General features: G+C 57.0%; 54 protein-coding genes (2 of these 54 only partly in view). 28 read left to right on the plus strand and 26 right to left on the minus strand.

Annotated features, from left to right (window positions below; genetic code table 11):
* Positions 1-195, minus strand: the 5' end (the start) of a protein-coding gene (locus ACQQ2Q_RS13205; protein WP_428187563.1) for a glycosyltransferase family 2 protein. 771 nt of this gene lie to the left of the window's left edge; the window shows 195 of its 966 coding nt (coding positions 1-195); it begins with the start codon at positions 193-195; its stop codon lies beyond the left edge, outside the window.
* Between the two features lie 114 nt (positions 196-309).
* Here ACQQ2Q_RS13205 and ACQQ2Q_RS13210 point away from each other — a divergent pair, with 114 nt between their 5' ends.
* The 10 genes from ACQQ2Q_RS13210 (at position 310) to ACQQ2Q_RS13255 (ending at position 12,558) form a co-directional block, all read left to right on the plus strand.
* Positions 310-1,779, plus strand: a complete 1,470-nt coding sequence (locus ACQQ2Q_RS13210; RefSeq protein WP_428187564.1) for a lipopolysaccharide biosynthesis protein — start codon at positions 310-312, stop codon at positions 1,777-1,779.
* 350 nt (positions 1,780-2,129) lie between these two features.
* Entirely contained in the window at positions 2,130-3,260 is a 1,131-nt protein-coding gene (locus tag ACQQ2Q_RS13215) for an acyltransferase family protein (RefSeq protein ID WP_428187565.1), read from the plus strand.
* Between the two features lie 27 nt (positions 3,261-3,287).
* The gene (locus ACQQ2Q_RS13220) at positions 3,288-4,085 is read left to right on the plus strand and encodes a glycoside hydrolase family 16 protein (protein ID WP_428187566.1); all 798 of its coding nucleotides are present in this window, start codon (positions 3,288-3,290) and stop codon (positions 4,083-4,085) included.
* 50 nt (positions 4,086-4,135) lie between these two features.
* Entirely contained in the window at positions 4,136-5,332 is a 1,197-nt protein-coding gene (locus ACQQ2Q_RS13225; protein ID WP_428187567.1) for a glycosyltransferase, read from the plus strand.
* A gap of 23 nt (positions 5,333-5,355) precedes the next feature.
* Entirely contained in the window at positions 5,356-6,339 is a 984-nt protein-coding gene (locus tag ACQQ2Q_RS13230) for a glycosyltransferase family 2 protein (RefSeq protein ID WP_428187568.1), read from the plus strand.
* Positions 6,336-7,268 (plus strand): glycosyltransferase family 2 protein, encoded by a 933-nt coding sequence (locus tag ACQQ2Q_RS13235; RefSeq protein WP_428187569.1) that lies wholly within the window; start codon positions 6,336-6,338, stop codon positions 7,266-7,268. Before ACQQ2Q_RS13230 ends, ACQQ2Q_RS13235 begins: the two co-directional genes overlap by 4 nt.
* Positions 7,265-8,263 carry a glycosyltransferase family 2 protein gene (locus ACQQ2Q_RS13240; RefSeq protein ID WP_428187570.1) on the plus strand — a complete coding sequence of 333 codons (999 nt, stop codon included), beginning with the start codon at positions 7,265-7,267 and terminating at the stop codon, positions 8,261-8,263. The genes ACQQ2Q_RS13235 and ACQQ2Q_RS13240 overlap by 4 nt, the downstream gene beginning before the upstream one ends.
* Positions 8,260-9,165 (plus strand): UTP--glucose-1-phosphate uridylyltransferase, encoded by a 906-nt coding sequence (locus ACQQ2Q_RS13245; protein WP_428187571.1) that lies wholly within the window; start codon positions 8,260-8,262, stop codon positions 9,163-9,165. The genes ACQQ2Q_RS13240 and ACQQ2Q_RS13245 overlap by 4 nt, the downstream gene beginning before the upstream one ends.
* 68 nt (positions 9,166-9,233) lie before the next feature.
* Positions 9,234-11,630, plus strand: a complete 2,397-nt coding sequence (locus ACQQ2Q_RS13250) for a Wzz/FepE/Etk N-terminal domain-containing protein (RefSeq protein WP_428187572.1) — start codon at positions 9,234-9,236, stop codon at positions 11,628-11,630.
* 160 nt (positions 11,631-11,790) lie between these two features.
* Complete coding sequence (locus ACQQ2Q_RS13255) at positions 11,791-12,558, plus strand: SDR family oxidoreductase (RefSeq protein ID WP_428187573.1); 768 nt, start codon at positions 11,791-11,793, stop codon at positions 12,556-12,558.
* 58 nt (positions 12,559-12,616) lie between these two features.
* On the opposite strand, the gene msrA is transcribed toward ACQQ2Q_RS13255, so the two are convergent.
* The 4 genes from msrA to denD all read right to left on the minus strand — a co-directional run bounded on the left by msrA (position 12,617) and on the right by denD (position 16,908).
* Positions 12,617-13,126 carry a peptide-methionine (S)-S-oxide reductase MsrA gene (gene msrA / locus ACQQ2Q_RS13260; protein WP_428187574.1) on the minus strand — a complete coding sequence of 170 codons (510 nt, stop codon included), beginning with the start codon at positions 13,124-13,126 and terminating at the stop codon, positions 12,617-12,619.
* A gap of 121 nt (positions 13,127-13,247) precedes the next feature.
* Positions 13,248-15,032, minus strand: a complete 1,785-nt coding sequence (locus ACQQ2Q_RS13265; protein WP_428187575.1) for an IlvD/Edd family dehydratase — start codon at positions 15,030-15,032, stop codon at positions 13,248-13,250.
* Positions 15,032-15,925, minus strand: coding sequence for an NAD(P)-dependent oxidoreductase (locus ACQQ2Q_RS13270; protein ID WP_428187576.1), 894 nt, complete (start codon positions 15,923-15,925; stop codon positions 15,032-15,034). The genes ACQQ2Q_RS13265 and ACQQ2Q_RS13270 overlap by 1 nt, the downstream gene beginning before the upstream one ends.
* Positions 15,925-16,908 carry a D-erythronate dehydrogenase gene (denD, locus tag ACQQ2Q_RS13275; protein WP_428187577.1) on the minus strand — a complete coding sequence of 328 codons (984 nt, stop codon included), beginning with the start codon at positions 16,906-16,908 and terminating at the stop codon, positions 15,925-15,927. Before denD ends, ACQQ2Q_RS13270 begins: the two co-directional genes overlap by 1 nt.
* 176 nt (positions 16,909-17,084) lie before the next feature.
* Between denD and ACQQ2Q_RS13280 the strand changes: the two genes are divergently transcribed.
* The 6 genes from ACQQ2Q_RS13280 (at position 17,085) to ACQQ2Q_RS13305 (ending at position 23,531) form a co-directional block, all read left to right on the plus strand.
* Positions 17,085-18,542, plus strand: coding sequence for an FAD-binding oxidoreductase (locus ACQQ2Q_RS13280; protein ID WP_428187578.1), 1,458 nt, complete (start codon positions 17,085-17,087; stop codon positions 18,540-18,542).
* Positions 18,543-18,582: 40 nt separating this feature from the next.
* Positions 18,583-19,293 (plus strand): FadR/GntR family transcriptional regulator, encoded by a 711-nt coding sequence (locus ACQQ2Q_RS13285; protein ID WP_428187579.1) that lies wholly within the window; start codon positions 18,583-18,585, stop codon positions 19,291-19,293.
* 189 nt (positions 19,294-19,482) lie between these two features.
* Positions 19,483-20,643, plus strand: coding sequence for a fumarylacetoacetate hydrolase family protein (locus tag ACQQ2Q_RS13290; RefSeq protein ID WP_428187580.1), 1,161 nt, complete (start codon positions 19,483-19,485; stop codon positions 20,641-20,643).
* Between the two features lie 20 nt (positions 20,644-20,663).
* Positions 20,664-21,197 (plus strand): TRAP transporter small permease, encoded by a 534-nt coding sequence (locus ACQQ2Q_RS13295; protein ID WP_428187581.1) that lies wholly within the window; start codon positions 20,664-20,666, stop codon positions 21,195-21,197.
* Position 21,198: 1 nt separating this feature from the next.
* Entirely contained in the window at positions 21,199-22,476 is a 1,278-nt protein-coding gene (locus ACQQ2Q_RS13300; RefSeq protein WP_428187582.1) for a TRAP transporter large permease, read from the plus strand.
* A gap of 50 nt (positions 22,477-22,526) precedes the next feature.
* Positions 22,527-23,531, plus strand: a complete 1,005-nt coding sequence (locus ACQQ2Q_RS13305; RefSeq protein ID WP_428187583.1) for a TRAP transporter substrate-binding protein — start codon at positions 22,527-22,529, stop codon at positions 23,529-23,531.
* Positions 23,532-23,636: 105 nt separating this feature from the next.
* Here the strand turns inward: ACQQ2Q_RS13305 and ACQQ2Q_RS13310 are convergent, their stop codons facing one another.
* The 4 genes from ACQQ2Q_RS13310 to ACQQ2Q_RS13325 form a co-directional block, all read right to left on the minus strand.
* Positions 23,637-24,560, minus strand: a complete 924-nt coding sequence (locus tag ACQQ2Q_RS13310; protein ID WP_428187584.1) for a DMT family transporter — start codon at positions 24,558-24,560, stop codon at positions 23,637-23,639.
* A 33-nt stretch (positions 24,561-24,593) separates the two neighbouring features.
* Positions 24,594-25,796, minus strand: coding sequence for a mandelate racemase/muconate lactonizing enzyme family protein (locus tag ACQQ2Q_RS13315; protein ID WP_428187585.1), 1,203 nt, complete (start codon positions 25,794-25,796; stop codon positions 24,594-24,596).
* A gap of 19 nt (positions 25,797-25,815) precedes the next feature.
* Positions 25,816-26,517, minus strand: coding sequence for a FadR/GntR family transcriptional regulator (locus ACQQ2Q_RS13320; protein ID WP_428187586.1), 702 nt, complete (start codon positions 26,515-26,517; stop codon positions 25,816-25,818).
* 149 nt (positions 26,518-26,666) lie between these two features.
* Complete coding sequence (locus tag ACQQ2Q_RS13325; RefSeq protein ID WP_428187587.1) at positions 26,667-27,710, minus strand: helix-turn-helix domain-containing protein; 1,044 nt, start codon at positions 27,708-27,710, stop codon at positions 26,667-26,669.
* Between the two features lie 609 nt (positions 27,711-28,319).
* Here ACQQ2Q_RS13325 and ACQQ2Q_RS13330 point away from each other — a divergent pair.
* A complete protein-coding gene (locus tag ACQQ2Q_RS13330; RefSeq protein WP_428187588.1) occupies positions 28,320-29,861 on the plus strand; it encodes a lipase/acyltransferase domain-containing protein in 1,542 nt (513 codons plus the stop codon).
* Positions 29,862-29,894: 33 nt separating this feature from the next.
* Here ACQQ2Q_RS13330 and ACQQ2Q_RS13335 read toward each other — a convergent pair whose 3' ends face one another.
* Complete coding sequence (locus ACQQ2Q_RS13335) at positions 29,895-31,544, minus strand: sulfatase-like hydrolase/transferase (RefSeq protein WP_428187589.1); 1,650 nt, start codon at positions 31,542-31,544, stop codon at positions 29,895-29,897.
* A 67-nt stretch (positions 31,545-31,611) separates the two neighbouring features.
* On the opposite strand from ACQQ2Q_RS13335, the gene ACQQ2Q_RS13340 reads away from it, so the two are divergent.
* A complete protein-coding gene (locus ACQQ2Q_RS13340; protein WP_428187590.1) occupies positions 31,612-32,541 on the plus strand; it encodes a lysylphosphatidylglycerol synthase transmembrane domain-containing protein in 930 nt (309 codons plus the stop codon).
* 8 nt (positions 32,542-32,549) lie between these two features.
* Here ACQQ2Q_RS13340 and ACQQ2Q_RS13345 read toward each other — a convergent pair whose 3' ends face one another.
* From ACQQ2Q_RS13345 to ribA, 3 genes are read right to left on the minus strand one after another with little or no spacing between them, the layout of a single operon-like run.
* The gene (locus ACQQ2Q_RS13345; protein WP_428187591.1) at positions 32,550-33,311 is read right to left on the minus strand and encodes an FkbM family methyltransferase; all 762 of its coding nucleotides are present in this window, start codon (positions 33,309-33,311) and stop codon (positions 32,550-32,552) included.
* A complete protein-coding gene (locus tag ACQQ2Q_RS13350; RefSeq protein WP_428187592.1) occupies positions 33,308-34,093 on the minus strand; it encodes a CDP-alcohol phosphatidyltransferase family protein in 786 nt (261 codons plus the stop codon). The genes ACQQ2Q_RS13345 and ACQQ2Q_RS13350 overlap by 4 nt, the downstream gene beginning before the upstream one ends.
* A 6-nt stretch (positions 34,094-34,099) precedes the next feature.
* Positions 34,100-35,206, minus strand: a complete 1,107-nt coding sequence (gene ribA / locus ACQQ2Q_RS13355) for a GTP cyclohydrolase II RibA (RefSeq protein WP_428187593.1) — start codon at positions 35,204-35,206, stop codon at positions 34,100-34,102.
* Between the two features lie 534 nt (positions 35,207-35,740).
* On the opposite strand from ribA, the gene ACQQ2Q_RS13360 reads away from it, so the two are divergent.
* The 4 genes from ACQQ2Q_RS13360 to ACQQ2Q_RS13375 are packed head-to-tail and all read left to right on the plus strand — an operon-like array spanning position 35,741 to position 38,941.
* Positions 35,741-36,697: a zinc-dependent alcohol dehydrogenase gene (locus ACQQ2Q_RS13360; RefSeq protein WP_428187594.1), complete on the plus strand. Its 957-nt coding sequence runs from the start codon at positions 35,741-35,743 to the stop codon at positions 36,695-36,697.
* Positions 36,698-36,711: 14 nt separating this feature from the next.
* Complete coding sequence (locus ACQQ2Q_RS13365; RefSeq protein WP_428187595.1) at positions 36,712-37,110, plus strand: 6-pyruvoyl trahydropterin synthase family protein; 399 nt, start codon at positions 36,712-36,714, stop codon at positions 37,108-37,110.
* Positions 37,107-38,150 carry a glycosyltransferase family 4 protein gene (locus ACQQ2Q_RS13370; protein WP_428187596.1) on the plus strand — a complete coding sequence of 348 codons (1,044 nt, stop codon included), beginning with the start codon at positions 37,107-37,109 and terminating at the stop codon, positions 38,148-38,150. Before ACQQ2Q_RS13365 ends, ACQQ2Q_RS13370 begins: the two co-directional genes overlap by 4 nt.
* Positions 38,147-38,941 (plus strand): class I SAM-dependent methyltransferase, encoded by a 795-nt coding sequence (locus ACQQ2Q_RS13375; RefSeq protein WP_428187597.1) that lies wholly within the window; start codon positions 38,147-38,149, stop codon positions 38,939-38,941. Before ACQQ2Q_RS13370 ends, ACQQ2Q_RS13375 begins: the two co-directional genes overlap by 4 nt.
* Here the strand turns inward: ACQQ2Q_RS13375 and ACQQ2Q_RS13380 are convergent.
* The 3 genes from ACQQ2Q_RS13380 to ACQQ2Q_RS13390 all read right to left on the minus strand — a co-directional run bounded on the left by ACQQ2Q_RS13380 (position 38,897) and on the right by ACQQ2Q_RS13390 (position 42,056).
* Complete coding sequence (locus ACQQ2Q_RS13380) at positions 38,897-39,703, minus strand: RibD family protein (RefSeq protein ID WP_428187598.1); 807 nt, start codon at positions 39,701-39,703, stop codon at positions 38,897-38,899. The genes ACQQ2Q_RS13375 and ACQQ2Q_RS13380 overlap by 45 nt on opposite strands.
* Positions 39,704-39,711: 8 nt before the next feature.
* Positions 39,712-40,287, minus strand: a complete 576-nt coding sequence (locus ACQQ2Q_RS13385; protein WP_428187599.1) for a cytochrome b — start codon at positions 40,285-40,287, stop codon at positions 39,712-39,714.
* Between the two features lie 197 nt (positions 40,288-40,484).
* Positions 40,485-42,056, minus strand: coding sequence for an alpha/beta fold hydrolase (locus ACQQ2Q_RS13390; RefSeq protein WP_428187600.1), 1,572 nt, complete (start codon positions 42,054-42,056; stop codon positions 40,485-40,487).
* 605 nt (positions 42,057-42,661) lie between these two features.
* Here ACQQ2Q_RS13390 and ACQQ2Q_RS13395 point away from each other — a divergent pair.
* Positions 42,662-42,886 (plus strand): DUF1127 domain-containing protein, encoded by a 225-nt coding sequence (locus tag ACQQ2Q_RS13395; protein WP_428187601.1) that lies wholly within the window; start codon positions 42,662-42,664, stop codon positions 42,884-42,886.
* A 60-nt stretch (positions 42,887-42,946) separates the two neighbouring features.
* Here the strand turns inward: ACQQ2Q_RS13395 and ACQQ2Q_RS13400 are convergent, their stop codons facing one another.
* The 6 genes from ACQQ2Q_RS13400 to ACQQ2Q_RS13425 are packed head-to-tail and all read right to left on the minus strand — an operon-like array spanning position 42,947 to position 49,645.
* On the minus strand, positions 42,947-44,164 hold the full coding sequence (locus tag ACQQ2Q_RS13400; protein WP_428187602.1) for a CaiB/BaiF CoA transferase family protein: 1,218 nt from the start codon (positions 44,162-44,164) through the stop codon (positions 42,947-42,949).
* A 2-nt stretch (positions 44,165-44,166) separates the two neighbouring features.
* On the minus strand, positions 44,167-45,318 hold the full coding sequence (locus ACQQ2Q_RS13405) for an OpgC family protein (RefSeq protein WP_428187603.1): 1,152 nt from the start codon (positions 45,316-45,318) through the stop codon (positions 44,167-44,169).
* Positions 45,302-46,939, minus strand: coding sequence for a thiamine pyrophosphate-binding protein (locus tag ACQQ2Q_RS13410; protein ID WP_428187604.1), 1,638 nt, complete (start codon positions 46,937-46,939; stop codon positions 45,302-45,304). Before ACQQ2Q_RS13410 ends, ACQQ2Q_RS13405 begins: the two co-directional genes overlap by 17 nt.
* Before the next feature lie 13 nt (positions 46,940-46,952).
* Complete coding sequence (locus ACQQ2Q_RS13415; protein ID WP_428187605.1) at positions 46,953-47,756, minus strand: alpha/beta hydrolase family esterase; 804 nt, start codon at positions 47,754-47,756, stop codon at positions 46,953-46,955.
* A 49-nt stretch (positions 47,757-47,805) separates the two neighbouring features.
* On the minus strand, positions 47,806-48,288 hold the full coding sequence (locus ACQQ2Q_RS13420; protein WP_428187606.1) for a hypothetical protein: 483 nt from the start codon (positions 48,286-48,288) through the stop codon (positions 47,806-47,808).
* Between the two features lie 28 nt (positions 48,289-48,316).
* Positions 48,317-49,645, minus strand: a complete 1,329-nt coding sequence (locus tag ACQQ2Q_RS13425; protein WP_428187607.1) for a tetratricopeptide repeat protein — start codon at positions 49,643-49,645, stop codon at positions 48,317-48,319.
* Between the two features lie 245 nt (positions 49,646-49,890).
* On the opposite strand from ACQQ2Q_RS13425, the gene ACQQ2Q_RS13430 reads away from it, so the two are divergent.
* The 5 genes from ACQQ2Q_RS13430 (at position 49,891) to ACQQ2Q_RS13450 (ending at position 52,716) form a co-directional block, all read left to right on the plus strand.
* Complete coding sequence (locus ACQQ2Q_RS13430; protein ID WP_428187608.1) at positions 49,891-50,307, plus strand: hypothetical protein; 417 nt, start codon at positions 49,891-49,893, stop codon at positions 50,305-50,307.
* Between the two features lie 9 nt (positions 50,308-50,316).
* The gene (locus tag ACQQ2Q_RS13435; RefSeq protein ID WP_428187609.1) at positions 50,317-50,733 is read left to right on the plus strand and encodes a CopD family protein; all 417 of its coding nucleotides are present in this window, start codon (positions 50,317-50,319) and stop codon (positions 50,731-50,733) included.
* Positions 50,734-50,832: 99 nt separating this feature from the next.
* A complete protein-coding gene (locus tag ACQQ2Q_RS13440; protein ID WP_428187979.1) occupies positions 50,833-51,384 on the plus strand; it encodes a sigma-70 family RNA polymerase sigma factor in 552 nt (183 codons plus the stop codon).
* A gap of 1 nt (position 51,385) precedes the next feature.
* Positions 51,386-52,021, plus strand: coding sequence for an NrsF family protein (locus ACQQ2Q_RS13445; protein ID WP_428187610.1), 636 nt, complete (start codon positions 51,386-51,388; stop codon positions 52,019-52,021).
* A gap of 50 nt (positions 52,022-52,071) precedes the next feature.
* A complete protein-coding gene (locus ACQQ2Q_RS13450) occupies positions 52,072-52,716 on the plus strand; it encodes an NrsF family protein (RefSeq protein ID WP_428187611.1) in 645 nt (214 codons plus the stop codon).
* Positions 52,717-52,794: 78 nt separating this feature from the next.
* On the opposite strand, the gene yghU is transcribed toward ACQQ2Q_RS13450, so the two are convergent.
* From yghU to ACQQ2Q_RS13470, 4 genes are all read right to left on the minus strand, one after another.
* Entirely contained in the window at positions 52,795-53,667 is an 873-nt protein-coding gene (yghU, locus tag ACQQ2Q_RS13455; protein WP_428187612.1) for a glutathione-dependent disulfide-bond oxidoreductase, read from the minus strand.
* A 224-nt stretch (positions 53,668-53,891) separates the two neighbouring features.
* Entirely contained in the window at positions 53,892-54,980 is a 1,089-nt protein-coding gene (locus ACQQ2Q_RS13460; RefSeq protein WP_428187613.1) for a sensor histidine kinase, read from the minus strand.
* On the minus strand, positions 54,977-55,408 hold the full coding sequence (locus ACQQ2Q_RS13465; RefSeq protein WP_428187614.1) for a response regulator: 432 nt from the start codon (positions 55,406-55,408) through the stop codon (positions 54,977-54,979). Before ACQQ2Q_RS13465 ends, ACQQ2Q_RS13460 begins: the two co-directional genes overlap by 4 nt.
* On the minus strand, positions 55,392-56,572 hold the 3' portion of the coding sequence (locus ACQQ2Q_RS13470; RefSeq protein ID WP_428187615.1) for a sensor histidine kinase. Its footprint extends 346 nt past the window's final position; 1,181 of the gene's 1,527 nt are visible here — the last part of the coding sequence; its start codon lies beyond the right edge, outside the window — the gene reads right to left on this strand; it ends in the stop codon at positions 55,392-55,394. Before ACQQ2Q_RS13470 ends, ACQQ2Q_RS13465 begins: the two co-directional genes overlap by 17 nt.

A 56,572-nucleotide genomic window follows, 5' to 3' on the forward strand; every position in this document is an offset into this window, starting at 1 on the left:
ATTGATTACCGTGATGCGTGATCTTGATGTCTCATCAAGGGCGTCGATTTCGGTCTGCGCCGGTAGCGGTGATTCGTCATCAACGATCAAAATATCAAAATCCTGATAGCTTTGACTGAAGACGGATTGCAGTGCGCGACCCAAAATTCCGGTCTCTTTTTGGTAGAATGGAATTACAACTGTGAATGTCGCCATTTTTTTGCCCTTGCTATCTCAAACTATTGAAAGCCGCCGACATGGGTCGGCATCGGAAATGTGGCAGACCTGCCGTCGTCGTCTCGGCACCCTCCAGAAACAGGACCTAGAACCATGGCCCCAATTCACGGCTTGAAGGCAGTGACGACGAATGTCGGCTGGAGCGTTCTTTCAAAGACAGCCACATTCGGGCTGAAATTTGTCACGGTGCCGATTCTTGCGCGGCTTCTTTCACCTGAGCAGTTCGGCGCGGTGGCTGTGGCGCTGACAGTCGTGCAGTTCCTGGCGATGATAGGTGGGGCAGGATTGACGTCTGCGCTGATCGTCGCGAAGGACGATGACATCGACATCGTGCACAGTGTTTTCTGGGCAAATCTCGCCATGGCGATGGCAATGTCGCTGATTATTTACCTCGCCGCCGTGCCGCTTGCCACAGCGATGGGCGCGACAGAGGCTGCCGGTCTGTTGCGCATCATGGCGTTCCTGATCCCGATTCAGCTTTCAGGGGATATCGCCTATTGCATCCTGGCCAAGCGGATGAATTTCAGTCGCGATGCGATGTGGAGCACGATTTCCGAATCAATCGCGGCCGTTGTTGCCGTTGCGATGGCCTATCTCGGCTACGGAGTGTGGGCTCTGGTCGTTCAGCTCTTTTCCTCGGCAATCATACGTTTGGTCGGGCTCTATTTCGCTTCGGGGTACATGCCGCGCGCCATCATGCATCCGCGCAAGCTGGTTCCGCTCCTGTCGTTCAGTTCGGGCGTGATGGGATCGGAAATCGCAAATTTCGTGACTTTTCAGTCTCCGATGATCGTCATCAGTCGAGTGCTTGGTCTTGGTGATGCCGGCGCATATTCCGTTTCCAACCGCTTTGCCAGTATTCCCAACCAGGTGGTATTGTCGGCCGTTATGGGTGTGCTCTTTCCGGCCTTCAGCGTCATGGGAGGGGATCGAAAGCGACGCAGCGATGCGCTGATGCTGAGTACCCAAGTCACGACCGTTTTGCTGGCACCTGCCATGTTCGGGCTTTGGGCTGTGGCTGAACCGGCAATGCTTGTGATCTTCGGGCGGGAGTGGGTCCATGCCTGGCCAGTGCTTGGGCTGCTTGCCTTTTCCAAAGCGTTGGTCACGCCCTGCAGCACCTTCATACCCTATCTAAAGGGGACCGGGCATGGGCGCGTGCTTTTCTGGTCTGCCGTAATCCGCGCAATTCTGACAACTGGTGCAGTCGGTCTGGCGGCGGCCCATGGCGGACTGGTCGAGGCCATGATTGCGCTTTGCGTCGTCAATGCCGTGACCCTCATCGGGTATTCCTATGTCGTTTTCCGGGTGGACAAGATTCCGTTTTTTCGGGGACTGATGACGAGCAGCAAGTCGATGATATCCGCACTTGTTATGGCCGTCTGCGTTCGTTTGCTTTTGCAGGCGCTGGACGGGCGTATTGAAAATGCTGTGCTGGAGCTTGCGATCGGGGCGCTCGTTGGAGGCGTGCTTTACGCGCTGCTTCTGCTCCTTACGGAACGATCCTTGCTGCGAAAGCTGCTAGGTTTGGTCGCTGCGCGACGAAGTGGCGCAGCGGCTTGAACGAAGCGGGCCGCTTTCTGCCGTGTTTTGGCCTCAATTCGCGATCTTTGTACCGTTTTGTGACGCAATAGGTCCTATGCGCATCAGTCATTGGCGTTTTGCGAGTGCCTGTGAAAATTTTTATGCCGCAGAAATTGCAGTTGCCTCAGTAGCGCAATCCATTTGTGTTGCAGCGCTTATTAGAGAACGCTCGAGCGTTTGCTCTGACGTCTAAACTGGCCGCCCCATATTTTTTTGCTGCATCGCCACATTTTTTCCGGATGTAACCCTGATCCTGAATGTCGCGGGCTCAAGTCTGCTCTGATTTACACGGTGATGTTGGGAGGCATCACCCAGAAGAGGTGACTCGGTTGACAGTCGATCAGAACATATCCTCCCGTATCAATCTGATGCGCATATTCCTGATCTGCGGCATTGTGTTCGTGCATGTGCCTCATGATCTGCAGACCAGCCCATTCCTTTCCGATGCCAATGCCTTTCACTGGCTTCGCGTTTTTCTGGGCGACAGTTTCTTTCGCATCGGCGTGCCATGCCTCAGTGCGATTTCGGGCTACCTGTTGTTCCGTCGTGGCATGGACGGGTTCGATTACGCCGCGACACTTCGATCCAAGTTCAGGACGGTGCTGACGCCGTTTCTGATCTGGAACCTGAGCCTTCTGGCCTTGGTACTGTTGGTGCAGTCGCGCGACATCGGTGTCGGATATTTCCCCGATGCCTGGCAGTCTTCTGCGCGCGACATGCTGAATCTTGCATTTGCAACGGAAGACTTTCCCGTCAACATCCCGCTCTATTTTCTGCGTGATCTGTTCATTTGCATCCTGCTGTCGCCGGTTCTTGCCTACCTGGTGCGTCGCCAACCGCTTTTGACCTGCGCGATACTCTTTTGTCTCGCCATCCTGCCAACGCTGACGATTGGTCTCGTCTTGAAGAAGTCGATCCTTTTCAGCTTCACATTTGGCATCTGCCTGGCTCTCTATCGGATCGATGTGAAAAGCCTCGATCGGCATGCGTGGCTGGGATTGCTCGTTACGGTTGGTGCAGCTGCCCTGCTTGCGACGGGTCTCTATCAGGCAGGCCCGGACTTTCCTTTCTGGCTCGATCTGGCACGTAACGCCTTGTCGATCATTGGTGCGCTTGGGTTCTGGCTGCTGTCGGCATTGCTGATCAAGACGTCGTTCGGTCAGCGTCTGGCCAATACCGGCAGCCTGAGTTTCTGGATTTTCTGCGCCCATTACCCGCTGCTGGTTGTCTTGTGGATGATCTGGAACAGGATGTTTGGCGACGCGTTCTATGCCGTCTTCTATTGCGGGGCGCTCGTTACGACCTTTGCAGTTCTGTCTATCTCCAACAGCCTCACCGCGCGGTACCTGCCGTCTTTCTATCAGGTTCTAACCGGAAGCCGTGGGCGCAAGTCTCGATTGTCTTCCGATGTTCCCCGCCGCAGCCCCACGCCTGAGGGCGTAGGGCGCCCATTCGTTTGACGATGAGCCCAAAAGCAGAGGTGCAACATGCACAAGAACCAACCCACGCGTCGCTTGAGTATCTATCTGCTCGCTGGCGTTTTCGTGCCCGCTGCGGCAACCCAAGAGGCCGCGGCCCAGCAGCTCGCGTCTGGTCCGTCCTTTGTTGAAAGCTTCGACACGCTGGATACGTCGTTTTGGTACATTTCCGACGGCTGGAGCAACGGTGACCATCAAAATTGCACCTGGTCCAAAGGGCAAGTGAAGGCGCAATCCGGAAATCTGACGCTGGGTTTTGCCAAAGCGGCCACCGGGGAGCGGGACTATGCCTGCGGAGAGGTTCAGACACGTCAACGCTATGGCTACGGCACCTATGAAGTGCGGATGAGAGCAGCGACCGGCTCCGGACTGAATTCGGCCTTCTTCAGCTATATCGGGCCAACCGACAAAAAGCCCCATGACGAGATCGACTTCGAAGTTCTTGGCAAGAATACATCCGAGGTTCAGGTCAACCAGTATGTCTCCGCCAAGGGTGGCAACGAAAAGCTCATACCGGTTGCCGGTGGTGCAGATAAGTCCTTCAATGATTACGCCTTTATCTGGGAACCTGACCGTATCCGCTACTTAGTCAACAGCAAGATGGTGCATGAGGTTACGGACAAGTCGAAGATCCCGAGCAACGCCCAGAAGATATTCCTGAGCCTTTGGGGATCGGACACGTTTGCGGACTGGATGGGTCCATTTGCCTATCAGGGACCCGCCTCGATGACGATCGAGCGCGTCGCTTTCACCGCGGGCGGTGACGACTGCCAATTTCCTGAATCCGTGCTTTGCACGCTCGACTGATTCCCTTTGTCGGTTTCAAGCCGGCTGGATGTGCAGAGGAGTTCAAAACGGTGAAGACGCATATTCTCTATCTCGCCCATGATCTGGCAGACGCTGCAATCCGGCGGCGCGTCTTGATGCTGATCAGCGGTGGTGCAAGCGTGACAGTTGCCGGTTTTCAACGTGCCGAGAACTTGCTGGACGGCCAGGCTGACGTTCAGACCATTGCGCTTGGCCGAACCGAAGATGCTCGTTTTGTCCAACGGATCGGTGCCGTCGTGTCGGCGGCGATGTCCCTGAAATCCAGACTTTCCGGTGTGCCGCGGCCGGATGTGATCGTCGCCCGCAATGTCGAGATGCTGGCTTTGGCGGCGCGCGCCGCCAGCGTCTTCGGCGGTGGCATTCCTGTCGTCTACGAGTGCCTCGACATTCATCGACTGCTGCTCGACCGCGGTCTCAAGGGAACACTTCTGAGAGCTCTTGAAGGGTATTTCGGACGCAAGGCCAAGCTGCTGGTTACCAGTTCACCTGCTTTCGTGGAGCACTATTTCAAACCGCGCTCGACGCTCGATCTTCCAACCTTGCTTCTCGAAAACAAGGTCCTGGAACTTTCTGATGATCCTCACACTGCTGCTCCGCCGCCTGCGCCTCGTACCGGCGAACCTTGGCGGATCGGCTGGTTCGGTGCCATTCGCTGCCGCAAGTCTCTTGCGATCCTGTCCGATTTTGCTGCCCGCATGAATGGCCGTGTCGAGATCGTGATGCGCGGTCGACCAGCCGATAGCGAGTTCGAGAATTTCGAGCGCATTGTTCAGGCAGCACCCTTCGTCGAATTTCACGGAGCCTACCGCAACCCGGAGGATCTAAGCTCCATCTATGCGGATGTCCATTTCGTCTGGGCGATCGATTTCTTCGAGGAGGGGCTCAACTCCGAGTGGCTTTTGCCGAACCGGCTTTATGAAGGTTCGGTTCATGGAGCGATCCCGATTGCCTTGAAATCGACGGAGACGGGCAAGTTTCTCGATCAACGTAACCTTGGGCTGACACTCGACCGGGTGAACCCTGAAGACTTGCTCTGCGAATTCCAGGCCATGACGCCCGCGCGTTACAGCGATCTCTTTGGGCGAATGGCAGAAACTGAACGTTCGACCTGGGTTGCAGGGCCAACGGACGGTCGAGCCCTGGTGACGAAGCTTTCAAAGCTGGGCGATCGCCCCGGCGGCGCATCAGAGCCGTTTCCTGCGGCGGCTATTTCGGCGGGTGGATAGGCAATGGATGGGGGAACAATGAAATGACGCACATCAAAATTTTGATTGTCATTCCCTGCCTTAACGAGGCGGCACATATCGAGGGACTGTTGCGGCAGCTGGGCAGGGGGCGGGCCAATTTGGACGCGCTGATCGTGGTCGCCGATGGCGGCAGTACCGACGGCACGGCTCAGATCGTGACGCGTCTCACTCAAGAGATCGATGGTCTTGTTCTGCTTGAGAATCCCAAGCGGCTTCAGTCGGCGGCGGTGAACCTTGCTGTAGACCGATACGGTGCAGATCGCGACTATCTGATCCGGATCGATGCGCATGGCGGTTATCCCGAGGATTATTGCCAGATGCTTTTACGCGAAGCGATCGACACGCAGGCAGATTCTGTTGCCGTCGGCATGAAGACAGTGGGCGATGGAGGCTTTCAGAGCGCAGCAGCGGTCGCGCAAAACTCCAAGCTTGGCAATGGCGGATCGAAACACCGAGATGGTGCCGGCGGACAATGGGTTGACCATGCCCATCACGCCCTGATGCGGATAGACGCTTTCCGCACAGTTGGCGGATATGACGAGACGTTCAGTCATAATGAAGACGCCGAGCTGGACCACCGCTTGCGACGCGCCGGTTTCCGCATATGGCTCACAGGCGCAACCTATATGATCTATTATCCACGCAAGACGGCGGCTGCGCTTTTTCGGCAATATATGGGCTATGGGCGTGGCCGTGCGCGCAACCTTCTCAAGCATCGCACGCTGCCGAAGCTCAGGCAGATGATCCCTCTGGCCGTCGCGCCGGTCTGCGTGGGGTTGCTGTTGGCGGTGTTCTATTGGATTGCGGCCTTGCCATTCCTCCTTTGGGCCGCGCTTTGCCTGGCTTACGGCTTCTGGCTGGCTGTTTGGGAGCGCTACCCCAATGGCGTGCTCGCAGCTGTCGCTGCGATGATCATGCATTTCGCCTGGTCTACTGGTTTCTGGTCCGAACTGCTGAGCTTCAGGCAGAGGAGGGCGGTCGCTTGACAGCTGAACCCCAGATCAACGTCTTCATTGATATTGCCGTCTGCACCTTCCGACGTCCGGAGCTGCGCGAAACTCTTATCTCGCTTTTTGCTCTTGATGTTCCCGATCGGGTGGCAGTCCGTCTGATTGTGGCCGACAATGATGAGCGTCCAAGCGCCCGTGTTTTGGTTGATAGCTTGAGGGAGCATTCTCCGTTTCCGATCAGCTACGTACATTGCCCGAAGTCCAATATTTCCATCGCGCGTAACGCATGCCTTACGGAAAGCGATGGCGAATTCCTGGCCTTCATTGACGACGATGAAGTCGCGGCACCGTCCTGGCTGAGCGAACTCTATGAGGCGCATATAAAGTCGGGTGCCGATGCGGTTCTCGGTCCCGTGCGCGCGATATACAGTGCCAGTGCTCCTGGCTGGATGCGCAAGGGAGACTTTCATTCGACACGTCCCGTGTGGGTTAACGGTCATATCCGTACCGGCTACACCTGTAATGTGTTGCTCGACATGCGCTCGCCGTATCTGTCGAACCGTCGTTTCGATCTGGCGCTTGGGCAAAGCGGTGGTGAAGACACGCAGTTCTTCAGTGCGATGACCCGAGACGGCGGACGAATTGCGTTTGCTGCCAATGCAGTGCTTGAGGAGCCGGTTCCGGCCAAGCGCGAAAGCTTCGATTGGCTGAGCAAAAGGCGCTTTCGCTCCGGCCAGACGCATGGGCGTATTCTGGCGACACAGCATCACGGGGCCGCTCGGATGGTCCAGGCATTTATTGCGTCCTGCAAGCTTGGTTGCTGTGCATTGCTGATGGCACTCTCCGTACCCTTCCCCATAGCCCGCTACAGATATGCGCTGCGTGCCGCTCTTCATGCCGGCGTTGTCACCGGACTCTTCGGTAAACGGGAAATTCGCCAATATGGCTTCGTGGAGGCATCATGATTGATAGCTGCGAGCGCCCGGATATCAGTTTTGTCATCGCGGCCTATAATGCGCAGGATACACTTGCTCGGGCAATCGACAGCGCTCTTGCCCAGACGGGTGTTACCGTCGAAGTGATCGTCGTCGACGATTGCTCCGCTGATGGCACGGTTGCTTTGGCGGAAGGGTATGCGGATCCGCGCGTGACGCTTTTGCAGCAGGCGCACAATCAAGGCCCGGCGGCGGCGCGCAATGCCGGAATATCAGCAGCCCGCGGCCGCTGGATCGCTGTGCTGGATGCTGATGACGAGGTGCGTCCGGGCCGGCTGCGGCGAATGATCGACCGTGCTGCCGTGGAAAATGCCGATATCGTCGTCGACAATCTCGATGTGGTGCCCATGGATGGCGGACCGGCAAAGCCGATGTTCGCAGAGCGCCATCTGCAGGGTATTCACTTGTTGTCACTGGCAAATTTCATCCAGTCCAACATCATTTTTCGCGCGACTTACAACTACGGTTATATGAAGCCCATCTTTGCCCGTCGCTTCCTTCTGCGGCATCAGCTTTGCTTCGATGAAAGCCTGAAGATCGGCGAGGATTACATGCTGTTGGCTTCTGCGCTTGCCTGCGGCGGCAGATGCGCGGTGGAGCCGCTTGCAGGCTATATCTATCATCTGTGGCAAGGCTCCATTTCCCGCGTCCTGGAAGCGCATCATCTGGACGCGATGCTTGCGTCCGACCGACTGTTTCTCGACCGCTTCACACTCCATGGTGCCGCTGCAAAAGCGCAGCGTTTGCGCACCCGCAGTCTTATTGAAGCGCGTTCCTTCATTACCCTGATCGGTGAGATCAAGAACAGATCTATCGGTGGGGTTCTCAAAACGGCGATCGGTCATCCTCGTGCCTTGAGGCACCTGAAAATGCCGCTTGCCGTTCGCGTAAACCGGATCCTGAGTGGCGCCGGTTCCCTCCCAACTGCATGGGGCAAACGCCTCCAGAAAGGACAGAATTCATGACGAATTTGCAGCCCGTACGAAAGGCCGTCATCCCGGTCGCCGGCAACGGCACCCGTTTCCTGCCCGCAACGAAGGCCACGCCCAAGGAGATGCTGACGATTGTTGATCGTCCCGTTGTTCAATATGCGGTGGATGAGGCCCTGCAGGCCGGTATCGAGCAGATCATCTTCGTCACCAGCCGGAACAAGGCGGCGATCGAGGACTATTTCGATACCTCTCCAGAGCTGACGGCTTCGCTGACGAAGGCCGGCAAGACAGCACAGGTTGCGCAGCTTGAAAAGATGCTGCCGCTTGCGGGGACCATTACCTACACCCGCCAGCAAGCGCCGCTAGGTCTTGGTCACGCAGTATGGTGCGCACGAGAACTGGTCGGCAATGAGCCCTTTGCGCTCCTTCTTCCTGACATGGTGTCCTTTGGGCCACGCGGTTGCATGGCGGGATTGATGGATCTCTATCAAGAAGTTGGCGGTAACGTTTTTGCGGTCGAGGAATGCGCTCCGCAGGATACATCCAGCTATGGTATTATCGGCGTAGGTAATCGTGTGGAGCACGGCGTTCAGGTCACCGACATGGTCGAGAAACCCGATCCTGCGGTTGCGCCGTCCAATTACTACCTCAATGGTCGCTATATTCTGCAACCGCAAATCTTCGACTTGCTGGAATCGCAAGAGCGCGGGGCTGGCAATGAGATTCAGCTGACAGACAGCATGCAGCGTCTTGCCGCAAGCCAGCCGTTTCACGCGCATCCGTATACCGGACGCACCTTCGACTGCGGCAGCAAGCGTGGGTTCATCGAAGCCAATGTGGCCTTTGCCATGCTGCGCGCAGACCTGGGCGAGGAGCTTGCCCAATCAATCCAGCAACTGGTTTCCGAGCGCCGCCAAAGCGCACACGCCGCTTGAATCGAAACGCAAACGAATACAGGCGCGATACCGCGCCTGTACATCAATGTTCCTGAGGTGGATTGAACATGGACCACACCACATTGCGGTCGAGACAGGTATTCCAGATGGACCGCAGAGACAGCGACAGCTTTATCGATCTCGACAAATTGTGGAGCATGGTCGTTCGGCGATTTGCATTGATTGCCATGTGCGTTGCAGGAGCAATGGTGCTGGCCGGTGTCTATCTCTTGATGGTTCAGCCGTCCTATACGGCCATGACACAAATCCTGGTCGACGAGGATATGTCCCGTTTCGCCGAAGACGAACCTGGCCGCCAGAGCGGTCAGCAGCTTGATAACAGCATGTCCAGTTCGGTCGAGATCCTCAAGTCCAAGGCATTGGCCATGCGGGTGGTCGATGACGGCAAATTCGCCGAAAACGACATTCTCATGAACCCACCGAAGTCGCCTGTTGACGCTCTGAAAGGCACCGTTCGCAGCATGATCTCTGCGCTTTTGCCCAGCAAGCCGCCGGCTTCTGAAGGTGCCATGGAGGCGGGCCTTCGGGAGAAGGCAGCCGCTATTTTACGTCAGTCACTTTCGGTGGAGCGTGTTGGGCGCAGTTCGGTTATCGCGCTTTCGGTGCGTTCGCCTGAGCCTGTGTTATCGGCGCGTATCGCCAAAGCCTATGCCAAAGCCTATCTCGAGGAGCAGCTCAGCGCCAATTTCGAAGCAACCGAACGGGCCTCCAGCTGGTTGCAGGAACGGCTGACCGATCTCAATACCCGTTCGCAGCAGGCGTCGATGGCGGTCGAGCAGTACAAGAACGAGCACGGTCTGGTTTCGCCGCGCGGCGAGCTGATGACGACCCAGCAACTTTCCGATTTGAATAGCCAGCTTATTGCGGCGCAGGCGGATACGGCGACAGCCGAGGCGCGTTATCGCCAGTATGAGGCCATTCTGGAGCAGGGGCAGGCAGCGGCTGTGACCAATGCGGTCATCTCGTCACTCCAGACCGACAATTCGATCCTGCAGGATCTGCGCAAACGCTACATCGCCGTTAACGACCGTGAGCAGGAGGTCACGAAGCAGTTCGGTGCTGACCATCCCCAGGCGCTGGCGTTGAAGGCCGACAGGCAAGATATTTCGCGGCAGATCTTCAATGAGCTTCAGCAGCTCACCGAGAGCTTTCGAAATGAGTTCGAAGTGGCCAAATCCCGCGAGGCTTCGTTGCGAGACAATATCGCGCAGGTGACGGGTAAGAACTCTGACGCCAATGTCTCCATGGTACAATTGGCCGAACTGGAGCAGAAGGCATCAGCGCTGAAAACGCTCTATCAGAGCTACCTCACGCGCTTCGAACAGACGGCTCAGCAGCAGTCATTTCCGATTGCGAAAGCGCGTGTGATTTCCGAGGCAGGTGTTCCGTCTGCGCCGTCCAGCCCGAAAAAAACCTTGACGATGGCCCTGTCCGTCGTTCTCGGTGGGCTTGTGGGGTGCGGACTTGCTGGCTTTTTGGAACTCAAGGACAGAACGTTTCGAACCGGGCAGGATGTGCGGGATAGACTGGGCGTACGCTTTCTCGGCTATCTTCCGTGGATCGATATGGCCCAACATTCGAGAAAGAGTGCCGATCCTTCACATGATCCTGGCGTGGATGCTGAGCACCATGCTGTACCTGACCACTTCCGACAGATGATTCGACTGGCCGTCGATGCACCGCGATCTCCCTATACCGAAGTGCTAAGGCATGCGCGTATTGCCACCGAGCTGGCGCTCAAGGGCAGAAAGTGCCGTGTGATCGGCATCGTCTCCTGCCTGCCGGGCGAAGGTAGCACCACGGTTGCTGCCAATTTTGCCGGCTTGATGGCGATGAGCGGCCAACGCACGCTCGTGATCGACGGCAATCTGCGTGAGCCATCCTTGAGCAAGATGCTGGCGAAGGAGCCGGAGGCGGGGCTTCTCGAAACGCTCTATGAGGGTATCGAGTGGACCAAGGTCGTTCGTGTGGACCGCCGCTCGAAGCTTGCCATCATGCCGATCGCATCGCTTGGAAGTTCGTTTGCGCATTCCAGTGAAGTCTTCACATCTGCCGGGATGGGACAGCTTCTTGGAAATCTGCGGGACATGTTCGATGTAATCGTCATCGATCTGCCGCCGCTGGTGCCGGTTATCGACGCAAAGGCCCTGGAGCCGCAGCTCGACGGCTTCATCTTCGTGACGCAGTGGGGGAAGACGCCCGTGAAGGTTGTCGAAAACCTGCTCGCCGCCGAACCCCAGATCGCGGCAAAGACCATTGGCATGATGCTCAACAAGACGGATATGGAGCGGCTCCATCGCTATGCCGATCCGGGTGCGGCCGAACGTTTCCGCGAGCAATTCACATCCTATTATGACGGTGGCGGCTACGGGCAGCAGAAGCCCCTGCTGGCAAAACCGGACCGCAAGGCGCCCGCCGAGGAGTCCGAAATAGAAACCTCGTAACCCGGCTTCATTGTTGTCGCCCATGCTCCGCGAAGCGGTGGACGTCTCCGCTAAAAAGTGGACGTGCTCTGGTATCGCCAGGCGGTGCGGCTATACTCCACCCGCCCATCAGTCGCGTTTACAGGCGTCTGGGGCGTTTTCGAAATTTGGGAGTGAAATATTGCAAAATCCGCTATTTAGCCTCAACGGCAAGACAGCACTTGTTACTGGCTCATCGCGGGGGCTTGGGCATGCAATCGCAATCGGTTTGTCTCAGGCCGGTGCACGCGTGGTGCTCAACGGGGTCAATGCAGAGCGTCTCGAAGCGGTCGCGGAAAGCTTGAAGGCTGAAGGGCACGATGTTCTCAGCCAGGCGTTTGACGTCACCGACGAGGATGACGTTATTGCCTGCTTTGAGCGGCTGGATGCCGCTGGCGTGAATGTGGATATTATCGTCAACAATGCCGGTATTCAGCTTCGCAAGCCACTGGTTGAATTGCAGGCCGACGAATGGCGTCGTGTCATTGATACCAATCTTACGAGTGCCTTTTTCGTCGGACGGGAAGCTGCCAAGCGCATGATCCCGCGCGGTTATGGAAAGATTGTCAATATCGGGTCTTTGATGAGCGGCTTCGCCCGCCCCACGGTTGCCCCCTATACGGCGGCAAAGGCCGGCATCAAGGCTCTCACCCAATCGATGGCAGCGGAATGGGCCGAGCATGGCCTTCAGGCCAACGCTATCGCGCCGGGCTATATGCTGACGGATATGAACGAGGCCCTGACGAGCAATCCGCAATTCGATTCCTGGGTAAAGGGGCGGACACCGTCGCGGCGTTGGGGACGCCCTGAGGAACTTGCTGGCGCTGCGGTATTTCTGTCATCTTCGGCATCCGACTATATCAATGGTCAGATCATCTATGTCGATGGCGGTATGAGCGCTGTTCTCTGATCAACGGAGAAAGCCGCCAGTGGTGTACCAGCGGCTTTCTCACACAAGACTTTATGGATCAGGCCGCGCGGCGCGGCAGTCTCCAGTTCGGGCGCGGGAAATGGCAGGTATAGCCATTGGGGTAACGCTCCAGATAATCCTGATGCTCCGGCTCCGCTTCCCAGAAATCGCCGACCGGTTCGACTTCCGTCACCACCTTTCCGGGCCAGATGCCTGAGGCATCGACGTCGGCAATGGTGTCTTCGGCTACGCGTTTCTGTTCATCGTCGGTATAATAGATTGCCGAGCGATAACTCATGCCGACATCGTTGCCCTGACGGTTCAGCGTCGATGGATCGTGGATCTGGAAGAAAAACTCCAGGATATCGCGATAGCTGGTCTGGGTGGGATCGAATTCGATCTCAATCCCTTCAGCGTGGGTGCCGTGGTTGCGGTAGGTCGCATTTGCAACGTCGCCGCCGGTATAGCCGACGCGTGTGGAGACGATGCCGGGCATCCGGCGGATCAACTGCTGCATGCCCCAGAAGCAACCGCCTGCCAGTACGGCACGTTCGGTCTTGTTTGTCATGCCATCCTCCTTTGGGTGGGTTCTACCCTTAGATGGTGCGCAACGCCGGCAATTTCAATTTGCCGGCGTTGAACAAACGATGATGTGATCATGCGTCAATTGGGATGCGTGATCACATCGGTCAGTGGTTGTGGCGCGGTGGCGTCTTTGCCAGTTGACGGAAGTCAGATGCGCCCTTGATGGTGGCACCGTCTGCGAGTTGGGTCACTGTTTCCCGGTAGATCTTCTGCCAGGGTGTGGCACTTTGCGGTACGGCTGGAATGCCATCTGCCTTGCGCTTTTCAATCTCGGCATCGTCGACCAGCATGTCGCAACGACCTTCGTTGAAGTCGATACGAATGATGTCGCCGGTCCTGATCCAGGCAAGGCCACCGCCGGCTGCACTTTCCGGAGACGCATTGAGGATCGATGGGCTGTCGGCAGTGCCGGACTGACGTCCGTCGCCGATGGTTGGCAGGCTGGTGATACCCTTCTTCAGAAGATGTGCCGGGGGCTGCATATTGACCACCTCGGCAGAGCCCGGCCAGCCGAGCGGGCCGGCACCACGGATCACCAGAATAGTTCGCTCGTCGATGCCAAGTGCGGGATCCTCGATGCGCTTGTGGTAGTCTTCCGAACCGTCAAAGACGACGGCCTTGCCTTCGAAGACACCTTCATTGCCGACTTCTGACAGATAACGCCGGCGAAACTCTTCCGAGACGACGCTCATTTTCATGATGGCGAAATCGAAAAGGTTGCCCTTCATCACCAGGAAGCCTGCACGTTCGCGCATCGGCTCGTTGAACTGTTTGATGACCTCGCGGTCGACGGCTTCGCGGCCTTCCAGGTTTTCGGCCATGGTCTTGCCGGTGACGGTCGGACAGGAGCCATCCAGCTTCCCTGCCTGCATCAGTTCCCACATGATCGCAGGTACGCCGCCTGCGCGGTGGAAGCGCTCGCTCAGATATTCACCCGCGGGCTGAACATTGGCGAGAAGCGGGATGTCGAAGCCGTGGACCTGCCAGTCTTCCGGGAAAAGCTCAACGCCGGCATGTTTCGCCATGGCGGCCAGATGCGGCTGGGCATTGGTCGATCCGCCGATCGCGGAATTGACCTTGATGGCGTTGAGGAAGGCTTCGCGTGTCAGAATGTCAGAAGGCTTGATGTCCTCCATGACCAGTTCGACGGCGCGGCGGCCGGTCCGGTAGGCCATCTGACCACGGGCGCGGTAGGCGGCGGGGATCGCGGCGCAGCCCGTCAGCGACATGCCGAGCGCCTCTGCCATGGCGTTCATGGTGGAGGCTGTGCCCATGGTGTTGCAGTGGCCGATTGACGGTGCGGAATCCAGCGCTGCCTCAAGGAAGTCTTCCTTGGAATATTCGCCAGCTGCATATTTCCGGCGCGAGCGCCAGATGACGGTGCCGGAGCCAACCAGATCGCCGTCGTGCCAGCCGTCGAGCATCGGACCGCCGGAAAAAACGATGGCCGGAATGTCAACGGTTGACGCTGCCATCAGTGCCGATGGGGTTGTCTTGTCGCAGCCGGTCGTCAGCACCACTCCGTCCAGCGGATAGCCGTAGAGGATCTCGACGAGGCCGAGATAGGCCAGGTTTCGGTCGAGTGCTGCCGTCGGCCGTTTGCAGTTTTCAAACAATGGATGCGTCGGGAATTCGATCGGAATTCCGCCTGCATCGCGGATGCCGTCGCGCAGGCGCTTGGCAAGTTCGATATGGTGTCGGTTACACGGATTGAGATCGCTGCCGGATTGGGCAATGCCGATGATCGGCTTGCCCGAGCGCAATTCCTCCGGCGTCGTGCCGTAATTCATGAAGCGCTCGAGATAGAGAGCTGTCAGGTCAAGGTGATCGGGATTGTCGAACCAGTCCTGCGAGCGCAGGCGGCGGCCAGTTTTATTGCTATCGCTCATCAATTGTCCTTGGGCGTGCGCTTGTTGATCTTTTCGAGATGCAGCAGCAGTCCGCTGTGATCGGTTTCGGCGCCGCCATCTGACACGAAGTCACGGAATTCGCCACGGACTTTTTCTGTCAAAGGGAGGTCGAGGTGGTAAAGCTCGGCCATGGCCGCAACGGCATCCAGGTCCTTGAGCTGAAGGCGCGAGGGGCCACCGGGGGCGAAGCTGCGATTGACCATGCGCTCTCCGTGCAGTTCGAGAATACGGCTTTCGGCAAAGCCACCACGAATGGCATCGCGGAATTTTGCACGATCCGCGCCGCCGGCTTCCACCAGCATCATGGCTTCTGCCACAGCGCCGATGGTCACGGCGACAATCTGCTGATTGGCAAGCTTGCAAATCTGGCCGGCTCCTGACGGACCAACATAGGTCACGCGTCCAAGAGGCGTGAAGATTTCTGACAATCCTTCGACAGTTTCAGGATCGCCGCCAGCCATAATGGCTAGCGTGCCGGCTTCCGCGCCAACCACGCCGCCGGAAACCGGAGCGTCGATATGGGCTATGCCGATTTCCTTGAGCTTGGCGGAATGGTCGCGAGCGATAGGCGGGGAGATCGAACTGGTGTCGATCAGCACAGCGCCTTTCCTCATCGCGGATGCCACGCCCTTGTCGAACAGGACGTCGCCAACGGCATTGCCATCGGAAAGCATGGTGAAGACGACGTCTGCGTCATGCACTGCTTCCGTTGGGCTCGATGCATGGCTTGCCCCGTCAGCGACCAAGGCTTCAGCCTTGTCGGCCGCCCGGTTCCAGACGCTCACGGCAAAACCTGCTTTCAGCAGACGCCTTGCCATCGGCGCGCCCATCAGTCCGGTGCCGAGAAATGCTATTTTTGTGTCAGCTGCCATTATAACTTTCCTCCCAGTTCATCCTCGATATGCGCCTGGATGATCTCGTCGAAGGAGTTCTCCGCAGTGAAGCCAAGTGCACGCGCTCTCTTTGCTTCAAAGCCCGGTGCCCATCCAGCGCACATCTGCATGACCATTTCATCTGGTTCGCGGCGGATCAAGGCGACCGCCTTGTCTCCGGCGACGCGTCGCAGTGCTTCAATCTGTTCGCCAACAGTGGCGCTCAGACCTGGCATGGACAGATTGCGGCGGGGGCCGACTTCGTCAAGGTCGATTGTCGCGCCATGCAGAAGGAAGCCGACGGCAGAGCGCGGCGATGCATGCCAGTGACGAACATCATCGGAAACGGGAAGCACGGCTTCCTTGCCGACAAGCGGCTCGCGCAGGATGCCGGAGAAGAAACCTGATGCAGCCTTGTTCGGTTTGCCGGGGCGAATGCAGATTGTGGGGAGACGGATGCCAATGCCTTCGAAAAATCCACGGCGGGAATAATCGGAGAGTAGCAGTTCGCAGATCGCCTTTTGCGTGCCGTAGCTCGTCAGTGGTGTCGTGTGGAATTCATCCGGGATCGGGTAGGGCAGCGGCGCGCCAAAGACGGCGATCGAGGATGTGAAGACGACGCGCGGTTTGTAGCCATCTTCGCCATTGGCAATGCGGATTGCGTCAAACAGATAGCGGGTTCCATCCAGATTGATTCGGTAGCCCTTGTCGAAATCGAGCTCGGCTTCACCGGACACAATGGCCGCCAGATGGAAAAAGACATCGGGGCGAGCCGCGACAAGGCGCTCAGCTTCGCCGGGCGTTGATAGGTCAACAGTTTCGATGTTGACCTTGCCGGTGAAGCCGGCTGGTGCCTCTGGCGCTACGACGTCGACCAATGTCATCGTCTCGACCGCATGGCCGTCGATGTTGCCGTTCTTTGCCACACGTTCTGCCAGCTTGCGCCCGACCATTCCTGCTGCGCCAATGATACAGATATGCATGAAATCCTCCCTCGGTGTGTCTCGGCTTCTGCCATGAGGGGCAGGCCGAATAAATATATTGTAAGGTTGTCTGATAACCTTATATGATGGTGTTGAAAACAAAATAGTTGTGACCGCGTCAAGACGCTAGTGCTGTCGGTGCGCAAGGCACCGCTTTACGAAGCGGGAGGGATTTTATGAACGAGCCAATGCAAAGCTTAGCCGAGGTGCCAGAGAATAGCCTTCACACCGAGAATTTGATTGCTGTACTCGGAGCCAATGTCGTGCTCACCGGTGAAGATGTGGTTCGCTATTGTCGGGATTGGCATGGCGATGTCACGACCGGGGCGGTGGCGGTATTGCGCCCGCGGTCGACTGAAGAGGTTGCAGCCGCGGTCAAGGCATGTGCGGCGCTTGGGTTGGGCATCGTTCCTCAAGGGGGCAATACCGGACTTGTCCTGGGTGCGACGCCCGATCAGCCTGCGGGTCAGGTGGTGATCAGTCTTGAGCGTATGACGGCCATCCGCCGTATCGATAGCGATGATTTTTCCGCTGTGGTTGAGGCAGGCTGCATCCTGTCCGAGTTCAAGGATGCCGTTGCCGAAAAAGGCATGTTCTTTCCGCTGGCACTTGGCGCCCAGGGGTCCTGCCGTATGGGCGGAAACGTGTCCACCAATGCCGGCGGCATCAATGTGCTGCGTTACGGTATGACGCGCGAGTTGGTTCTGGGGCTGGAAGTTGTGCTGCCGGATGGCACCGTATTCGATTGTCTGTCGACCCTGCGGAAGGATAATCGTGGCATTGATCTCAAGCAGTTGTTCATCGGCGCAGAAGGGACGCTTGGCATTATCACGGCCATTTCCGTCAAGCTCACGCCGGAACCGGACCAGGTGGCGACAGCTTTGCTGGGGCTCAATGCTCTGGATGACGCCATCAAGCTTTTCCGCCGCGCGCGGCGGGATTGCTGTGACCTGATGTCGGCCTTCGAGTTCATGCCGCCGCTTGCCTTTGTGCTGGCCCAGGAAGCAATCCCTGATCTGGCGATGCCTATTTCCGGCGAATACGAGGCCTATGTGCTGATGGAGATTTCAGGATCCGGTCTCGTCGATATCTCCGATCTGATGGAGCGCTTTCTTGAAGGTGTTATGGAAGAAGGTCTTGTGGCCGATGGTGTGATTGCGTCCTCGTCGACGCAGGCACGCAATCTATGGCTTTTCCGCGAGGGCATGAATGAAGGTCAGGCCAAGCGCGGTCCGCATTTGCGTACGGATATTTCCGTGCCGCTTTCTAAACTTGCGGATTTTGTCCGTGACGCCGAGGCCGCCGTTGCCGAGGCGTTGCCGGATTGCGTCTGCGTTTCTTATGGCCATGTGGGCGACGGCAATGTTCACCTGAACGTTCTGCCTCCGTCCGGACTTTCTCCAGACGAGGTCGCTCAGCGGATCTACAAGGCGAAGGTTGCCATCAACGGCGTTCTGGATGCCTATCAAGGGTCGATCAGTGCTGAACATGGTATCGGTCGATTGAAGCTGGCTGACCACGAAGCGCGGATGCCAAAGGTGAAGCGCAAATTGCTGACTGCCGTGAAGACGGCGATCGATCCAGCTTCTCTGATGAATCCGGGCTGCCAATTGAATTTCGACAAGAACTCGTAGAAAACATTTGTGGAGGACTGCATCAGCGGGGGAGACACGAGTGGATTTCGGTCAGATTAGGCGCGGAGAGCATTTGCCAGCGCGCATTGCGGCTCAGATCGGTCGAGAAATCGTCGAGGGACGCATCGCGCCGGGCGAGAGGCTTCCGACAGAGCATTTTCTTGCCAGCAGTTTTGGCGTCAGCCGGTCTGTGGTGCGCGAGGCCATTGCGCAGTTGCGCAATGAGGGCCTTGTCGAGACGAGGCAGGGCGTGGGCGCGTTCGCAACCGAGCAGCAGTCTCGCCAGGCGATCAGGATCGAGCAACACGACCTCGACAACAAATCGACTTTCCGGGACCTTTTTCAATTGCGCGTCCCTCTGGAAATCGAGGCCGCAGGCCTTGCCGCGGTCCATCATACAGACGCTGATCTGGCCAAACTCGATGAGACACTGGCGGCCATGATGGGCGCGGATAAGTGGACGGAACAGGGGATCGTCGCCGATCTCGCCTTTCATCGTGCTGTGGCGACGTCGACCGGCAATGAATATTTCTCGATCTTCATCGGATTCATCGCCGAGCGGATCAGTCTGGCCATCAACGAAGCGCGGGCGGTGGCTGTGCTGGAAGAGATTGTGGAGGTGACAATTGCCGAGCATGTGGACATCCGCGATGCAATCGCCACCCGAGATCCGAAAAAGGCGCGGGAGGCGATGAAGTCGCACTTGTCCGGCGCGGCCAAGCGCATTGGGCTGACAATCGCTTCCTATTGAGTTTCACAAATTGAGCTGTGCTAAATTTCGCAGCCTAAATGAGGAATTCGCGTAACTATAGTCAGTTTGACTGCTAGACAGGTTGCAAAACTAAAACTACAACGTCGCTGGCCGCGTTGTCAGACATCCGGACAATGTGGCAAGGTGTTTACATAAAACCCTGTCCGGGAGACATGGGGGAGGATTATTTTGAAACTCACGCGTTCACTTAACGCTGCGAAAATTTTGCCCGACGACGCTTCGCAGGCGTTGCTGATTGGTCGCGTCTGGTCGAAAGCCGTTGATGGCCCCTGTGTCGTGCTCGTTCGAGACGATCGTGTGTTCGATCTGTCATCCTTATCCGCCACAGTGTCGTCGCTTCTGGAAGCCGAGAACATTGTTGAGCAGTTGAAGTCTGCCGAAGGCCTTGCCGATCTCGGTGCCTTGGATGACTTCCTCTCCGGCGAGGCCGGCGAATTGCTGGCACCCATCGACCTTCAGGCAGTCAAGGCTGCAGGCGTGACGTTTGCCGACAGCATGCTTGAGCGTGTGATCGAAGAGCAGGCCAAAGGCGATGCATCGCGGGCCCAGGCTATACGCGAGCAATTGGCGCCAGTCCTTGGCGACAGCCTTCGCGGACTGGTCGCCGGCTCGGAACAGGCCAGCAAGGTCAAGGCGCTTCTGCAGGACATGAACCTCTGGTCGCAGTATCTCGAGGTCGGCATCGGTCCCGATGCGGAAATCTTCACTAAGTCACAGCCCATGTCATCGGTTGGATGCGGCGCGCTTGTGGGTATTCACCCGATGTCGGAATGGAATAATCCGGAACCTGAAGTGGTTCTGGTCCTGCGCTCCGATGGTCAGATCGTCGGTGCGACGCTTGGAAATGACGTCAACCTGCGCGATGTTGAAGGTCGTTCGGCGCTTCTGCTGTCGAAGGCCAAGGATAACAACGCGTCGTGCTCGATAGGGCCGTTCATCCGCCTGTTTGACGCGGGATTCTCGCTTGAAGATTTGTCGCGAGTGAAGGTTTCGCTGCATGTCGAAGGCGAAGATGGTTTCGTCATGGCCGGCGAAAGTCCGATGGAAGCGATCAGTCGCACTCCGTCCGATCTCGCACGCCAGTTGCTCAATCGCAATCACCAGTATCCTGATGGTGCTGTTCTGTTTCTGGGAACCATGTTTGCACCGGTCAAGGACCGCCGTGGCGAGGGGCAAGGCTTCACCCATGAAATGGGTGACCGGGTTGAAATTTCCACGCCAAAGCTTGGACGGTTGGTCAACTGGGTTCAGCGCAGCAATGCCTGCCCGGAATGGACCTTCGGTCTGGGTGCGCTGATGAAAAACCTCGCAGGCCGCGGCCTTTTGTAAACAGAACCAGGGAGGAACGGATGCAAAAAGTCGTCGATCTTTTCTACCGATTTCTCGAAACCCTGATGGTGCTGCTTCTTGCAGGCATGGCGATCATGGTCTTCGGAAATGTTGTGCTGCGCTATGGCTTCAATTCGGGCCTCAATGTTTCCGATGAACTGTCGCGATATTTCTTCGTCTGGCTCACCTTCATCGGCGCTGTGGTCGGGTTTCGTGAATATGGTCATATGGGTGTCGAGACCGTTGTGGCGATGTTCGGGCGCAAGGGCCGCATCGTATTGATGGCTATCACCAATCTCGTGATCATAGCGGTCTCCGCGATCTTCTTCTGGGGTACCTGGAAACAGCTGCCGATCAATATGAGCATGAGTGCTCCGGTGACCGGGCTTTCCATGGGCTGGGTCTATGGTATTGGCTTCTTCACCGGCACAGGCTGTATTTTGATTGCCTTGGAACGCCTGTTTCGTATCGCCACCGGTCGCATAACCGAGCGTGAACTCGCCGCTTTCGCCGGCGAAGACATGTCCATAGAACATCTGTCGGAGCGCGGCTGATATGACCCTTCTGGTATTTATAGTATCGCTTCTCGGCGCCATGGCGATTGGTGTGCCGGTCGCCTTCGCGCTGATGTTCTGCGGTGTCGTGCTCATGAGCTACATGGGCATGTTCAACAGCCAGATTATCGCGCAAAACATGATCATCGGCGCTGATACATTCACGCTGCTTGCTATTCCGTTCTTCATTCTTGCCGGCGAGTTGATGAATGCAGGCGGCTTGTCTCGCCGCATCATTGAATTCGCGATTGCCTGTGTGGGCCATATTCGCGGCGGTCTGGGTATCGTTGCGATCATGGCTGCGATCATCATGGCCAGTATCTCCGGCTCGGCTGCTGCCGATACGGCGGCACTTGCCGCGATCCTGATCCCGATGATGGCCAATGCCGGTTACAACGTGCCGCGTTCCGGCGGTTTGATTGCGGCTGGTGGTATCATTGCTCCCGTCATCCCGCCGTCGATGGCTTTCATCGTCTTCGGTGTGTCGGCAAACGTTTCGATCACACAGCTTTTCATGGCTGGTATCGTGCCTGGCATTTTCATGGGCTTTGCCCTGATTGCCATGTGGCTCGTCGTTGTCCGCAAGGACAAGATCGAAGCCTTGCCGAAGGCGTCCGGTGCTGAGCGTCTTGGAGCAACTGGCCGTGCGCTTTGGGCGCTGGGCATGCCGGTCATTATTCTCGGCGGTATCAAGGCTGGCGTCGTGACGCCAACCGAAGCTGCAGTGATTGCCGCTGCCTATGCTCTTTTTGTCGGCATGGTGATTTACCGCGAGCTGAAGCCAAAGGACCTGCCATCGGTTATCCTGCGGGCCGCCAAGACGACGTCCATCGTTATGTTCCTCGTCTGTGCGGCGCTGGTTTCGGCCTGGCTTATTACGGCTGCGAATATTCCGGCGGAGGTCGCTGGCTATATCGAGCCGCTGATCGACCGGCCAAAGCTGCTGATGCTTGTCATCATGTTGCTGATCCTGGTCGTCGGTACGGCGCTCGACCTGACGCCGACCATCCTGATCCTGACCCCTGTCTTGATGCCGATCATCAAGATGGCCGGTATCGATCCAGTCTATTTCGGTGTGATGTTCATCATGAACTGCTGCATCGGTCTCATCACGCCGCCTGTTGGCGTCGTGCTGAACGTGGTGAGTGGTGTGGGGCGCATTCCCCTCGGCAAGGTCGTGGTCGGCATTCTGCCGTTCCTCCTCGTCGAAGTCTGCGTGCTCATGCTGTTCGTTCTATTCCCCGAAATCATCATGGTGCCTGCACGGTGGCTGCATTGAGGGGTTTCAACGCCTATCGTTTAACTTCAACCATCCTTTGGGAGGATAATATGAGAAAGATTCTACTCGCGACTACGGCACTTGCATTTGCTGCTTCCGCATCCGCTCCGGCCTTTGCTGAATTCAACGATCGCAACATCCGCGTTTCGAACGGCATCAATGCCGACCACCCGGTCGGCAACGGTATCGAAGCAATGCAGAAATGCCTGGACGACAAGTCCGGTGGCAAGCTGAAGCTGACCGCATTCTGGGGCGGCGCTCTTGGCGGCGACTTGCAGGCCACGCAGGCTCTGCGTTCGGGCGTACAGGAAGCAGTCGTCACGTCGTCTTCGCCGCTCGTCGGCATCGTGCCTGCTCTCGGCGTGTTCGACCTTCCGTTCCTGTTTGCCAATGCACAGGAAGCCTACACGGTTCTCGACGGCGAGTTCGGTGACATGATGAACGAGAAGCTCGAAGCTGTTGGTCTCGTAAACCTCGCTTACTGGGAAAACGGCTTCCGTAACCTGTCGAACTCGGTTCGTCCGGTCACCAAGTGGGAAGACATGGAAGGCATGAAGGTTCGCGTCATGCAGAACAACGTCTTCCTCGACACGTTCCAGAACCTCGGCGCCAACGCGACGCCAATGGCATTCGGCGAAGTGTTCTCGGCTCTCGAAACCAACACGATCGATGCACAGGAAAACCCTTATGTGACGATCGATACTTCGAAGTTCTACGAAGTTCAGAAGTATGTGACCGAGACCAACCACGCTTACACGCCGTTCCTGTTCCTGTTCTCTAAGGCTATTTTTGATACCTATACGCCTGACGAGCAGGCTGCTCTTAGCGAATGCGCAAAGGTCGGCCGCGATGTTGAGCGTTCGGTCATCGGCGATCTGAACAAGAAGTCGCTGGAAAAGATCGAAGCTGAAGGCATCAAGTTCAATCAGCTTTCTCCCGAAGAGCAGGTCCGCATTCGCGAAAAGTCGATGGTTGTTTACGACAAGCACAAGGCTGAAATCGGCGCTGACGTCGTTGACTCCGTTCTTGCTGAATTGAAGAAGATCCGCAACTAACAGACCAAATGACGGCTGCGGTTGCAGTCATAGAAGAGCCCGCAGCGGGAAACCGCTGCGGGCTTTTTTGTCTCTGCCCGAGACTGGGCGGGCGCGTTAAAACATCTATTCAGGAACTGCCGGCAGAACGGTGTCCCGAGCCTTCAACTGGCGCTCCCGGAAGAAGATAAAGAGGCCGGAACCGATAATCAGCGCTGAACCGACCAGCATGGTGGTGCGCGGCAGATCACCGAAGAACATCCAGCCGAAGATGATTGCCCAAATGAGAAGCGTGTATTGAAGCGGTGCCACGGTGGCGGCATCCGAGATCTTCAAGGCACGATTGACCAGCATGTGGGCCAGCATGGCGACAACGCCGAGCAGGCATAGCAGCAGTATCTCGCTTGAGGAATTCAGCGGGGCCCAGTTGAAGGGTGCGAAGATCAGGCCTGCAATGGCTGCACCCAAAAGCTGGAAGAAGACGAGTGTCTTGTCCGGAGTGCCCCGCAATGTTCGACCGGTCAAAAGCATAAATGCAAAGGCGACCGAACCCACGATCGAGATGATGGCCGGCATGGTGAACATTGCGCTTGACGGTTCAAGCGTGATCAACACGCCGATGAAGCCAAACGAGATTGCTGTCCAACGGCGCCAGCCCACCTTCTCCTTGAGCAGGAGCGGGGAGGCGGCGGCGACATAAATAGGCGCGGCCAGCCAGTATGTCATCACGTCCGCCAGAGGCAGGTACATTACGGCGTAATAGAAGCAGAAGACCTCGCCTGTGGAGAAGGCAACTCTTGCGAATTGCATGAGAGGTCTCTCGGCGCTGATGATCGGTTTCAGGCCCGCGTGCCATAGAAATGGCGACAGGATCAACAGAGCGGCAACGCTGCGGATCAGCACCACCTGGCCCAGCCCATAGCTCGCCACCAGCCATTTGCCCATGGCATCATTGAGGGCAAACATGAACATGCCCAGAAGCATGATCGCTGGCCCGGCAACAGGCGCCAAACGCGCCGCGAAATTGTCGGTCTCGGTGGTGCTGGCCATTCATATCCTCCCAGATGGCTAAGACGAAATCGTTCAGAGCGTGGTCGCGTCGGACCGTCTGCGACTGACGGTAAAGGCGCGCTCCAGATCGGGGTTCAGTTCCATCCCAAGGCCTGCTCCCGGAGGCACCGTTATCATGCCATTGCGCACCTCTGGAAGAGCCGTCACAAGGTCGCGGTACCATGTGCGGTAAAAGGCACGCACACTTTCCTGGAAGACCGCATTCGGCGCATTGAGCGAAAGGTGGGTCGAGGCACAGAGCACCACCGGCCCCGTGCAGTCATGAGGTGCAACTGGCAGATGCCAGGTTTCCGCCATCGAGGCAATCTTGCGTGCCTCCGACAGGCCGCCGCACCAGCTTATATCGAGCATGACAACGCCCGCGACACCGGTCTCCAGATAGTCGCGGAAACCCCAGCGCGAACCGAGTGTCTCGGAGGCAGAAATTGGCGCCGGCGATACTTCGGCGTAGCGCTTGAGGCTTGAAAGACTGTCCATCTTGATCGGATCTTCATGCCAGAAGGTCTGGAACGGTGTCAGCGCCTTTGCAATCTGCATGGCGGGCAGAAGTTGCCACATGGAGTGGAACTCCACCATGATATCCATCTTGTCGCCCACAGCTGCACGGATCTTTTCGAATGGTACCAGTGCCTGTTTCAGATCAGTCAACGAAATATATGTGCCGCGCGTCTTTTCGGCTGCCGGATCGAAGGGCCAGATCTTCATGGCCGTGATGCCCTCTTCCAGCAGGGATTGGGCGAGTTCGTCTGCATGGTTCAGGAAGCCATTCAGGTCGTCGTAGTCGCTGCCCTTGGACAGACCGAAATTGGCTGTGGTCTGGCCGGTCGCCTTCTTGATGTATTCAGTCCCGGCGCAAGTGTTGTAGGTGCGGATTTCCTTTCGGGTAAAACCACCGAGCAATTGCGCAATCGGCTGGCCGGTTGCTTTGCCGAATATATCCCAGAGCGCGATATCAAAGGCGGAGTTACCGCGCACTTCTGCCCCGGACGAGCGGAAGCCGACATAGCCAACAAGATCTGCCGAAAGCCGGTCAATTTCCAGAGGATCGCGGCCGATGACGCGTGGTGCGATATATTCATGTACATAGGCTTCAACGGTCTCTGCACCAAAGAAGGTTTCGCCCAGACCTGTGATGCCTTCGTCTGTATGAACCTGAACCCAGAGCAGGTTGGCGCGCTCGGCAATGCGCACCGTTTCAATGCCGGTGATTTTCATAGGAACTCCATTTTATTATTCAGGTGAGACCGGCGACCGCGAGTGCCTTGAGGCTGAGGTCGAAATGTCGCTCCATCATTGAGGCAGCGACCAAGGGATTACCGGCCGAGATTGCTTCGGCAAGATCGAGGTGCAACTGGTTCATGGCGTCTCGTTCGACATCGCTTGATCGTGCTTTCCAGCCAATCGGCCAGCTTTCGACGATGACACCACGGAAGGCGCCGATGATGAGTGCGAAAACCGGATTGCGCGAGGCTTTGGCGATTGCCGTATGCAGTGCCAGGTCGTGCTCCATGACCACTTCCGGGCGATCGAGACTGTTTTGCATGGCGCGTGCGTGGGCAATAATTTGAATTGCCTCCTCATCGCTGCGCCTGAGGGCAGCAAGGCTTGCTGTTCTCGCCTCAATGGTCCGTCGGGCGTCGTAAATCTGGCGGATATCGATCTGGTCAGTCGTCACGCCGTGGCGGAACGTCATGGCGATCGAACTGTCATCGAGTTCGGCGACTGTCGGGCGCTTGCCGACGCCGAGGTCGACCAGCCGCATTGCCGCCAGCGAGCGCAAGGCTTCCCGTATCACCGTTCGCGAAACGTTGAGGCTGTCGGTGAGCGTCGCTTCCGATGGCAGTTTGTCGCCGGCTTTAAGCTGGTTATCACGTATGAGGCTCGATATCTGCCCCACCGCAATGGCAACGCGGTCACCGGAAACAGGCTCAATCATGTTATCTCCAGACCCAATTAATCCTACAGAATTGAAAAACCTGTAGTACAGGTTTTTATTTTCGCCAAGATCAATCTGGTATTTCGGGCAACAAAAAAGGGACCCGGCGGGGTCCCTTTGACGTCAGCTTCACTTCGAGATGACAACCCTTAACCGTCGACTTGAAGCAGCCATTGCATGAAGGTCGTTGGCTTTGAGCGGTTTGGCATCTTGCCGGAATTGCCAATCTCGCGTGCGTCCCTTGGGCTGTAGCCATAGCGCGTGCGAAACATGCGACTGAAATGCGCTGTGTCGGTGAAGCCGTAGTCATAGGCGATGGTGCTGATCATTCTTCGATCAGTAATTTTTTCAAGCGCATTGTGGCAGGCAGCCAATCGGCGATTGCGGATAAATTTGCAAACGCCGCCGCTGTTCTGGAAGAGATAATAGAGCTTGCGCCGCGAGATCTTCAAGGCTTTGCATAGGCTATCTGATCCCAGCTCGGGAGATGCAAGGTTTTCGTCGATATGCTTGCGCGCCAGTTCGAGCAGGCCAGCCGATATCGGCAAGGATGCGTCTTCAAGAGTGTCTTGGGTCTGCCTGAGTGATGCGGCAAGAAGCGCAGAGAAAGAGCTTGCCACGGATGGAATATCCTCGAGGGTCAGCGTTGCCCTATGTCTCTCGAGAGACAGGATGAATTCCTGCAGGACAGGTTTCATGGTGCCGCTAATCGCGCGGTGACTTGCTGCATCGAGTGAAGTGGAAAGCTCCGGGAAGTTATCTCGAGCGAGCCAGATGCAGATCACACTTCCGGCGCTAGCGTTTGCAGAGATCGGTCGGACATAGGATCGAAGGTCCAGGCTGCCCGCATGGCTTTGCAGTACACGGTTGCCGGAGCAACTGATCTCGCTACCGGTCTTGCGCAATACCAGCTGCCAGTGATCCAGCTCCATCCGCTGGACGTGCTGAGAGGTTCGGCGATATTGCATCGCGTCGTAGTCCATGGTGGCGATGTGCAGCTTTCGGAAATCATGACCAATGAGCGTTGCTGAAAATCCGTCATTATCGTTGGTCGCGGGGCGGGCTTCCGCAATTGGCGCACTGATTTCGCGCCAATAGTCCCATTGTTCGGTCTTACGCTTTACAAGCGTGGTAAAGCGTTGTTCTGGCAGGACCGTTTCCGGCTCCTCAATGTCTTTAATCAGTGCTCTCACGGCGACACCACATTCTGGCCCGCAACAGAGCGGGAGGAATTCTTCAGATTGTGCGGCTAGCACGCAAGGCGTGGTAATCACCGTTGTAATATAGGAAAAAGCTTACGTAATGTCGGCGGTTTCTTCGAAATCGCGAGCCTGCAAATAGCAGCGTGGTACGTATTTTATTCGATCGCCCCCTATTTGTTCCATAGGCTTTTTGGCCTAATCGTTGTCAATCTGAAGCCATTTATTGTGTTACGGTGCAAACTGACTGGGCCGCACTGGAGTGAGGCTGCGGTCATGGATATTGGGGCTGCATTATGTGCGGACGGGCGCTGTGTCAAAGATGGGGAACCGCTTTGTTATTCCAGGGGCGTAGCAGGTCAAGTCGGTGCCGGAGATACAATTCGGGGAGTGACGCTCGTCACGCCCTACACCACAGATGCTTGTTGTATTTGCCTCCTGAAAGCAGGCTGAAAAGCGACCGCTTTTGATCGCGTCCTTCGTGACATTTTCATGCGACTGCAGTTCAAAAAACGATTTATGCCATTGGGACAAGGTCAGGCGTCATCAGGGCTGCAACCGTTTATCGATAGAATACAGACCTAACCGAGTTGGTGGCATCATATGCGTAATCGTAAACATTCTCGCTTCCCCGCATTGTTGGGCACTTTGTGCATCGGGCTTGCAACCCTGCTTGGTCTAACGCCGCAAAGTATTCCAGCATTCGCGCAGTCCGCTGTGGTTCGGCCAGAACGTCCCTTGGTGTTCGTCCCCGGGCTTCAGGGCTCGAGACTCTGCAGCAATGACGCTTCCGGCAACGAGACGGTGGTCTGGGGGACCGTTGACGCCATCGTCCGCTTCCCGGAACTGGCTGTCAGTGGCAAGCCGGATGCTATCAAACCTTGCGGTCTCATCCGGGAGATATCCTACCTGGGTGTCTATACGCAGGATGTTTATGCTCCTTTTATCGAACGCCTGAAGAAGGAGGGGTATCGCGAAGGGGAAACGCTTTTTTTATTCGATTATGATTGGCGCCTGAGTGCGTTCGATAATGCAAAAGAGCTCGCTGATTTTGTCGATCGCAGGCTGCCTGATGGCCAGCGTTTCGACCTGGTCGCCCACAGCTTCGGCGGTCTGGTGGCGCGGGCCTACGCGCTGGATGAAGGTGGTGCAGATCGCATAGATCACCTGATCAGCGCCGCCACGCCTTGGCGCGGATCGGTTGAGGTGTTCGATCTCCTGCAGAATGGCTGGGGGGCAACCAATATCTTAATGGGCGGACTGGACGGGTTTCGCAGTACCATTCTCACGTTTCAGTCCATGTTCGAACTCATGCCGCGCTATCGCGGCTGCTGTGGTGACAGCGTCTCCTCGGCCGATGGATTTGACGCGCGTGACGCAGCAGCTTGGAACCGTTTGAACTGGAGCGCCGTTGATCGAGATAATCTACCAGATCTGTCTGATCTGTCCGATCGTCAGGCCAGAATAAACGATCTCATCGCACGAGTACTGCCGGCCTCCGTTGAAGACGTTCTAGTCGTAGGAGATGATCAGCGCACTCCGGTGCAATATTCGCTCAACGCCAGCGGGACTGAGGCGCAGTTTGTCATTCACACAGGCTGGGAGGGCGACGGCACAGTGGCGCGCGATAGCGCCGTTTTACGAAAGCGTGTAACCTTTCCGACCAGCTTCGCAACACACGAATCCATTCTGAATGAAACCTCCGTGCAGGATTTTGTCGTAGCAACATTGGCCAGGGGTGCCGATCAGGCCCTTCGTGACGTGCCGGTGCGGGAACGCACATCTGTCCTCACATCCGTTGGCGAACTCGTCGAACTCATTGGCGTGTCAGTCACTGCCGATCAGCCGGCATACCGCGCAGGGTCGACCGTCAAGGTTTCGGTCCATGTTCGGCTGGATGCCGGCAATGTGGTTGATGCGCGTATTATCGACATATCTGCAGTGCGACCGGACGGAACAGAGATCAGCGTCGCACCCATCTCCGATCCGCAAGCATCCGATCCTACAAGTCCGCTGGAGCAATCTTTTTCGGCCACGGTCGATACGGGAATGGTTGCCGGTCCACTCACGTTCACCGCAACACTGTCGGCAGAGGGTATGGAAACGCGGCAAGCAACACTGTCAGTCCCCGTGCTTGCCCGGTGAACGCCGCCGAACCGTCAGTTCGCCACGCTTGGCTTACGGATCGCTGAAGTTTTTCACTAGCAGATCGCGCATCTTATCCATCGGCTGCTCCGGCAGGTCGGCGGTCGGGGTCATGCCGGGGCTGAAGCCATCATGGGTAAATTTGGCGATCAGCTTTTTGTCGCGGCTGATGATGTGCAGCGGGACCGCGCGTGATGCGTCGGGACCCGTGATAATGGACGCCGGCTGGTGATCGCCGAGAATGATGAAGACCGCGTCGTCTCCGAAGCGCGCGACATAATCGCCGAGTGTTTGAAGCGAATAGTCGATCGTCTCGATATATTGCTTGCGAACCCGGTCGTGATCTGACCAGACGACAGAGGGCGTGTCGCCGCTGGTGGCCTGATCATTGAAAGCGGTACCGTCGCCCACGTCATTCCAATCGATCAGCGTCGGCACCGGCGTCCAGGGGGCGTGGCTGGAAATCAGTGCGATTTCCGCCATCACCGGTTGGCCCTGACGGTTTGCCGGTCGACGCGCCAGTTTGTCGAAAGCAGACAGGGTATATTGGTCCGGCATGGTGACCCAGTTGAACGGCTTGCCCTTATATTCAAGGTCCTTGGCTGCAAGGACCTGATCGTAGCCAAAATAATCCGCTTCCGGCCAATCCATGGAAATGGCCGGCATGACTGCTGTCGTTTTCCAGCCCGCCCACTGAAACAGCCGGTTGAGGCTTGGCCGTTTGCTGATCATCAACCGGTCATAACGTGCCTGGCTGTCGACCCAGAGACCTGACAGGAATGTGCCATGGGCAAGCCAGCTCAAGCCGCCAACCGTTGGCGAGCGGCTCCATGTCGTTGCCGAGGCAAAGCCCGCAGCGTCGAGCTGTTGCTCCACGCTTTGAAGTCGCGGTCTGATCAGGCTGCTGTAGCGCGGATCTTCAATCGCGCTTCGACCATAGGACTCGACAAAGACCAGCACAACATCACGTCCGCGAATGCCTTGAAAGAGGCTTTTTTCAGCCGCGTTACCCTCCGCCTCTTCGGCGGCGAGCTGCTGCTCGAAAACGTGCATATCAGCAACGGATTTGGCCACCAGCGATAGTCTCGCCTCAAGGTAAGAGGCGGCTCGCGCGTCCGCGATGCCGCCAAGCCCAAGGCTCGTGCCGGACATCCACACGGCAGTCCCGAGCGCGAGAATAGCAACAAACGGGATCGCCAGAGTTCTCTTCTGCCGCGGATGGGCAATCGCTATGCGGCGTTGCGCGAGGAAAAATGCAATCGCCAGTCCGATGAAGCCGGTCAGAACCAGGGCGATCAGCAAGGCTGTCTGCCACGCGCCAATGGTTCCCGACAGTAGATTCCAGCCGTCGAACAGCATTTTGATATCGAGGTAGGGATTAAAGCGCCTCTGGAAAGCCGACTGCACGCCGATATCGGCGATCCGCAAAAACAGCGAGGTGAAAACGACGAGCGTTGTCAGGACGGCAAATGGCGTTCCTAGCCTGCGGGGCAACAGCAGCAAGGCAAGAAGCAAAAGAGGTATCTCCAGCGGAAAACGCAGGAAAACATGTGGGCGGAATGCGCCTGGATGATCGGGCAGGGTGAGCCCCACAAACGCAATGACAACGGTCACGACAACGGCAATGATAATTTTGTGCCACTTGTGTTGCACGGTGTTGTCGGCCATTGCGTTTCGCGGCATGACGGCAGTCTCCAAATTCTGACTTATTAGAAGTTGCGGGCATAGCCGCATTCAGGAAAAAAATACGATGAACCTCAAATTCGCAATTCCGGCGATATTGATCTGTGCCGCTATTCTGGCGGCTCTGATCGCTTTTGTGGAACCGGAGAGTGTTCTGGCGGCTTTTCGTGAGGTTCCGATCACGTCCGTGGTTGCGGCGCTGATTGTGGTACAGGTCCAGATCGTTCTCTCGGCGGTTCGTTGGCGCTTCACGGCGAAGAGACTTGATCACCAGATCTCGCTGTCGCTGGCTATACGGGAATATTATGTGAGCAGCCTTTTGAACCAGCTCCTGCCGGGAGGTATGGCGGGTGATGCGTTTCGCGCCTATCGCAACCGAACCGACGAAAGCGGCGGCTGGAAGCGGCCTGCAACTGCGGTGCTGCTGGAGAGGCTTTCGGGACAAGTTGCCTTCTTCTTTCTGATCGGCCTTGGCCTCTTCGCATGGCCCTTGCTTCTGTCGGATCATCTTCCCGATGGGTTTGCGGTGCTGGTCTGGATATTTGTGTCGGTGCTTGTCGGGTGTGCGACGCTTGGAACCGTATTCTGGCGGAGCAATCTGTTTGAGCGGTTCAGGCGGTTGAAGCCGGATCTGGCTGCCGTGTTCTGGCAGGGTGGTGCGCTGCGCGTCCAGGTGGGCTTGAGCGTTTTGATTGTGGCCGGTTATGTCGCGACGTTCCTGATCGCATCTGATGCGGTTGGCGCGACGCTGCCGGTGGTCGCTGCCATGACGGCAATCCCGCTTTGCCTGTTGACGATGCTGATCCCTGCTGGCGTGGGTGGCTGGGGCACACGCGAGGCTGCTGCTGCCGCCCTGTGGCCGCTGTTCGGCTTCACCAGCGCTCAAGGCCTGTCTGCAAGCCTGCTCTACGGACTTTTGTCCATTGCGGGAGCTGCCCTTCCAGGACTGTTCTTTATCGTTCAATCCCTGCTGCGCGGACGTATCGGCCAGGCCTAGGCGCGACATTACTCGACCAGCCGGAGCCGGGCGTAGATGTCTCCGGATGGGCTATCCGCTGTCAGGTCCGACAAGTCGGACAGTAGTTCGTCAGCGTTCTTCCAGTTTGCATAGAGGAATTGATGCCGTTCTCCGACCACTCTGTTGAACCGGTAATCACCGAGTAAGGCCAGCCGGTCGATGGATTCTTTTGCAATCGATGGCATCGCTGGAATGTATTCGAAGGCGATCAGGGCCAAGGGCTCGCTCAATCCCTTCAATATCTCCGCTTCAGCGCCTTCAACGTCGATCTTGCAAAAGGCCGGTTTGCCATAGCGTGCAATCAGCGCGTCGAGCGTGGTCATGGGGACCTTTATCTGGCGATCCCAGACAACGTTGCTAAAACTGCCCACTGTTTTTGCGCGCTCGATAAACTGGCTCGAAATGCTGGTGACAGTTGGATGACGGCTTGAAATATTCAGGGTGATTTCGCCTTCAGAGGCGCCGACTGCCACGCGTTCGAAACCCTTCAGCTGCGATGCAAAATGTTTTGCGATCAGGTCTGCAAATGCCGGTTGAGGCTCCACAGCGACGACCTTTGCGCCAAGGGAGAGCATGGTCTTGCTGCGGCTACCCACATGCGCGCCGATGTCGAACACCAGATCTCCGGGGGAGACCAGATCGCGGTAGAAGGTTTTCAGCGCCGACCTGCGCCAGGGCTGGCCATAGTAGACCACCAGGGAGCGTGTCATGCCGACGGCCGTGTTCAGGTGGCGCAATAGTGCCGTCATGCGCTTGCCCTGTGCGTGAAGAGATAGACCGTATCGACGGTGAAGGAATAGACCAGCAGTCCAAGGGCTATGGCGGCGATTGCTGTTGACTGCGGAACTGTCACGAACGGTGTCAGGACAAAGCAGAGGGCAAGGCCCTGCACGACGCAGACTGTCTTGCGGCGCAGCGACGACGGTAACTCTCCGCGCAACGTCGGGATTGCCCATTGAGCAATCAAGAAGCCATAGCGCAAGAGGCCGATAAGCAAGACCCACCAACCGGCCTTGCCGAGGGCCATCGCTGCCACAGACAGGACCATGATCAAAAGGGCGTCGATTTCCATGTCGAAGCGTGCGCCAAGGGTCGATTCTTGTCTGAGGCGACGTGCGAGATAACCGTCAACGCCGTCCAGCACCAACGCTGCCACAACCAGGCCGACCAAGACCCATGGCAGTGTAGCCTGCCAATAGATATCCAGAGAAAAGACGACGAGTGCTGCGACAATGCTGGTGATTGCGGCGCGCACTGCAGTGACCAGATTGGCGTAGCCAAAACGCACATAGGGATGGTGCGGGAGGGCATAGATCACAATTGTAAAGATCAGCAGAAGAAGAGCTGCTGCTGACGCGAACACCTTGGGGCCGAGCGACAGGTGCGATGCGAGCAGGACATAGGCCGCGGAGGCGCTGAAGAAGACCGCGCCCAGAACCGACAAAGTATTGGTCAGCAGATTCGGCTGTACCGGCCAGCGGCCAGTGGCGCGCTTGGGCAATACCGATATCGTTTGATCAAACTGTGCCATCGCTGTTTACTCCGCTGCGACGATTGACTGAATATCGAGAAGGTGGCCAGCCCGTATGGCTTTTGTACGAAGGTAATTCTCGTTTTCTGCCGTTACACGTCCGGTGACGGGCGCACGTGCATCGACGTCTATCCCCCCCATTCGCAATCCGGCAATCTTGGTCGGATTGTTGGTGTAGAGGATGACTTTTCGAATATCGAGTAGCTGCAGCATTGCGACCGCAGCTTCATAACGTCGGTGATCCGGGCCGAGGCCCAGTTCGGCGTCGGCATCGATCGTATCCAGGCCTTCATGCTGATAGCCATAGGCGCGCATCTTGGCGCCAATCCCGGTGCCTCGGCCTTCCTGATCGAGATAGAGCAACACGCCGCCGCCAGCTTGCTTCAGTAAAGCCAGGCCGTTTCTCAACTGATCGCCGCAATCGCACTTTAACGAACCGCACAGGTCGCCGGTCAAACAGGATGAATGGATGCGGACGGGCACTGCTTTGGTGAGATCCGGCTTGCCGACGATAATCGCGACCTGATCCTTCTGGGCGAGACCGCCGCGGAAGATCACGAAGTCCGCGTTTCCGAGATCCTTCAGCGGCACTCTTGTGCGTACGACCTTGTCGAAGCTCTGCCGCGCCGTATCGGCACCCTGCAGATCGCCATGATCAAGCCTGCAGCAACCTTCAAAGCGGGACGCGGTGTCGGTGATGTCTGCGCAAACCATTGCGGGGAGCAAGAGTGCAAGCCGTGCGAGTTCTGCGGAAGCACTGACCAACGGATTTGCAGCATGCCATTGTGATGGCGCTTGTACGCCTCTTGCGTAGGACAGGCGGGATGCGTGCTCGAAGGAGATGTCTGACAGCGGAACAGAGATGTCGCCCAGTGCATCGATACCGAGACGCTTCGCCCTTGGCGCGGTTAGTAAAAGCGAGTGCTTGTTGTCTGTCGCATTTGCAAACTGCGCGTAGATGGAAGGAGATACGCAGTCGAGGGCCAGTACTGCAAGTGTAGTGTCGCCGCTTTGCAAAACCACCGGCCGGCCAAAGCGCAGTTCGGACACTGCGCGTTCCACCTTCATGGCCGGCGTTGCAAACTGAAAACCGAAGTTGTCAGCCTTTGACATTGACATATCTCCTAAAATCGATTGAGCGCATGAGCTGCTACAAGTTGCGAATTCAGTGTTAAATAACGCAGCTCGCTCGTACGAACAGAGCGGGGTGTAGACCGATCTTTCAACTTTTCGCGAGGTCAATCTTGCGACCTGCACGGAAAATCCAAGTTTTTGCACATCAGTCCAAGTTGATGCGTGTACGTTATGGCGCATCAAGTGATAACGCTCCGATTGCAGCGGTTGCTCTGGACGTGAGAGGACCGTGGTTTGTCAAGTCACGGGTGCATGCCGCGCGGTGGAAGCGCATTTTGCGTGGAGCTCTGGGCATGGGCCTCTCACCTTCTTCGAGTTTGCGCCATTGCCGACGCTGGACGTTGTGTTGATGTGCACTACATCATGTTTGCCGCGGCAGGCGCTGTGACGTGCGACACAGGCTGGTCTCATGTTATTTGATAGTCCGCAGGTCGCCATGCAATGCGCATCAACGAAAGGTGAGAGTGTTTGACCAACGAGGTCCCCGATATCGATAGGGCGCAGAAGCACGCGGTGCGTGCATTTTGGATTCCCGCCGCCCAGCAATGCGCGATGCGCGAGGAGACGATCTCTTCACCTGGCGATGGCGAAGTGTTGGTCAAGACCCTTTTCAGCGGCGTCAGCCGTGGTACGGAGTCGCTTGTCTTTAATGGCAAGGTTCCCGCTTCGGAGGTTGAACGCATGCGCGGGCCAAACATGGCTGGCGAATTTTCCTTTCCTGTAAAATATGGTTATGCGGCGGTTGGCCAAGTGATCGACGGGCCAGGTGCATTGCATCGAAAGCCCGTATTCTGTCTTCACCCGCATCAGGATCTTTTTGTGGTACCAGAAGCGATGGTTACCGTCTTGCCGGATGCTCTTCCGCCCAGCCGTGCCGTGCTTGCTGCCAATATGGAGACAGCGCTTAACATCGTGTGGGATGCGGGCGTTCTCCCCGGTGATCGCGTCGCCGTCTTTGGCGCGGGTGTGGTGGGTGCGCTTGTCGCTTACATTTGCTCATCGATCCCGGGAGCAGATATCCTTCTGATAGATCGTGATAGCAACCGAGCCGATCTTGCCAGGCGTTTAGGTGTTCCGTTTGCTTCCAGCGATCGTCTGGAAGGTGAATTCGACATATTGATCAACGCATCCGGCGCGCCTGAAGCCTTGGCGCAAGCGCTCGAGCATGCGGGTCAGGAGGCCAGACTTGTCGAGGCCAGCTGGTATGGCGAGAAATCGGCGAACTTACCGCTCGGCGGCGCGTTCCATTCCAAGCGACTGTCCATCATCAGTTCTCAGGTTGGTTCTGTGCCGGCGGCCAGGCGGGTGCGTTGGAATTTTGGCCGACGGCTCGGCAAGGCTCTGGACCTGCTTTGCGATGATCGTCTCGATATTCTCATCTCCGGCGAAACGGATTTTGCCAACCTTGCCGACGCCTATCCCGGTATTCTGGCAAGTCCTCAAACTCTTTGTCACCGCATACGTTACTGAAGAAAGTGAAACCCATGTTTGCAGTTGAAGTTCGCGACCACATCATGATCGCCCATAGCCTTCCCCGTCCGGTTTTTGGGCCAGCCCAAGCCATGCATGGAGCAACCTTCGTGGTCGATGCTGCGTTCTATACCCGCGAGCTCGATGAAGACGGGCTGGCGGTTGATATCGGCGCAGCCATGGAAGTTCTAAGTGCGGTGCTCAAGCCGCTCAACTACTCAAATCTCGATGAAGTCGATGTCTTCAAGGGTAAGGTTACGACAACGGAAGTGATTGCCAAGCATATCTTCGACCAGCTCGCCGATGCCGTTGCCAACAAGAAACTCGGTCCCGGCAGCCACCGGATCTGCAAGCTGAAGATCACATTGCATGAGTCCCACACGGCCCGCGGTTCCTACGAGGCCGATCTTTGAGCGGTGCCCTGTTTTTTGCCTATCCGGGGAAGCTCGATCTGAATACCGGCGGTTACGCCTATGATCGCCGGGTGATCCGTGGCCTCGATAAACTTGGATGGGATGTCCGTCTGCTGAGTTTGGGCGACGGGTTTCCGTTTCCAACGGATGACACCAGGCACTCCGCGGAAGAAGCTTTGTCGGCGCTAGCGGACGGTGACCTGGTGATGCTGGACGGTCTTGCGTTCGGCGTGCTCGGCGACTGGGCCGAGCGTGAGGCCGAGAGACTTCGACTTGTTGCGCTGGTGCATCATCCTTTGGCGCTTGAGACGGGACTCGATGAAGCGCAGCGACAGATGTTTCACGCGAGTGAAGTGAAGGCCCTTTCGCATGCCCGACACGTGATAGTCACCTCTCCCATGACGGCCCGCGAGCTATCGTCTCATTATGGCGTGCAGCAGGATCGCATTACGGTGGCTATTCCCGGCACTGACCCTGCCTCCGCTTCGATTGGCGACAGGTCCATTCCACATATCATTTCGATTGGTACACTTACGCCTCGCAAGGGACACGACATCTTGCTGGCTGCATTGAAGCAGGTCGAGGATCTGGACTGGACGGCGACCATTGTCGGCAGCCGGGCACTCAACGCGCAGACGACGGTGGAACTTGATCGTCAGCTTGAGGAACTCGGGCTGGGGGAGCGCGTCACTTTGCCCGGCGAATGTGATGACCCACGTGAGTTGCTGGCCAATGCAGACATATTTGCGCTCGCCAGCCGGTATGAGGGTTTCGGAATGGTCTTCGCCGAGGCTCTTTCCCACGGCTTGCCGATCGTGGCCTGCAGCGCAGGGGCTATTCCGGACGTTGTGCCGGAAGACGCTGGCATCCTCGTTCCGGTCGATGACGTGTCTGCATTCGCGGCTGGTTTGCGTCGGCTGCTGTCGGACCCCGATGAGCGTCGAATGCGAGCTAAGGCGTCACGGCTTGCCGGCGCAAAGCTTCCTGGCTGGGACGAGACGGCAAGCATTATTTCAAGCACACTGGAGATGAAAGCGTGAGCGGATTTGACAAGGACTGGCTTGCGCTTCGCGAACCGGTAGACAAAGCGGCGAGAGACCCGGAGCTTGTCGCGCAGCTTTCGGGCTATCTGGACGCCGTCGATCAGCCCCGGTTGATGGATATCGGCTGTGGCACAGGTTCGACATGGCGAACGCTTTCAAGAGAATTAGCTCAGGTAAAGAGCTGGATTTTGCTCGATTACGATCAAAATTTGCTTGATGAAGCGGAACGGCGCATTGGTTCGCGTTCCGAGGTGCAATTTCGTCAACAGGATCTGACGGATCTCTCCTCATTGCCAGTCGATGGCATTTCGGTGGTGACCGCATCGGCCCTGTTCGACCTGTGTTCCGAGGATTTCTCTTCGGCATTTGCTGATCTCATGGCCGCACGCTCATGCGGGCTCTATGCGGCGCTCAACTATGATGGTGTCATGCGATGGAGCATTGCGCATTCTCTGGATCAGGACGTGGTGGAAGGCTTCAACAACCATCAGCGCACCGACAAGGGTTTCGGCGTGGCGCTCGGTCCGGATGCGACGTCATGCCTTGCCAAGCAGTTCGAGCAGAGAGGGTACCGGGTCACAATCGGCGATAGTCCATGGAAAATGGGGCCGGCTGAGGCCTCACTTCAGGAAGCATTTCTCAACGGGGTGGCTCAGCCTCTGCGTGAGATTGAACATCTGACGAATGCACAAATCGATGACTGGCTGGCGTTCCGCCTTTCCGTCATTGAGGCAAATGGAAGCCTATGCGAGGTCGGCCATGCAGACCTTCTCGCTCTGCCGGGCTAAGGGGATGTCCGATTTCAGCAGGCAATCGAAAACGATGTCGCTACCAAGCGTATAAGTCTCGGTGGCAGGCCGGTGGGCAGACGACAATTTGTCGATGGGGGGAAGGGTAATTCCGCTTGGCCCCGACCCTATGATGATGGGGGCGATTGCGACGTGAAGCCGGTGGACGAGGTCCGCGTCGATAAAGCGGGCAATCGTCCGTGCACCACCCTCGACAAGAATTCGGCTCAAGTTTCGGTCGGCGAGTGCTGAAAGAATATCCTGCGGTGACAGTCCGGTTTCATCCGGCATCAACCGGATCACATCAGCATTCGGATAGGTCTTCATAGGAGCTTCGCTGCTCTGGAAAATCAGGACCGTAGCCCCCCCATCGGTGAAGATGCCTTCATCGCCTTTCAACTCGGCGCGACAGTCGATGATCACACGCACCGGATCCTTGCCCTTTGCCATTCGAACCGAGAGGCGTGGGTCATCCGCTTTGACGGTGCCAACACCCACGATCACGGCATCCACCAGGGCGCGGCAACGATGAAGATGGGCCAGGCCATCGGGGCCAGATATGTCGCGGGCATCTCCCGATGGTGTGGCGACCCGACCGTCAAGAGACTGACCGACCTGTGCGAGCACAAATTTGTTTCTCGCCGATGCTATCGGGCCGTAAAGCGCATGAGCCGGATCTGACGGACAAAGGGAGATCTCGGCCCCATCTTTCAGACGCAGCAACAAATCCCAGCAATCGTCCGTCAAATCGACCTTGCGCATAGCCGCTCCTAAATTATCCGGTAGAGCGTTTTGTCCCGCTTGATGACATGATGAAGCAGAACGGCTCCAATATGCAACGCAAACAGTCCGAAAAGGATCCATGCGCTCGTTGCATGAATGACGGAAAGTGCCCCTGCGATATCCGGCGCCTTGCCGATCGGGCTCCAGACGGGGATGAAACCGAACCACTGCAGCGGAAAGCCGTGCGCATTGGTGGCAAGGAAGCCACTCACTGGCATCAGGATAAGGAAGACATAAAGAAGGCCGTGAACGCTGCCGGCGGCCATACGTTCAAGCATCGGGCCTTCTGAAGGTGGCGCACCGACTGTCAGCTTGGTGCCAATGCGCAAAAGCATGACCCAGAGGACAAGAAAGCCAAGGCTTTCATGGACGAGATAAAAGTCCAGTTTGACCTCGTTCTTGGTGAAACCAATGAATAGGCCCAGCGGCCAGGTGGCAAGAACCAGTACTGCCACGATCCAGTGCAGAATTCTGGAGGCACCGTGATAGCGCTCGCCAGGGGGCAGAGGATGGGGATCGGTCTTATCCGTTGCCGATGTGGCGACATTCACGTTCTCTGACAATTGGCTCTCCATAGCTCTTTGATGATCGCCTCGCTGCCATGGCTGCACAACCGTTAACGGGGCATGCCGCGCTGAAGCGCAGTGTTCGGGCGGTTGACGTTATCTGTGATACAGCTTCTGGTAAATGTCGCTGCGTGCACGATCCTGTGTTTGCGTGCAACTCCGGTCATTTACGCAGCATGCTCAGTCAAGCTGCTTCAAATTCCTTTCTCGATAAGGAAACGACCGACGGTTTCCAGAGCGGTCTTCCAGGCGGGCTCGTGATCGACGAGAATATGGTTGCGGCTTTCGAGCGGCACAAAATGGGCATCCGGTATTTTATCCGCGACCGCACGTCCAAGCTCGATCGGGATTCTCTGGTCGTATTTGGAATGCAGCACGATTGTCGGGGCTTTGACGTCAGCTAACCGTTCCCGCACGTCGATATAACCAAAAGCGTCCTGAAAACGGGCCGCATTCTTCGGTGAGGTCGTCAGGCGCTGAAACTCGTCAAACCACTGCAGATCGGCGGCACTCGCCTCGGGCATGAATGTCTGCGAAAATATATGCCGATAGGCGGGGTTGTCGGTACCCCAACCGAGCTCGGTGAGTGTCAAAACGGCCTCGCGTCTCGCCTGTTCTTCCGGTGTGGCAGTATGGCGCCAGCCAGCCTCATAGCCGCTGATCAAAATCAGACCGCTGACCCGTTCGGGATGACGCACGGCATATTCGATGGAGACGGCGCAGCCTTGTGAAATGCCGAGAAGGGGAAAGCGCTCCAGGCCAAGCTTGTCGGCAACCGCCTCCAGATCCTCGACAAAGGCATCGAAGCTGAGGTCCTTCACATCCCAGTCGGACAAGCCGCAGCCACGCTCGTCATAGCGAATGAATGTGCGATCTCTGGCGATGGTTGCAAAACTGCGCCCCCAGATGGGGCTCGACCAGTCAAATTCCAGGTGGTTGAGCCAGTTTGCAGCCTTGAGCAGCGGTGGACCAGTGCCCACAGTCGCATAGGCAATCTTGGTGCCGTCTCGCACATCGCAAAAACCGATACGCTGGTTTCTCAGCGCGCTGCCTCTCGCGGAAATGCGTGGGCGTTGTTTCTTCTCGCGCGACGCCGTCGCAGCAGAAATATGCGAAGACAACAGCTGTTGATTTAGGGCTTTGTCCGTCAGCCTTGATTGGCTCGGACTGGTGTTGGATTTTTCAAACGCATCAACGCCTTCAGGATCTTCCTCGCGCCAGCGGCGCAGCCATTTCTGAATTGTGATCGCGCTGGCTTCGGGGTGAGACACCAAACGCCGCAACACCTCAAAACGAGCGGCACGGGCATCCTCACGTTCGGCCATCAGCCACGCGTCAAAGCTGTCGTCTCCTGCGCCATCGAGGCCGTCCAGCAAAATGCGTTCGAGGTTGCGTGCCATGTCCTCAAGATCCTCCACCGAGATCGGACCAGCATCCGGGCGCAACCGCGAATGAATATTCCTGATGTCGACGTCAACGCCGTCCAGTTGAAAGTTCACCCTTTCCCTGTCAGCCAGAATTCTCAAGGAGTCCGGCGCGTCCACGACCTTTCGCAATTTGCTAAGGGCCCATCGGAGACTTGCCTTGGGGTCATCTGGCAAGTCCCACAGCAGTTCGCATAGGCGCTCGCGCCGATGGGGGCGTCCGGTCGCAACGAGGAAAGAAAGCAAAGCGCGGGCCTTGCGGGACGCCGGCAGGCTGATCTCTCGTCCAGCAGCTGTCACTCGCAGTTCGCCGAGCAGCGAGATCTGAATCTGGTTTCGCATTCACGCCTCAAATCCGTACCACGACGGGTTTCTATTGATTTTATCACGGCCCTTACAACGGTGACAACAACGGTGCAGTGCCACATGGGTTCTGATGAGCCTATTCAAAACAGCGGCATCGCAATTGGTAACCACGTCAATGCTGTGTGTGTGAGCCGCATCTTGCTGTTCAAGCCTGTTCAGCAGCAGAGTTGAAAATACGACATCGACGGTGAGGCGCCTGTGATTTCCATCACAGCGAAGTCGCTCCAATGTCGTTCAGATTAAGTGCGTCGAACGATTTCTGAGCGCAGATGCTCAGAGCTTCGTCTGTCCTTCGCGGCATGAGAAGTGTCTTTTTGTGTTGCCCAATTTCGCGGGGGGCGCCGAGCAGCGGCCAAGATACCCGCCATTTGTCGGAAGGTTCCTCCAGGCCTTCCGACAACTCTTTCCAGAAGCCGATGATTGTCCCCTCGACCTGTGACCTCCAGCACAGGTCGAGGGGACAATATGGGGCTAGAACAGCTGCAGACAACAACACTCTTCTTTATCCGTTCGGGACGGGCACTTGATTTCCAGTCCTTTCTCGAAAGGCACGTCACAACGCATCCATAAGGAATTTTGAAATGGCATCAGTCGATTTGGTCCGGTATTTTGACAGCTTTTACGAGGAGCCTGCTGCGCCTTCGTTGATTGGAAAATTACGCGAGATGGCGGGCAAGGTCTCTGCCCATTTTCGCGCCCGTCGCGATTATCAGCAGTTGGCGGGCATGCCTGACTATCTGCTGCAAGATGTCGGGATCACGCGCTCCGATGTACTCTCTGCGTTGCGTCGCCAGACAGTATTCTGACAAACTGGCGGCCTTTGACAAACAGACAAGTCAGGGTCGGCTTGAAAGCTGGCCCCGCCGTCATCGTCTTTCTCGTCCTTGCTCCTGTTGCTCCAGAAGTGAAACAATTTCGGCGTGGTGCTGGTCAATATGAGGTGGCGGCCGGTGGAAACGAACCGGGGTGGCCGACATTTTCAGCGGATTTCCGAGCAATCTGACGGTTTCACCATCTGCCTGCTCAAGCTCAACCACCATCTCACGCGCAAGGGTGTGCGGGTTGGACAAAACCTGCTCGATGGTCGCAACGCGACCTGCTGGGACTTCGGCGGTGAGCAAGCGGGTTTCCCAGTTTTCGGCTGTATCCGTCGCCAGTAGGCATGTGATGCGCTGGTCCAGCGCATCGATATTGATCACCCGGTCGCGGTTTCTTCGAAAGCGTATGTCTTCTGCCATATCAGGCGCATCGATTGCTGCGCAGAAACGCTTGAACTGGGTGTCATTGCCAACGGCGACCGCGATGTCGCCGTCGGCCGTCCTGAAGGTCTGGTAGGGGGCGATGTTCGGGTGTCGATTGCCGATGCGACCCGGTACCTTGCCAGACACCAGATGGTTGGTTGCAGCGTTGATCAGCCAGGCCACCTGGCTGTCGTAGAGTGCCAGATCGATATATTGACCCTCTCCGGTTCGATCGCGATGGCGAAGTGCAGCCAGAATGCCCGTCGTCGCATACATTCCACACATCACGTCGGCGATGCCGAGCCCAACCTTGAGCGGGCGGCCACCGGCGCTATCAGGCTCGCCTGTGATGCTCATGATGCCGCCCATGGCCTGAATCAGGAAGTCATAGCCTGTCCGGTCCGCATAGGGGCCTGTCTGGCCAAAGCCGGAGATCGCGCACCAGACAATGTCGGGTTTGACCGCCCGGATGTCTTCATAGCCAAGACCGCGTCTGGCAAGGTCGCCGGGTTTGTAGTTCTCGATGACCACGTCAGAAATGGCGACCAGGCGTTTCATTAGATCGACGCCCTCATCTGTTGCGAGATCGATGGCGATGGAGCGCTTGTTTCTGTTGGCCGACAGGAAATAAGCGCTCAGGTCGCTGTCGCTGCCATCAGGGTTTGGGACAAAGGGCGGCCCCCAGCTTCTTGTGTCATCGCCCACGCCCGGTCGTTCGACCTTGATGACGTCGGCACCGAGGTCAGCCAGAAGCTGCGCTGCCGTCGGACCTGCTAGAATTCGGGAGAGGTCGAGAATGCGCAGTCCTTCGAGGCTTGCCGGCGTCCGGGGTTTCTCGACCATTGTCATTTCCTTTTGGTGACGGTTGCCCAAGGTGCGAGCTTGAACCAGCGCACCGCATAGGCGGTGATGATAACGACGCCGAACCCTGCAAGGTTGGCCAGTGCAACCGGCAGCGGGGAGCGCGATGTGTAGTCGAGCGCGATGCCGATAATCTGGGCGAGTACCATGCTTGTGACAAAAACGGCGAGAGATTGCTGTCCAATGACAGAGATCGCTCTGACGAGTGGACCGCGCAGATATTTGCCGTTTTTGCCGACGACATTAACTGCGATGTAGCAAAGGGCCAGGAAGTGGACGAAGCGCAATATGCCGAAGTGACTCTTGTTCGTCAGGGGGCCAAGCGCGTTGGCAATCTCGCGCAGCTCAGGATACCAGTCGAGCGTGCGATACCAGGCAAAGGGGATGGTTGCAAAAACCAGAACAAGGGCCAGCACCATGAGCCATGGGTTGAAACCGGGCGCAGGAATGGTCTTTCGCATCAGGAAAAAGCCGCTGAAAAACAGGAGTTGCCAGCCGAACGGATCGAAAAACCATTCCCTGTTCGACCATGGCTCGGCCGGGAAATGCGGATAACCGAATTGGGTGGCGAGCCAAATCCCGATCATCAGGCCGATGGGCAAAGCGGCATGCACCCGCTCTGCCATCAGCATCATGGGTAGCAACGCCAGAATGACCATATACATCGGCAGGATGTCGAAATAGTTCGGCACATAAGTGAGGGTCACCAGAGAGGCGAGCAGCGCCGCAGGGTTTTCGACGAAGGGGATCAAGTTCAGCGTTCCAAGATAGTTGGCACCGTCAGGCCGTGTTCCGGCAAACGACATCAGCGCCACAACCGTGACGAAGACGCAGATATGCGCCCAGTAGATCTGCCAGATGCGGTGCAGGATGCGGCCTGTCAGGGCCAGCAAACCTTGCCGGTCGAAGAGCGTGCCAAAGGCAAGCGCGGAGGCCATGCCGGACTGAAAGACGAACATTTCAGTGGCATCGGAGAAGCCGAAGCGGGCAGGTATCCAGAGAGCCCAGGGATCATTCGGCACATGCGCCAGCAGAATGATGAGCATGCCGATGCCGCGGAAGAAGTCGAGCCGGGGATCGCGTGGACGGCGTGTCGGCTTGTTCTGGCTGAGTGTTGCTTCAGAATGCGCCGTCATAGGCCCTTGCGTCGAATCTGCAGCAGATAAGGGAGAAGCCGTCTCGGGCTGTGGTCGCTGCAAGCGCGTCACGAAGTTCATGCCTTGTCTCCACATTGATACCGTTGCCGCCAAAGCCTTGAGCAACCGCTGCAAAATCTGTTTTTCCGAGCTTCACACCTTCTGACGCAAGCTGAGCGGATGCCTGTTTCAATGCGATCAGCGCGAGGCTCTCGTCCTGGAACAGAACAATTGTGATCGGCAGGCCGAGATCGCGCAGGGTCGCCAGTTCGCCGATGCCCATTTCCAGTCCGCCATCGCCCATTACCGCAAAAACACGCTTCCCGGGGGCGACGGCGGCTACACCTATTGCCAGGGGCAGGGCGGCTGCCATGGTGCAAAAGCCTGCAGATTGAAGGAGTGTCAGCGGCCGCTTTGCTATCCATTTCTGAGACAGCAGAATGCGGTGCGCGCCACTGTCGACTGTGACGATCGCGTCCGCGCCTGCTTGGGCCTGCAGCACATCGACAATGGCATGCGGTCCCCAGGCGTCGGGTGTCGCGAAGGCGGAAGCAAGTTCTGCCCTCAGTCTTTGCGGCTCAGCATTTGCCCATGTATTGCGAGTGGAAAGTGTCTCGTTCAGAGCGCCGAGATAGGATCGGATATCGGCGATGATGCGTGTTGCGGGGTGGTGCATGGCGTGATCGGCAGGGGTGGAGGTTATCTCCACCAGCTTTTCGGTATCATTGACAAAATCGAGCCAGCCCAACCGCATCTCGATCGGATCATAGCCGATGGCAAGCACGAGATCGGCATCATTGATCAGCGGCAACAGCATCGCATCGGCCCTCGGCGAGAGACCGGCGCCGCCAAGGGCCAGGGGATGATCTTCCGATATCAGCCCCTTGGCCTTGTAGGTGGTGATGACGGGCGCACCGATCTTTTCGGCCAGCGCCGACAGTTCCGTTTCGACTCCACTGCGAGCTGCTTCAAAGCCCGCGATGATGATCGGTCGCTCGGCTCTGTGAATACGGTTCCGCAATGCTTCGATTGCAGGGTCGCTCGTGGAAATTCGGGGGTGAAGGACAGTTGGCGGCGCGATTGCCTTCTGATTGCCGGAAGCCATGGCGGCCGATGCTGGAGAGAGGTCGAGGTGGACCGGGCCCATGGGATGGGTGCAGGCGATGGCGAGTGCGCGGGCGATTGTGGAAGCTGCACTTTCCGGCTCGATCTCGAAAGATGCCTTCACCAGCGGTCTGAGCATCTGTGCGTGGTCAATCACCTGATGGGTATAGCGGGCGCGCGTCGGTCGGTCGACAATGCCGGAAATGACGATCAGCGGAACATGCTCCTGCGCTGCATCGGCAATCCCGTTGACTGCATTTGCTAGGCCCGGGCCGACGGTCGTGACCAGCAGTTGAGGGCGACCGGAGATCACGCTTGCGCCGGCTGCCATGATGGCCGCTGCCGTTTCGTGGCGGGCGAGATGAAAGTGGATGCCAGCAGTGACCAGTCCATCGATCAAGGTGACGACTTCGCCACCGGGCATGCCAAAGGCTTCCGTCACGCCGTGATTGCGCAATGTGCGGGCGACTACATCGGCCACCCGGTCCAACTTCGTCGTAAGATCCATTGTGTTCATTCAATTCTTGCCTTCACTCGGGAAAACCGATCGTCGTCAGTCCTGCGCCCAGAAGGTCGTCCCGAACAGTATGGCCGCCGCCATGAATGCATAGGGCACTGTTTCCACGCAGACACGGCGCCACGTCACATTCGATGCCGTCTAGCATCGTCTTGTGAGCCTCGGTCATGTCGCACTCAGCCCGTTCGCGATAGATTGCGACGCTCTCATAGGTATTGCCCTGGCGGTTGTTTGGACCGATTGCGCGCCCTTCCAAAGGAAATGTGCGGTCGGCTGTGCCGTGGAAATGGACCATCGGCGGGAGTTTCGCCACGCAATCTTCCGGACTTGGCAATGGGTCCCAAAAGACGCCTGAAAAGGTCACCATGCCCGCTACCCTCTCGCCCTGCTGACAGGCCGTATACCAGGCCATGGATGCGCCAATCGAGAAGCCGCCAATGACGGTGTTGTTTGCCGTAAAGCCAAATTTTTGATCGAGATCGTAAAGGACGGCTGCGATGAAGCGGGTTTCGTTGCGACCTTTGCCGGGCGAATTCGGAAAGGACCAGTTGCCGTTCACACCATCGATCGCAACAAATGCGAGGTGATGGGCATGTGCCATGTCGATCAACTGGCGATGCTTCATCTGCGCTTTCGCCGATGACTTGTAGCCGTGAAAGAAGACGAAGACGCCTCTCGTGTCGCCATCCTTTGGCAATTCTATTCGATAGTCGCCACCATTCACCTGGCACGGCACATCGCCGCCGCAGGGCGCGGCGGCGAGTGCTGATGATGCGGTTGCCAGTGTCACGAGAAGCAAACACAAGCGCAAAAGCATGGAACCTCCTGTGTTTGCAAAATTTGCAGGCACCGTAGCCGCTTGTTGATCACTTGCCAAAGGCGCGAATGACAAATGCCACCACGACCCCGAAAATGACATGGCCGACCAACGACGCCCAGGTGAGGGGAATGAAGCCCAGAAATGCCGGGAAGCCGGCGAGCAAATGCGCCATGACATAGAGCGCGAATACCCACAGGCCAATGCCGAAACCAATGCCGGTCAACAGCAATGGCAATCCGGGCACGATCAGGCGCTGCAATGGTCGGGCGATGAAGAGGTAGCCGATCGGGTAGAAGATAATGCCGACCATGGCGTGAATGAGTTCTGCCAAAAGAAGATTGTTGAAGCCGAAAACGGATTGCACGAGCCCTGCGGGTTCAAGAGGCCCGCCGACCCAGAGCGGTGTGATGAGCCTTGCCCATATTTCCCATGCAATATCGGCGGAAAGACCCGCTGCCAAAATGGCCTTGAACAGGCCGGGCTCGATTGCCGGAAATGCCGGCGACTTCTCCATCGTCATCATATTCATCTGCTTACCCCTCTCTCAATGGTTGGCGTCAGGCCGACAGGCTCATGACGGCGGTTTCCTGAATGGATCTGAACAGTCTATCTTCCACCTTCAGGTGGCGGCGTAGCTGGCCGATATGCGAGACGCCTGCACTGTCGCCGTTGCTGCCGATGGCCTGGGCAAGTGCAAGTACGAAGAAGTCGCGCTGGGCATTGCTGCCGCCAACTTTAGGCAGGTTGATCATCATGCGATCCAGAACCTGACGATCTGCCGGTGTTCCAAGACCCGCCAGCATACGCGCCATCGGCACACCGATTTCGGCCGCCACACGCGATTGATCGCCGGTGCCGCTTGCCTTGTTTTCAATAGCGTCCACCAAGTCGGATGCGCCATCTCGATCGCCAACGGCGATCAGGGCGGTGAGATTGTGGAGAGCTGCAAAAATCAATGTCGTGTCACGGCTGCGCGTGCGGGCGATCTCTGCCAGATCCTTCCAGCGCGAGCCAACATGGACGCCGACCTGATTGAGCCGCCAGAGCAGCGAGACCGCATTGGCCATATCGCGGAAATCGTCCGTCTGTTGCGGGCGTACCTCGTCATCGTAGATCTGCAGTACTCGATCATGGTCGCCGCGTTCGAGATGGAGAAGGGCGAGGTGCCAGGCCATATGGAAGGAAAAGTTGTTGCAACGGGTCCATTCCGTGCGGCTGCTTTCCAGCCAGTCGATGCCATCTTGTGTTTGTCCGCGCATCTCGAAGACATGGGAGACGGCATGAAGACCCCAGGAATCATCCGGCTGCAGATCCACTGCCCGGTAGCCGGCGGATAGCGCTTCGTCATAACGGCCTTTCTCCTCAAGCGAGAAGGCAAGGCAGCCGAAAATGAAACCGGCGCCGGGATTGGAGGGGGAGAGGTGTTTAACTGCACGCGTGCCCGCAGCCAGCATGCCGTCGCTGTCTCCCAGCATAAATCGCAAGGAATGGGATAGCTTGAACGGGAGGAAGGTTGCTGGCTTGTCAGCAAATCCGGCATCAAGACGGTCGATTGCCTGGACGAAGGAGCCGGCCTCAGCCGCTTCCAGCGCATGAACGAGAATGCGTTCGTCTTCGGTGCCGCCATTGCGCTTGGCCAATGCCTTGCGGGCATCGGCGAGTGCTGCAGTGGCGTTCGGGGACAATTCGGAGCGCGCAAGAACGAGATTGGCAAAACCCTTCAAAGCATGAGCGGCAACATGATCGGGATCGGCGCGCAGCGTAGCCTGCAATGCCGCACCGGTGTTCGGTCGGTGTGTCGCGAGGCCATACACGGCATCTTCGAATGCCCGCACAGATTCGGCTTTGTCTGTGCTGGTCGTCAACTCATAGGCGTCGCGCTGCATGATATTCTCCCCTTCAGCTGACCCGGGCAATTGCCGCCGGGGTCATGACATCGGTCGAGTGCCGATATGCAGCAGTACGGGGCATGTCGATCATTCGTTACAGCGGCTGCCGTTTTTTCAGGACGGCGATTCAAAATTAGCGGGAATGCCGAAATGCAGGCGCATGACTGTAACATTTCAGAGCGCGCGCGCGAATAGGAGCCGAGGGACGCAGTGCGGCTGCGGGATTTGTCGGGAAACAGAGTATGGCTTTGACACGCATCGGCACTTCATCGCAGTCCGTTGACCAGCACGCGACAGAGCGTGCGCATGCTCCCGCGCCGTCGGCCGTTCCTGATGCGCAGCCGATTGCGGCAGAACAGCTTTCCATTCACCTTCCTGTCGGAAGTCTGGTCAAGGTCCGCGGTCGCGGACATCTTTCGAATGCGACGCCATCCTGCGTGATGGAATTTGTCGTCAGGCGGATAGACCAAGGCAAGTCCCTGCTTCTGCAGCCCGCCAATGTAGCGGCTCTTGAAACAACCTTGCGACCGGTTTCAGGTGCCGTCATGATGGTTCAGCGGGGAACGGAGTTTGAGGTGCAACTCTGGGGGCAGATCCGTGCGAATCCGCTTGATGGCGTTTTTCTCCACCTTTCGCTCTGGCATCTTTACCCACTTTAACGAGGCGACATGTATCTCTACCTGAAAGCCGCCCATGTTATCGCGCTCGCCACATTTATCGGTGGTCTTATTCTGCTTGGGCTTACGTTGAGGGGTGTCGGACTAGAACGACATGCAGACGGCACCAGAAGCTTTGGGGCTACCGTTCTCAAATGGGATGGTTACATCACCGCGCCGGCCTTGGCTGTCGTTTGGATTGTCGGTATTGCCATGGTGTTCGGGGGCGGTTGGGAGACATCCGCCTGGTTTCTCGCCAAGCTGCCATTGGTGATCTTTCTGTCAGGGTTACATTCGGCATCGGGTGCTGCACTCAAGCGGACCATTGCAACAGAGGGCGAGGTCTCGTTTTTCTTTCGTCACACAGCAGTCTGGACGCTTTTGGCATTTTCGATCATTGCCGTCCTGGCTGTAGCCAAACCGATATAAGATGGTCATGATTGCCCTGTGCTGCCCGACCACCGTCGGCAAAAAAACTTCGAGACCTTGTAACAATTCCGGCCTTTTACCCGAATGACCACACATGGAATGATGCAGTCGGACCGCGAACGACACTGGGCGGATATGATGCGTGCCTCGCTGGAAGGCGACGCGCAGGCCTATCGCAACCTGTTGATCGCGATCACACCGCATCTGCGTTCAATGGCGCTGAGGCGCTGTGCGCAGTACGGGGTTGCGGCAAGCGAGGCGGAAGATGTGGTCCAGGAAGTGCTTTTAACGATCCACCTCAAGCGAACGAGCTGGGATGCCGACCGAAAGCTTGGTCCGTGGCTCGCCGCGATCACGCGCAACAAGCTGATTGATTTTCTCAGGCGTCGCGGGCGGCATGTCAGCATTCCGATCGAGGATGTGGAAGCAACACTCTGTGTCGATGAAGGTTCTGCCACGACTGACCGGATGGACGTGGAGAAAGTTCTCGGCAATCTGCGTGAGCCGCAGCGAACCATTGTCCATTCCATTTCTGTGGAAGGTGCCAGCGTGCGTGACACGGCTGAGCGGCTCAATATGAGCGAGGTGGCTGTCAGAGTTTCATTGCACCGGGCACTAAAGGCGCTTTCAGCCCTTTATCGGAGCATCTGAGATGAAGACGAACGATCTAATCGAGCTCATCGCCCAGGATCTTCATCCAAGGCTGCCCTTTGGAACCATCCTTCGTCAAACGGCCTTGATTGGTGTTTCAATCGCGGCATTGGCGTTTTTCGCCTTTATCGGTTTTCGTGCGGATATCGGCAGTGCCATGCAAACCGGACGCTTCCTGTTCAAGTTTGTCGTGACGTTGGCTTTGGTGGTTTCGGCCTGGCTGCTTTTCAAGCGAGTTGGCAGGCCCGGTGTGCCGCTGACGCAGGTCTACTGGATACTGCTGTTGCCACTGGCGCTACTTGGTGTTGGAGCCATTGCCGAAGTCTCGAATTTGCCGTCGGATGCCTGGATGAGCAGTGCGGTCGGCACGAATGCGGGTGATTGCCTGTTCATTATTCCGCTGTTGTCTATCGGACCGCTGGTCTGCCTCTTATACGGATTGCGGCAGGGCGCTGCTGAGAATGCAGGCAAGGCTGGTTTTGTTGCCGGTCTTCTGGCAGCGGGCATGGCCGCGACGTTCTATGCGGCCAATTGCGATGATGACAGTCCGCTGTTTGTCCTGACATGGTATCCGCTGGCGACGGCGATTGTCGGGTCCATGGGCTATTTCGCCGGAAGGGCTGTCCTTCGCTGGTAGGGATTGGCTAGCGAATACGCATTAGTATCAAGCTGGTACGAAGAACTGGAGTGCAGGGTTTGAAAACCGACAACCTGATTGATCTGTTGGCGCAGGATGCACCGGCGGGACCGCGTCTCAGCCAAATTCTGGCATTGGCATGCGTGATCGGCGTTGCCGCTTCTGCTTCGATCATGCTGCTTACCATCGGGGTTCGCCCGGGGATGATGGACGCGCTGATGACTCTTCGGGTCATGTTGAAGATCGCAGTAACCGTGCTTCTGGCCGTCCTCTCTTGCCGCCTTGTTTTTCAGATCGGGCAGCCGGGCGTAGAACTTAAAGGCCGCGTTGCCGCCCTGTTGCTTCCCGTTGCGGTATTGTTTGCTGGTATTGTCGTTGAACTCTTCGTCGTGCCAGAGCCGCAATGGTCGACAAGCCTCACTGGCCGCTTCCCGGCATTCTGCCTTGTTTTCGTCCCCTTGCTTTCCGTCGCTCCGTTGATCGCCTTCTGCTGGGCGTTGAAACAGGGAGCGCCGGAAAAACCGGGGCTTGCCGGTGCTGCTGCCGGCCTTGCAGCCGGTGCGATCGGTGCTGCCATTTATGCCTGGCATTGCCCGGATGACAGCCCGCTTTTTGTCGCCACATGGTATGTCCTGGCGATCGGTCTGGTCACGATCATCGGTTATCTGTCCGGGCGTCGCCTGCTGCGCTGGTAAGCAAAAGCACTCTTTCCAGAACTTGGAAAGGGAGCCGATTGCCGGCTCCCTTTCCTGTTGTCTTGATCGTTTTGAAGCTCAGTTGCTGCCGACCTTGTCCTGCGTCTTGGTGTCGAAGTCGCTGGCGTCGTGCCGTTCGTGTAGTTGGCTTGCGGGATCGCCATTGACACGGTTGACCATGCGACCACGCACGACGGCTGGGCGTTCAAGGATGGTATCGGCCCAGCGGTGGATATTCTTGTAGTCATCCACCGACAGGAATTCCGCCGCGCCATACTGCCAGCCCTTCACCAGTCCGCCATACCAAGGGAAGACCGCGATGTCGGCGATTGTGTAGTCGTCGCCACCGAGATAGGCGCTTTCGCCCAGACGCCGATCGAGCACATCGAGCTGTCGCTTGGTTTCCATGGCAAATCGATCAATGGCATATTCGATCTTGAAGGGCGCATAGGCGTAGAAATGGCCAAAGCCGCCGCCGAGATAAGGCGCGCTGCCCATCTGCCAGAAAAGCCAGGACAAGCATTCGGCCCGTTTGGCCGGATCGGTTGGCAGGAAGGCCCCGAATTTTTCTGCGAGATACATCAAGATGGCGCCGGATTCGAAAACGCGAACCGGCTTGTCGCCTGAACGATCCATCAGTGCCGGGATTTTCGAGTTCGGATTAACGTCAACGAAGCCACTGCCGAACTGGTCGCCGTCACCGATCTTGATCAACCAGGCGTCGTATTCGGCGCCTGTATGGCCGAGAGCCAGAAGCTCTTCCAGCATGATCGTGACCTTCTGGCCGTTCGGGGTGGCCAGAGAATAGAGCTGCAAGGGATGCTTGCCGACCGGCAATTCCTTATCATGGGTGGGGCCGGCGATCGGCCTGTTGATATTGGCAAACTGGCCGCCGCTGGCCTTGTTCCAGGTCCATACCTTCGGTGGCACGTATTCGTTATTGTCTGTCATGTTTTCCCTCTTTTGTCAGATGGATGAACCCGCGTTTTCTATTGTCGGGTCATCTCTCGTGAAAATGACTGTGTGATGAAATGCGGCAGGACGTTCCCGAACAGACATAGTGCGCCCGTGGCAATCTCCCAACGGTCAATGCCGTCAAGATGCAAATTTATATGCTGATCAGGCCGCAGTTTTACGCAGACATCCCAGCCAATATGCAATTTGGTCGGGCTGCTTCAGAGTGTTTTGGCAATGGTGAAGGAAAAGGTCGTGCCGCCTTCCGGGTGTTGGCTGGCAGAAATCCAGCCTCCATGGCGTTCGACGATCTTGCGACAGATGGCAAGGCCGAGTCCCTTGCCGAAAACGTCGGTCGAGGTATCTGCCCTAACGAATGGCTCGAAAATCATCTCAGCGTCGGCATCTGCCATTCCGGAACCGTTGTCGATCACGGAAAACCGCCAGACGTCGTCTCCATCCGTCGCCAGAATGTTGATCCGCGGGATATCTCGGGTGGCGTATTTCAAGCTGTTTTCGATCAAGTTCTGTATCAGTTGTACTAGCTGCACCTGACTGCCCTTTACCTCCGGCATGGGGTCATGTTTTACGATCGCGTTTGCGTCCGTGATTTCACTATTGAGATTTTCGATTGCATCTTGCACCACGTTTTCCATCGACACAGTGGCAAACTCCGGTGCATCTTTGGCACCGGTATAGGCATGCAGGGTCGTGATCAGTGTATCCAGCCTCCGCGCAGCCTTGATCATCCGGTCGCAATTGATGGCAATCTTGTCTCTGTCGCCGTCCAGCAGTCCTCTTTGCAGGAAGTTGCCGAAGCCTTGAATGGCTCTCGTCGGGGCCATGAGATCGTGGGCGACCACGTGAGAAAAAAGCTCGAGGTCCTCTTTTTGATGATCGATCTTGAGCAGCAATTCCATTCTGGTGATGGCGCTCTCCACGATTTGGCGCAGAGACTGCTCGTTCCCTTTGACCAGATAATCCGTTGCACCTTGTTTGATCGCCGTGGCGGCAACATTCTCATCGCCTTGGCCAGTCAACATAATGATGGCCATGTGCGGCCATTTTTCTCTAAGCGTCGGGATGCCCGCAAGTCCGTCGCCAGCCGGCATCTGATAATCGATGATGGTGCAGTCGAAGCGCAGTTCCTGACATGCTGCGAATGCATCGTTCAAGGTCGACGTTTCCAGAAAGGTGGCATTCAACCCGGATCGCGTCAGTACGCGCTGAATGTTCTTGCGATCTCCATCGTCATCGTCGACGAGCAGGATGCGATAGGGATCTCGCTGGTTGCGGCTATCCATCATCATGGCAATTCCACTATGCGCCAGTAGTGCTCCATCATATTCACCAGTTGCAGGAAGTCCTCGCCTGCGCGCTGTTTGAGAATATATCCGGCGACGTTGAGATCGTAGGCAGCCATTCGGTCCTCATCTCTTTTGGAGGTGGTCAGCACAAAGATTGTTGACCGGTGAAGCGCCGCATCGGCCCTCATTGCCTCAATCAGTTCGATGCCGTTCATGCGAGGCATGTTGATATCGACAAGCAACAGATGTGGTTGGGTCAGTTTCGTCTTGCCGTTTTCACCTCTGAGAATTTCAAGTGCGTCCACGCCGTCAAAGGCTCTGATGATTGGATTGGCAATCTTTGCCTTTGAAAAGGCACGCGTGACTGCCTTTGCGTCTCCGTCGTCGTCTTCGACAAGGAATAAACTCAGCGGCTTAGTGTTCAATGCCATCTTCGTGCTCCCTTGCCGATTGGTTGAGCGGCCAGGTGAATTTGAAGCGGGCACCTCTTCCCGTCTGTTGCTCCAGCCATATGTCCCCTCCTGCCTGCTTTATGTGTTTGCGAACAATGGCCAATCCCATGCCGCTGCCCTCTATCTGATCGCGTGGACGCAGTGTGTAGAACATGTCGAATATTTGCGAGGCGAACTTCTCCGGTATTCCGGGGCCATCGTCTTCCACTGTGAAGAGAAGTCTGCCGTCGCTTTCCTCCACGTCGATTGTAATTTTCCCGGAATTGCGATCGTGATGCTTGAGAGCATTGCCGACAAGATTGAGAAAGATCTGCTGCAGTGGCATCCTGTTCAGCTCAATCTTTTCCAGCGTTGCAGTCGCCTTTACGGTGAAGCCGGCCGGTGGTGCTGCCATCGACAGTACATCATCGATCAGTTCTTTTCCTGTCACGACTTCGTTGGTGATGTTTTTTCGGGAGACGATACGGGAGTATTCCAGCAGATCGTCGAGGAATTTGTCCATCCGATCAATGCGGCTGCGCATCAATCGCATGCTGTCGCGCATGTCATCCGTCAGATGTTCTGCGAGATCCTCTTCCAGCCAACGCGAGGAGTTATCGATTACCCGCAAGGGGGCCCTTAGATCGTGAGAGGCAACATAGGCGAATTGTTCCAGCTCATAATTGGCAGTATTGAGCTCTTCCGTGCGAATGCGAACCTGTTCCTCCAGCATCTCACTAAAGCGCTTTGTCTGTCGTTCGGCCTCCTTGCGGATCGAAATGTCCACGATCGTCACTACGGTCATTAAACCGTCTTCGGTTTCCACCGGTGTCAAACCAACTTCGACGGGGAAGAGCGTTCCATTCTTACGTCGTGCATTGAGGTCGCGTCCGAAGCCCATTGCGCGTTCCGAAGGTACGGTGAAAAATGCGGATCGTAACTCAGCGTGACGATCTCGAAGCTCTTCAGGTATGAGCATTTCAACCTGTGCCCCGAGAAGTTCGTCGCCGCTGTAACCGAAAACAAGCTCTGTCTGCCGGTTGGTGAGGGCAATTTTACCGTCACGACCTGTCATGACGATAGCGTAAGGCGCGCTGTCGACGATCTGCTCGAACCGTCTTTCCGCTCGCCTAAGAACAGCCAGGTCCCGTGCGATCTTGGTGG

The organism is Agrobacterium sp. ES01, assembly GCF_050320885.1.
Classification (GTDB): domain Bacteria; phylum Pseudomonadota; class Alphaproteobacteria; order Rhizobiales; family Rhizobiaceae; genus Allorhizobium.

Coding starts and splice junctions, on each gene's coding strand:
- denD (WP_428187577.1), bottom strand. CDS start 16,908: ATGCATATCTGTATCATTGGCGCAGCAGGAATGGTCGGGCGCAAGCTG.
- ACQQ2Q_RS13415 (WP_428187605.1), bottom strand. CDS start 47,756: ATGCTTTTGCGCTTGTGTTTGCTTCTCGTGACACTGGCAACCGCATCA.
- ACQQ2Q_RS13410 (WP_428187604.1), bottom strand. CDS start 46,939: ATGAACACAATGGATCTTACGACGAAGTTGGACCGGGTGGCCGATGTA.
- ACQQ2Q_RS13315 (WP_428187585.1), bottom strand. CDS start 25,796: ATGAAAATCACCGGCATTGAAACGGTGCGCATTGCCGAGCGCGCCAAC.
- ACQQ2Q_RS13300 (WP_428187582.1), top strand. CDS start 21,199: ATGACCCTTCTGGTATTTATAGTATCGCTTCTCGGCGCCATGGCGATT.
- ACQQ2Q_RS13220 (WP_428187566.1), top strand. CDS start 3,288: ATGCACAAGAACCAACCCACGCGTCGCTTGAGTATCTATCTGCTCGCT.
- ACQQ2Q_RS13305 (WP_428187583.1), top strand. CDS start 22,527: ATGAGAAAGATTCTACTCGCGACTACGGCACTTGCATTTGCTGCTTCC.
- ACQQ2Q_RS13345 (WP_428187591.1), bottom strand. CDS start 33,311: ATGACGGCACTATTGCGCCACCTGAACACGGCCGTCGGCATGACACGC.
- ACQQ2Q_RS13440 (WP_428187979.1), top strand. CDS start 50,833: ATGATGCAGTCGGACCGCGAACGACACTGGGCGGATATGATGCGTGCC.
- ACQQ2Q_RS13340 (WP_428187590.1), top strand. CDS start 31,612: ATGAACCTCAAATTCGCAATTCCGGCGATATTGATCTGTGCCGCTATT.
- ACQQ2Q_RS13465 (WP_428187614.1), bottom strand. CDS start 55,408: ATGGCATTGAACACTAAGCCGCTGAGTTTATTCCTTGTCGAAGACGAC.
- ACQQ2Q_RS13240 (WP_428187570.1), top strand. CDS start 7,265: ATGATTGATAGCTGCGAGCGCCCGGATATCAGTTTTGTCATCGCGGCC.
- ACQQ2Q_RS13330 (WP_428187588.1), top strand. CDS start 28,320: ATGCGTAATCGTAAACATTCTCGCTTCCCCGCATTGTTGGGCACTTTG.
- ACQQ2Q_RS13250 (WP_428187572.1), top strand. CDS start 9,234: ATGGACCACACCACATTGCGGTCGAGACAGGTATTCCAGATGGACCGC.
- ACQQ2Q_RS13310 (WP_428187584.1), bottom strand. CDS start 24,560: ATGGCCAGCACCACCGAGACCGACAATTTCGCGGCGCGTTTGGCGCCT.
- ACQQ2Q_RS13425 (WP_428187607.1), bottom strand. CDS start 49,645: ATGCAGCGCGACGCCTATGAGTTGACGACCAGCACAGACAAAGCCGAA.
- ACQQ2Q_RS13245 (WP_428187571.1), top strand. CDS start 8,260: ATGACGAATTTGCAGCCCGTACGAAAGGCCGTCATCCCGGTCGCCGGC.
- ACQQ2Q_RS13395 (WP_428187601.1), top strand. CDS start 42,662: ATGGCATCAGTCGATTTGGTCCGGTATTTTGACAGCTTTTACGAGGAG.
- ACQQ2Q_RS13320 (WP_428187586.1), bottom strand. CDS start 26,517: ATGATTGAGCCTGTTTCCGGTGACCGCGTTGCCATTGCGGTGGGGCAG.
- ACQQ2Q_RS13405 (WP_428187603.1), bottom strand. CDS start 45,318: ATGACGGCGCATTCTGAAGCAACACTCAGCCAGAACAAGCCGACACGC.
- ACQQ2Q_RS13435 (WP_428187609.1), top strand. CDS start 50,317: ATGTATCTCTACCTGAAAGCCGCCCATGTTATCGCGCTCGCCACATTT.
- ACQQ2Q_RS13230 (WP_428187568.1), top strand. CDS start 5,356: ATGACGCACATCAAAATTTTGATTGTCATTCCCTGCCTTAACGAGGCG.
- ACQQ2Q_RS13335 (WP_428187589.1), bottom strand. CDS start 31,544: ATGCCGCGAAACGCAATGGCCGACAACACCGTGCAACACAAGTGGCAC.
- ACQQ2Q_RS13460 (WP_428187613.1), bottom strand. CDS start 54,980: ATGATGATGGATAGCCGCAACCAGCGAGATCCCTATCGCATCCTGCTC.
- ACQQ2Q_RS13350 (WP_428187592.1), bottom strand. CDS start 34,093: ATGGCACAGTTTGATCAAACGATATCGGTATTGCCCAAGCGCGCCACT.
- ACQQ2Q_RS13270 (WP_428187576.1), bottom strand. CDS start 15,925: ATGGCAGCTGACACAAAAATAGCATTTCTCGGCACCGGACTGATGGGC.
- ACQQ2Q_RS13445 (WP_428187610.1), top strand. CDS start 51,386: ATGAAGACGAACGATCTAATCGAGCTCATCGCCCAGGATCTTCATCCA.
- ACQQ2Q_RS13295 (WP_428187581.1), top strand. CDS start 20,664: ATGCAAAAAGTCGTCGATCTTTTCTACCGATTTCTCGAAACCCTGATG.
- msrA (WP_428187574.1), bottom strand. CDS start 13,126: ATGACAAACAAGACCGAACGTGCCGTACTGGCAGGCGGTTGCTTCTGG.
- ACQQ2Q_RS13400 (WP_428187602.1), bottom strand. CDS start 44,164: ATGGTCGAGAAACCCCGGACGCCGGCAAGCCTCGAAGGACTGCGCATT.
- ribA (WP_428187593.1), bottom strand. CDS start 35,206: ATGTCAAAGGCTGACAACTTCGGTTTTCAGTTTGCAACGCCGGCCATG.
- ACQQ2Q_RS13365 (WP_428187595.1), top strand. CDS start 36,712: ATGTTTGCAGTTGAAGTTCGCGACCACATCATGATCGCCCATAGCCTT.
- ACQQ2Q_RS13380 (WP_428187598.1), bottom strand. CDS start 39,703: ATGCGCAAGGTCGATTTGACGGACGATTGCTGGGATTTGTTGCTGCGT.
- ACQQ2Q_RS13390 (WP_428187600.1), bottom strand. CDS start 42,056: ATGCGAAACCAGATTCAGATCTCGCTGCTCGGCGAACTGCGAGTGACA.
- yghU (WP_428187612.1), bottom strand. CDS start 53,667: ATGACAGACAATAACGAATACGTGCCACCGAAGGTATGGACCTGGAAC.
- ACQQ2Q_RS13420 (WP_428187606.1), bottom strand. CDS start 48,288: ATGAATATGATGACGATGGAGAAGTCGCCGGCATTTCCGGCAATCGAG.
- ACQQ2Q_RS13280 (WP_428187578.1), top strand. CDS start 17,085: ATGAACGAGCCAATGCAAAGCTTAGCCGAGGTGCCAGAGAATAGCCTT.
- ACQQ2Q_RS13210 (WP_428187564.1), top strand. CDS start 310: ATGGCCCCAATTCACGGCTTGAAGGCAGTGACGACGAATGTCGGCTGG.
- ACQQ2Q_RS13430 (WP_428187608.1), top strand. CDS start 49,891: ATGGCTTTGACACGCATCGGCACTTCATCGCAGTCCGTTGACCAGCAC.
- ACQQ2Q_RS13265 (WP_428187575.1), bottom strand. CDS start 15,032: ATGAGCGATAGCAATAAAACTGGCCGCCGCCTGCGCTCGCAGGACTGG.